This is a genomic window from Tateyamaria sp. 7Alg 36, assembly GCF_059882455.1.
The window spans coordinates 1,800,960-1,856,767 of sequence record NZ_CM187613.1 but is presented as its reverse complement, the minus strand read 5'-3'; the positions used below and the strand labels follow the sequence as shown (position 1 = coordinate 1,856,767).

Below are 55,808 nucleotides of genomic sequence, written 5' to 3'. Positions count from 1 at the left end.
ATCAATCCGGCTGTCGAGCACAGAGACCACCTGCAGATTTTCTTCCGACCGGCTGCGAAGATCCATCCTGAGCCCCTTGCAAATTTCTGCTAACATTGCCTGTGTAAAAGCCAATCCTTACTATTGTGTAACCACCTGACCACGAGGGAATCCGGATCATGAAAACAGTTGTCATTGTTGGTGCCGCGCGCACGCCGATGGGGGGATTCCAAGGCGCACTTTCGGATATGACCGCCGCGCAACTGGGCGGCGTCGCGATCAAGGCGGCCATGGGCCAATCCGGCGTGACCTCGGCGGACGAGGTGATCATGGGCTGCGTTCTGCCTGCGGGTCAGGGGCAGGCGCCTGCGCGTCAGGCGGGATTTGCCGCCGGCCTCGATGACTCCGTTCCCGCCACCACCCTTAACAAGATGTGTGGATCGGGGATGAAGGCCGCGATGATCGGCTTTGACCAAATCGCGCTTGGCCAGTCCGACACGATGATCACCGGCGGGATGGAGAGTATGACAAACGCCCCCTATGTTCTGCCGAAAATGCGCGGTGGGGCGCGGCTGGGCCATGGGCAGGTCATCGACCACATGTTCTTGGACGGTCTCGAAGATGCCTATGACAAGGGCCGCCTGATGGGCACTTTCGCCGAAGATTGCGCCGAAACATTCCAGTTCACCCGCGACATTCAGGATGACTATGCGCTTGCCTCCCTGTCGCGCGCACAAGAGGCCATCGCCTCGGGCGCGTTCGATGATGAGGTCACGCCGGTAGAGGTGCAGACCCGAAAAGGCACCCATAGCGTTGCGCAAGACGAACAACCCGCTTCGGCTCGCCCCGACAAAATTCCCCACCTCAAACCCGCGTTCCGCGAGGGCGGCACGGTGACGGCCGCCAATGCCTCGTCGATCTCTGACGGGGCGGCGGCACTTGTCCTCTCCTCCGAGGACCATGCAGAGGCGAACGGCCTGCCGATCCGCGCGCGCGTCATGGGCCATGCCAGCCACGCGCAGGCCCCGAACCTATTCACAACCGCGCCCGTCCCTGCAGCGCAAAAGCTTCTCGACCGCATCGGCTGGACCAAAGACGATGTCGACTTGTGGGAGGTGAACGAAGCCTTTGCGGTTGTACCGCTTGCCTTCATGCGTGAAATGGGGCTCGACCATGATATCGTGAACGTCAATGGCGGCGCCTGCGCCCTCGGCCACCCGATTGGCGCGTCCGGTGCGCGCATCATTGTGACCCTGCTAAACGCGCTCGAAAAACGCGGTCTGAAACGCGGTGTCGCCGCGATCTGCATCGGTGGCGGCGAAGGCACCGCAATCGCGATTGAGCGGCCCTGACCTTCTTTTGGCCCAAAATACTGCGGGGTCTGGGGCAGCGCCCCAGTCCGCCGCCTCCTATCAGGATACCACAATGCCGAATTACGACACGCTTGCCAAAACCCTGCACAGCCTGACCGAGGGCGAAACCGACACTGTCGCGCTGATGGCCACCATGGCCTGCGAGGTGCACCACAGCGATGACCGCTTTGACTGGACCGGTTTCTATCGCGTGACTGGCCCCGAAATGCTTAAGATCGGGCCCTATCAGGGTGGGCATGGATGCCTGCAAATCCCGTTCTCACGTGGCGTCTGTGGCGCGGCGGCGCGTACGCAGCAGGTGCAACTGGTTGCGGATGTGGACGCGTTCGAAGGGCATATTGCCTGCGCATCCTCCACCCGGTCCGAGCTGGTTTTGCCAGTCTTCGACGCGTCGGGCACGCTGATCGCAGTCTTTGACATCGACAGCGATCAGCCCGACGCGTTTACCCAAGAGGACGCGGACCAGATGCGCGCGCTTCTCGACAGTGTATTTGCACGCGAAGCAGACGCCTCGTGAAAAAATAGTTTGATTTTTCACGAGACCTGTCGTTACGTGAAATTCTGAACAGGAATTTCACGCGCTATGCTGCAAGACAATCCCACTGCCCGACCCAGCCTCGGAGCTGACCTGCGCGCCTTGCGCAAGGCGCGAGGTTTGACGCTGCAAGGGATGGCAGATGCGCTCGGGCGTTCTGTAGGATGGCTTAGTCAGGTCGAACGCGATCTGTCCGAACCTTCCATCACCGACTTGCGCGAAATTGCGGCAGTGCTGGATGTCTCTGTGTCGTCCCTATTCAGGCGTGGTGCTGCCCCCGCGCACGAGGAAGGCTATGTCGTGCGCGGAACTGCGCGCCGTCCCATCGGGTCGCGCGCCGCCGGACTGGTCGAGGAACTCCTCTCGCCCGACCTCACGGACGATTTCGAGATGGTCCATTCGACCTTCGAGGCCGGTGCGGAAATCACAACCACCGTCACCCGCCCCACGCAAGAGGTCGGCTATCTCATCTCGGGCCGCCTTGATCTGGAAATCTCCGGTCGGGTTTTCACCCTGAACCCCGGTGACAGCTTCCGCATCAAGGGGGAACCGTTCCGCTGGATGAACCCCTATGACACCCCTGCCGTCGCGATCTGGGTCATCGCACCACCGGTGTACTGATTTCGTTCGAGGGGTGGGTCATATTCGCGCTGTTCTGGGCCGTGTTCGTAACCACTCCGGGGCCGAACGCGGTCAATTGCATCACCAATGGCCTGACCCTCGGGTTCCGCCGCGCCATGATCGGGGTGCTTGCCATCCTGACACAGGCGAGCCTGTTTCTGCTGCTCTCGGCCCTTGGGGTCACGGCCCTGATCGCGGCATCGCCCACGGCGTTCTGGGTGGCCAAACTGATCGGCGCGGCGTTTCTGGTGTTCTTGGGCGTGCGCGGCTGGATCAACGCGACGAAGCCGCCTGCAGTAACGCCACAAACGGGGCGGTCCGTCTATCTGCGCGCACTCGCCATTGCCACGATCAATCCCAAAAGCGTGGCTGGCTACCTCGCCGCCTTTTCGCAGTTCATACAGACCGATGTGCCGGTGTGGGACCAGATGGGGCTGATCGTGCCCACGGCGCTGACCATTACCGCGCTCAGCTATACCGGCTTCACCGCGCTTGGTGCGGGAATTGGGCGCGCGGCACTGGGGGCGGTTTTCAACGTCTGGGTGCGCCGCGTCATGGCCATCTGTTTTGTAATCTACGGTGTGCTTCTCGGGGCTGCCGCAACACCGGCGAGGGTTTGATGCAAACAGGAAGCTGTCTGTGCAAAGGGGTGACGTTCGAACTGACAGGGCCATTGCGCCCATCGGTCGCCTGCCACTGCATTCAGTGCCGCAAGACCAGCGGACACTACGTTTCGGCCACGCAGGTACAGGCGGACCAGTTGCACATCACCTGCGATGACACGCTGGCGTGGTACCAATCGTCCCCGCAAGCTCAGCGCGGGTTCTGTAACCGCTGCGGCGCGTCCCTGTTCTGGCGGCACACGGGCGATAATGGCGCGACCTCGGTCATGTCCGGCACGCTCGACGGGCAGACGGGCATTACCACGGCCAAGCATATCTTCACCGCTTTCAAAGGCGATTATTACGACATCGAAGCGGGCGTACCGCAGCAAAAGGACTGAGCCATGAGCGCATTTCCAACAACAGCCCGAGTTGTCATCATCGGTGGCGGCGTGGTGGGAACATCCGGCCTTTATCATCTTGCCAAGGCGGGGTGGACCGATTGCGTCCTGCTGGAAAAGAACGAATTGACCGCCGGCAGCACATGGCACGCGGCGGGGAACTGTCCGTCATTCTCGACCTCTTGGGCGGTGATGAACATGCAACGCTATTCGCTGGGCCTCTATGCCGGACTGGCGGATGAGGTCGACTACCCGATGAACTATCACGTGACGGGATCGATCCGGCTGGCCCATTCGCGTGAACGCATGATGGAATTCGAACGCGCGCGGTCGATGGGGCGGTATCAGGGCCTTGATATCGAGATGATGAGCGTCGCGGACATGAAGGACGCCTATCCTTTCCTTGAGACCCACGACCTTGCGGGCGGGCTGTGGGATCCTGACGATGGCGATATCGACCCCGCGCAACTGACACAGGCGCTGGCCAAGGGTGCGCGCGCCATGGGCGCACGGATCGAACGGTTCTGCCCTGCCACGGGGGTCAGCCGCGATGGCGACGAGTGGATCGTGCACACCGACAAGGGTGACATTCGCTGTGAAAAGGTCGTGAACGCCGCCGGGTACTATGCCCAGCGTGTGGGCGAGTGGTTCAAGCCCTATGGCGGGCGCACCGTTCCCATGGCCACAATGAGCCATCAGTATTTCCTGACCGAAGAAATCCCTGATCTGGCGGAATGGACCCGCGAGAACGGGCGCAAGGTGCCGCTGCTGCGGGACGTGGATTCGTCCTATTACCTGCGGCAGGACAAGAACGGGCTGAACCTTGGCCCTTACGAGCGGAACTGCAAGGGCCACTGGATGACGCCCGACGACCCGATGCCCGAGGACTTCAGCTTCCAGCTTTATCCCGACGATCTGGAGCGGCTGGAATGGTATATCGAAGACGCGATGGCGCGCGTGCCGATCCTTGGCACCGCCGGTGTGGGGCGGGTCATTAACGGCCCGATCCCGTATGCGCCCGACGGTCTGCCGCTGATTGGCCCGATGCCCGGCGTGCCGAATGCCTATGAGGCCTGTGTGTTCACCTTTGGCATCACACAAGGCGGCGGCGCGGGTAAGGTGCTGGCCGAATGGATCACCGAAGGCCAGACCGAATGGGACATGTGGGCCGTCGATCCGCGCCGTTACACCGACTACACCGATCAGGACTACTGTGACCGCAAGGCGATGGAAGTCTATGGGCACGAATACGCCATGCATTTCCCGCATCACGAATGGCCCGCTGCACGGAACAAGAAGCTGTCGCCGGTGCATGACAAGGTGGTCGAACTGGGCGGCGTTATGGGGGCCTATAACGGCTGGGAACGTGCCAACTGGTTCGCCAAGGAAGGCGACGACACCTCGGAAGAAGCGACACACACATGGGACCGCCAAGGCCCGTGGACGCAGCGCGTGAAAGAGGAATGCGAGGCCGTGCGCGATGGTGTCGGTGTTCTCGACCTGCCGGGGTTCTCAAGGTTCAACCTGTCCGGCACGGGGGCAGCGGAATATCTGCGCGGCAAGATCACCGGCGGCTTGCCCAAGGCAGGGCGCATGAACCTTGCCTATTTCGCGGACAGCCGCGGGCGCATCCTGACCGAGATGTCGGTGTTGCGCCATGGCGAGGATGCGTTCACCCTGATCACCGCCGCAACGGCGCAATGGCATGATTTCGAGGTGCTGAAAGACGGCCTGCCCGATGGTGTCAGCCTGAGCGATCACACGACCGAATATAGCACCCTAATCGTCTGTGGCCCCAAGGCACGCGAGGCGTTCGAAGCGATGGGAGCAGAGGCCGATTTGCAGGCCCCGTGGCTTAGCCATCAAGGCGCAACCGTCGCTGGCGTGCCTTGCGCTTTGGCGCGGGTCAGCTTTGCAGGTGAACTCGGCTGGGAGATCCACGCGGCCAATGCCGACATTCCCGCACTTTACGCTGCCGTTCTGGGGGCGGGCGCCGTGCCGTTCGGGATGTATGCGCTAAACAGTCTGCGCATCGAAAAAGGCTATCGCGCGTGGAAGGGCGACCTGTCCACCGACTACACCCTGTTCGAGGGCGGGCTGGACCGGTTCGTGAAACTCGACAAACCGCAGGACTTTACCGGCAAGACGGCGTTGCAGGCCGAAGCCGAACAGGGTCCGCGCAAACGCTTCGTAACCCTAATCGTCGATGCGGGTGATCAGGACGCGCCGTATATGTCAACGATCTGGGATGGCGACACAGTGGTCGGGGAAACTACCTCGGGCGCATGGGGCTACCGCGTCGGGGCGTCCATCGCCCTTGGTATGGTCCGTAACGATCTGGCACAGGCGGGCAAAGCGCTTGAGGTCGAGATCTTCGGGAAACGCTATGGCGCGGTGGTGCAACCGGATGGCCCCTTGTGGGATCCTGAAAATGCGCGCTTGCGTGCCTAATATTTTTGCGACACGGACGCGGCACAGAATTTTCAACCGCTATTCGTAAGCGCAAGGAGCATCGCGATGACTGAGATCACACTTCTGGACGGGGGCATGGGGCAGGAACTGGTGCGCCGTTCGGGCGACAGGCCAACGCCGCTGTGGGGCACGCAGGTGATGGAAGACCACCCCGGACTGGTACAGTCGATCCATGGTGATTTTTACACCGCCGGATCGACCATCGCGACCACCAACACCTATGCGCTGCACCATGACCGCATGACCGACACCCCGTTCGAGGGGCGCTTGCCCGAACTGTATGCCCACGCCTTGCGCGAGGCGAAAAAAGCACGCGACGCGCATGGATCGGGCCGCATCGCAGGGGCGATTGGCCCGTTGGTGGCCAGCTATCGCCCCGACCTGCACCCTGATGCAGATGTCGCCGTGTCCCTTTTCACCGAAGTGGCCGGATACCTTGCGGCAGATTGCGACCTGATTCTGTGTGAAACTGTTGCGTCCCTTGCCCATGCCCGCGACGTGCTGGCCGGTGCGGCCACGGCGGGCAAGCCTGTGTGGCTGGCGGTGACGGTGGATGACACGGACGGTACGCGCCTGCGTTCGGGCGAGCCGGTGGCGGATGTGCTGCCCATCGCGCGCGATGGCGGGGCCGCTGCCGTGCTGGCGAACTGTTCCTCGCCCGAGGCGATCACCGCCGCACTTGAAGAGATGAAGGCGACCGACCTGCCCTTTGGCGCCTATGCCAATGGGTTCGAACAGATCACATCCGGCTTTCTTAAGGCCAAACCGACCGTCGATGCGTTAAGCACGCGGCGCGATTTCACCCCAGAAGCCTATGCCGCCCACGTGATGGGCTGGGTCGATCTGGGGGCCACCATCGTCGGGGGCTGCTGCGAAGTCGGCCCCGACCATATCGCCGAAATCGCCCGCTGCCTGCGCGCTGCGGGTCACACCATTCTCTAGGGGAACCCATCATGCCTGACCTGCCCTCACATGCACGCGTTGTTATCATCGGGGGCGGCGTTATCGGCTGCTCGGTGGCGTATCACCTGACGAAACTGGGCTGGTCGGATGTGGTTCTGCTGGAACGCAAGCAGCTGACCTCTGGCACCACATGGCACGCGGCAGGGCTGATTGCGCAGCTGCGTGCAAGCTCCAACATGACAAAGCTCGCGAAATATTCGCAAGAGCTTTACGGCAACCTCGAAGCGGAAACTGGCGTTTCCACCGGCTTTAAAAGGGTGGGGTCCATCACGGCGGCGCTGACGTCCGAACGGCTGGAAGAACTGCACCGACAGGCGGCCATGGCACGTGCTTTCGGTGTCGAGGTCGAAGAAGCCAGCGCCGCCGAGATCAAGGCGCGGTACGAACACCTGAACATCGACGGCGTGACGGGCGGTGTTTACCTGCCGCTGGACGGGCAGGGCGATCCGGCCAACATCGCGCTGGCACTGGCCAAAGGCGCGCGGCAACGCGGCGGGCGGGTACAGGAACGCGTGGCGGTTACCGACATCACTCGCAAAGGGCGGCAGGTGACCGGCGTGGACTGGCAGGGCGAGGACGGTACAAGCGGCCATATCACCTGCGATCACGTGGTAAATTGCGCGGGCATGTGGGGCCACGCTGTCGGTCGCATGGCGGGCGTTAACGTGCCGCTGCAAGCCTGCGAACATTTCTACATCGTGACCGAGGCCATCGCAGGCCTTAGCCAGATGCCGGTGCTGCGGATGCCGGACGAATGCGCCTATTTCAAAGAAGACGCAGGCAAGATGCTGATCGGCGCGTTTGAACCCGTGTCCAAACCATGGGCGGTGGACGGCATTCCGGCAGATTTCGAGTTCGACCAACTGCCCGAGGATTTCGATCATTTCGAACCGATCCTCGAAGCAGCGGTGAACCGTATGCCCATGCTGGCCGAGGCGGGGATTCACACGTTCTTTAACGGACCCGAAAGCTTTACGCCGGATGACGCCTACCACCTTGGCCTTGCGCCCGAGATGGACAATGTCTGGGTCGCGGCGGGCTTCAATTCGATCGGGATCCAGTCTGCGGGGGGTGCGGGTATGGCGCTGGCGCAGTGGATGCATGACGGGGCCAAACCGTTCGATCTGGGCGATGTGGATATCAGCCGAATGCAGCCGTTTCAGGGCAACAAGACCTACCTTGCGGCCCGTGTCACCGAAACGCTGGGCCTGCTGTATGCCGATCACTACCCCTATCGCCAGAAGGCAACGGCGCGGGGCGTGCGGCGTACACCGTTTCACCGCGACCTGCTGGACCATGGCGCGGTCATGGGCGAACTGGCGGGCTGGGAACGGGCAAACTGGTATGCGCGCCCCGATCAGGAAGGGCGCTATGAGTACTCGTGGAAGCGGCAGAACTTCTTTGACAACGTCGCCGCCGAACACCGCGCCGTGCGCGAGAATGTGGGCATGTACGACATGTCCTCCTTCGGCAAGATCAGGGTCGAGGGGCCGGATGCCTGCGCATTTTTGAACCGCGTGGGCGGCGGGCAGTTCGACGTGCCGGTTGGCAAGATTGTCTATACCCAGTTCTTGAACGACCGCGGCGGGATTGAAGCGGATGTGACCGTCACGCGCCTGTCCGAACTGGCCTATCTGGTGGTCACACCCGCCGCCACGCGGCTGGCCGACCAGACGTGGATGCAGCGCCATGTGGGCGAGGCGCGCGTCGTCATCACCGACGTCACAGCGGGCGAAGGCGTGTTGGCCGTGATGGGCCCGAACGCACGAAAACTGCTGCAGGCGGTCACCCCTGCGGACCTGTCCAATGACGCAAACCCGTTCGGCACCGCCCAAGAGATTGAGATCGGCATGGGCCTCGCCCGTGTCCACCGCGTCACCTATGTGGGCGAGCTTGGATGGGAGGTCTATGTCAGCACCGACATGGCGGGCCATGTGTTCGAAACGCTGATGAACGCAGGGCAGGATGTGAACCTGAAACTTTGCGGGATGCACATGATGGACACGTGCCGTATCGAAAAAGCGTTCCGCCATTTCGGCCACGATATCACCAGCGAGGACCACGTGCTTGAAGCGGGACTGGGCTTTGCCGTGAAAACCGACAAACCGGATTTCATTGGACGCGACGCGGTGCTGCGCAAAAAAGATGCCGGACTGGATGCGCGCCTTGTACAGTTCAAGCTGACCGATCCCGAACCGCTGCTGTACCATAATGAACCGATCCTGCGGGACGGGAAGATTGTGGGCTACCTTAGCTCGGGCGGCTATGGGCATCACCTTGGCGCGGCGATGGGGCTTGGTTATGTGCCATGCAAGGGCCAGACGGCAGCGGATGTTCTCGCCTCGGAATACGAGATTGACGTGGCAGGTAGACGGGTCAAGGCAGAGGCGTCGCTGCGCCCGATGTATGACCCGAAATCAGAACGCGTGAAGGCGTGACGCCCCGCTATTTCGGTGCTAGAGCGACGGGGAAGAGGACCCCGGCATGGCACAGAATAATGGTGATACCGCACGCGGTTTGGGCTTTGCCCTGACCGCCTATATCTTCTGGGGCTTTCTGCCGCTGTATATGAAGATGCTCGCTCATATCGGCCCTGCCGAGGTGGTGTCACACCGCATCATCTGGTCCGTGCCGGTTGCGGCGGCCTTGCTGGCCATACTGGGGCGTACGTCCGATGTGCGCGAGGCGCTGCGCAATCCGCGCACCTTGGCGATGGGCTGTGTCACGGCGGCGCTGATTTCGGTCAACTGGGGCGTTTACGTCTGGGCCATCGCGTCGGACCGGACGCTTGATGCGGCCTTGGGGTACTATATCAACCCGCTGTTCAGCGTGGCCCTTGGCGCGATCTTTCTGGGCGAGCGGGTCAGCCGTGCCCAAGGGCTCGCCATCGCGCTCGCCGCCTGCGCTGTCGCGGTGCTGACCATCTCGGCGGGGTCAGTGCCGTGGGCGGCGCTGGCCCTGACCGTGTCGTGGGGGTTCTATGCGCTGGCCAAGAAACAATTGCCCATCGGCCCGAACCAAGGGTTCCTGCTTGAGGTGCTGATCCTGCTGGTCCCCGCGCTGTGCTATGTCACATGGCTGGGCCTGACGGGGGAGGGCGTGTTCATGGCCGGTTCTTCGCGCGATACGTGGCTGTTGATGGGCTGCGGCGCGGTCACGGCGCTGCCGCTGATTGCCTACGCCAACGGGGCCAAAGGGCTGCGCCTGACCACCATCGCGATCCTGCAATATATCGCGCCGACGATGATCTTTCTGTGTGCGGTGATCGTGTTCAAGGAACCGTTCGGGCAGGCGCGGATGATTGCCTTCCCGATGATCTGGGTGGCGTTGGTGATCTATTCGGTGTCCATGCTGCGACAAATGCGGCGGCGCGTTCCAGCCTAATCGCGGCCTTCGAACCAGTCGCGTGCCAGTTGGGTCCAGCCTGCGGGTAGGCCGTGGCCACCGTCATGTGCGCAAAACCGGATCGCCCCCGCACCGCAACTGTCATCCCATGTGCGGCAGCGATAGCGATCATTTATGTCGATGCGGTCGGGATGGCTGCGGCACGCATTGGTGGTGCGGGCAAGGGACAGGCTGTCCCAGATACTACCCTGATGCCAATCGCCAAGGGCGCGCCCTTCGAACGGGACGGTGTTATCGGAAAACCCGTGTATTTGCAGGAACCGCGCAGGCGCGGAGGGGCAATCGGTCACGTCATTCGGCTGGCGCAGCGCCCCTGCGATCGAGGCAAAGCCGGCGAACTTCTCTGCCGCGTTGCAGGCCATCAACCACGCCATCGATCCGCCTGCAGAAAATCCGGCAACATAAATGCGTTCAGGATCAATCGGGGTGCGCGCAGCCGCGTCCGCGATAACGTTGAGGGTAAAAGCCACATCGTCCCGCGGCCCGCCCTCGCGTCCTGCCCAACGGTAGGTGCTGCGCCCCGTGATCGGCGTGCCATTGGGCGCAATGACGACATAGCCGTGATCGGCAAACGTTGCCTCGATCCCGCCGCCAAAGATCATTTCGCCGGTGGCGTTATGACCATGAAAGAACACCAGCGCCGGTGCGGGGTCGGTCGCGTTGGCATCTGCGATCATGTGATAACTGCCGTTTGCAACCTCGCACGGTGCCTCTGGCCCGCAATCGGATTGGGCCCATGCGGGCGTGCCTACAAAGGCGAGGATGGCAAGGATGCGTTTCATGCCTCAGAAACAGCACGACTGTCGCGCAACTGCCAAGGGACAATGGCACAGATCGCCGGAACGTGATGGCGGGGCTTGCGTCGATGCGCGGTTTTTGACACCCCTCGCGCATGAGTGACACGTATTCCCCGCCCGGTGACCCGTTGGATGTGCTGCACGAGGACGCAGAGATGTTGGTGGTTGCCAAACCCTCCGGCCTGCTCAGCGTTCCGGGCAAGGGCGAACATCTGTCCGATTGCCTGATTGCGCGGGTGCAGGCCGTCTGGCCGCATGCGTTGCTGGTACATCGGCTCGACCGCGATACAAGCGGGGTGATGGTGTTCGGGGTGACGCCCCATGCGCAGCGGTTCCTGTCCAAACAGTTCGAATTACGCGCCGCGAAAAAGACCTATGTGGCGCGGGTCTGGGGGCGGCTGACGCCCAAGACGGGGCGGGTTGATCTGCCACTGATCGTAGATTGGCCGAACCGTCCGAAACAGCATGTAGACCACGAAAACGGCAAGCCCGCGATCACCGATTGGCGGGTGCTGCGTGACAGTGCCACGGAAAGCCGCGTACGCCTTAGCCCCAAGACAGGGCGCAGCCATCAGTTGCGGGTGCATATGCAGGCACTTGGCCATCCGATCCTCGGCGACCCGTTCTATGCCGAAGGGCCTGCGCGTGATTTCGAACGGCTGATGCTGCATTCCGAAGAGTTGCGCATCAAACACCCCGATTCCGGTCGTATGATGCGGTTCCGCGCACCTGTTCCGTTCTAGGGTTCGTTTGGTTGCGGATGGCGCAAACCCGCGCCCGTTAACATCCGTCCGCCGCCTGATCCCGCGCCAGTTCTTCCTTATTCGCATATTGCACGCCTGGCACTGTTTCCCGCTCGTGCGCCTGAATGGTTTCGGACACTTCGGCGAAACAGCGGCAATCCACCGCCTCGGGGCGGGTACGGCAATGTTCGTATTCGGCCTTGAATGTGGTGGCGGACCGCTCCCGCTCCCCGCGCTTGGGGTCTTCGGAATCGATGGTTGTGAGGGCGGGAAACAGGAACACGCCATAGGTCGCGCCTGCAATCGCGGCGCAGATCCCGAGGATCATCAGAAAGTTCTGGGGCATGTGCGGCTCCTCCGATTAGCGCAGAGGGTCGCATGCCATCCCTTAATATTGGGTTGAAAAGCGCGATAAAGGCGGCGCAAGCGTCACACGAAAAGGGCGGGAAATATCCCGCCCCGTCGTTGTTTCTTATTCAGCGGCCCAGCCGGACACCGCTTTGACCTCCAGGAAATCCTCGATCCCCCAAACGCCGCCTTCGCGCCCGTTGCCGGACTGTTTCATCCCCCCGAAAGGAGAGCCCGCCGCGCGCGACGTACCGTTCATCTCGACCATGCCTGACCGCAACTGCGTGGCCAAACGGTTGGCGCGCGCGTGGTCCTGCGTCTGGACATAGTTCGTCAGGCCATAAGGCGTGTCATTGGCAATCTCTACCGCCTCTTCCTCGGTATCGAAGGGGATGATCGACAGCACGGGGCCAAAGATTTCCTCGCGCGCGATGATCATGTTGTTGTTTACGTCGGCAAAGACCGTAGGGCGGATGTAGAAACCCTTGTTGAACCCTTCGGGACGGCCCGTGCCGCCTGTGACCAGCCTGGCACCTTCCTCGATACCCTTTTCAATCAGCGCCTGAATCTTGTTCCACTGCGTTTCGTTCACCACGGGGCCGATATGACGCCCCCCTTCGGAGGCTGGCCCGACGGCGACTTTCTCGGCCACGGCTTTGGCCTCTTCCACCGCCTGATCGTACACGCCGCGCTGTACCAGCATTCGGCTGGGCGCGTTACAAGACTGGCCGGTGTTCTGCATCATGTGCATCACACCGCGTTTCACGGCTTTTTCGTCGGCGTCGTCAAAGATCAGGTTCGCGCCTTTGCCACCCAGTTCAAGGTGCACACGTTTCAGCGTGTCGGCGGCGTTCTTCGAGATCAACGTGCCCGCACGGGACGAGCCGGTAAAGCTGACCATGTCGACATCCTTGTGGCCCGACAGGGTGCTACCCACGCCCGCACCATCGCCGTTCACAAGGTTGAAAACGCCTGCAGGAAAACCTGCGGCGTCCATCAGCTCGGCAAAGATCATCGCATTGAGCGGCGATTCTTCGGACGGTTTCAGAACCATAGTGCAGCCCGCGATGGCGGCGGCGCCGACCTTCAGGGTCACTTGGTTCATCGGCCAGTTCCACGGGGTGATCAGGGCCGCAACGCCGACGGGTTCATAGATGATCCGGTCGTTTGGCGCGTGATCGCCAAGGGGGCGGTTGAACTGGAAGCCTTTTGCCGCTTCGACAAAGTTTTTCAGGTGCCACGTGCCCGCCCCGACCTGAGAGCTGCGCGACATATCAATCGGCGCGCCCATTTCGGCAGACATCGCCTTGGCCAGATCCTCGGCCCGTTCTTCGTAAAGTGCGATCAGTTTCTCGACCAGCGCGATGCGCGTGGCGGGATCGGTGTGCATCCATGCGGGCAGGGCGGCGTTGGCCGCACCAACGGCGGCATTCGCGTCCGCCGCGCCCCCAAGCGAGATTGTCGCGCAGGGTTCTTCGGTTGATGGGTCGATCACGTGGTGGTCGGTACCGTCCAGCGGGGCGACCCATTGTCCGTTGATGTAGAAGTCGCGTTTAACAAGCATTGTCATGCCTCCGGAATATGCGTTCGGGCGGACTGTGACACCGCTTGAATGCCGCCACAAGGTAGGGGGTGAAAAGCGGCGCGAGATTGACTAGATGGAGTGGGACGCCACCGTTCATCAAAGGAGCATATCATGGCATTGCGTATCAACGACACGATCCCCGACCTGACAGTTACCACCGATCAGGGCCAGTTTTCCCTGCATGACTGGATCGGCGACAGCTGGGCCATCCTGTTCTCGCACCCCAAAGATTTCACGCCTGTCTGCACCACCGAATTCGGCGCTGTGGCACAGTTGGCGGACGAGTGGGAAAAGCGCGGCACCAAGGTGCTGGGTGTGTCCGTGGACGGTGTCGAGGACCACAAGAAGTGGAAGGGCGACATCGAAAAGGTCGGCGGCGCGCCTGCGGGTTTCCCCATCGTCGCCGATGACGGGCTAGAACTTGCCAAGGCCTTCGACATGCTGCCCGCCGAAGCCTACCTGCCCGACGGCCGCACCCCCGCCGACAGCGCTACTGTGCGTTCGGTCTTTATCATCGGGCCGGACAAGCAACTGAAACTGTCGATGACCTACCCGATGACCGTGGGGCGTAACTTTGCCGAAGTCCTGCGCGCACTGGACGGTCTGCAAACGACCGTAGGCAAGGGCGTTGCAACACCTGCGAACTGGAACGTCGGCGATGACGTGATCATCCCCGCCACCGTGTCGGATGCGGACGCAAAGGCGAAGTTCGGAGAGTTCACAACTGTGCTGCCGTATCTGCGGACAACAAAAGCGCCGGGTTGAGTCCTGCTGCAACCACCGGATCACTTCGGTGGTTGCACCCCATGTCTAAGTTTCAATTCTTTCAAACGCCACAACCTGTTCGCTGGATAACTCGACCCGCGGGTAGAGCCCTGCCGAGGAACAGGCATCGTATATCGCCCTGATACCTTGACGTGACACAACCTTCGGATGCAGCTCGAGGGCGAGCGCGCGGATGCCGGACAAATCGCAGCCCGGCAGCACAACTTCTTCCGCGCCTTCAATATCGCACACAAGAATAGTTGGCATGAACTCGGATATGATTTTGTTGAGGTCGACAACCGGAATCTCGATCACATCCTCGCTCATCTCGGTGCGATAAATCGAGCCTTCTGCAAAATATTTATGGATGTGAAAACTACGTGTATCTGCGCTAGGGTTCGGCTCAAGCATGGCATGCGTAACGTTCACATTAGTGATGTCATTCATACGGTGTAGTTCGGCGATATGGGGCAGAAGGCTGGGGTTTGCCTCAAAACTGCGGATTTCGACGTTTGTAGCCATGCGACTGATCAAGCCAGAAACGATCCCAAGTCCGGTACCCATTTCAAGAACGCGGTCGCCGTCCTCAATCATGCCTTCAATTGCCAGCAGTTCGGGACGTTCGTAGTCATCGCTCACGATCTGCATCAATATCGGAACGGGCATATGTTCGGAAACAGGAACCTTCAGCCCGCGATATTCTGCCGGAGTTCCGGTTTTTACTTGGCGAGCACAGGCTTTTTGACGCTGCCTATGGGAGTTTTTACGGCGAAACAGGCGCATATGGCACGTCCTTAGGTTTGATCAGGGCACCAAGCACGAGGCGCTACTTCAACGATATAATGTCTGGGCTTCTTTTCTAACGTAGTCAATTCCTTCACTCGGTAGTGCTCCGATCAACCGTATCGATGCATCTGCCGCATCGCGACAAGATCTGAATGGCGATTTCTTCAAAAAAGGAAAACCGCAATCCCGGATCAGATAGTCGGCAATCGCATAGCTGGCCCCCTGTGCTGCGACTGCCAGCAAGACAAACTTCTCCATTTTCTGGCGCCAATCGGGGTCTGAGCGTGGAATGCGGACAACGCGACGCTTCAACGAAAGATACTTGTCGTTGTCTAGAAAGATTATATTTGAGACCAGTTCCGCAAGTCGTTCATCATCAAGACGCTGAAGGTCATCCGGTAGTGTTTTCGGATCGTACATGCACCCATGGGAAAATCCCTGGGACAGCACCCATTTCGTGATACCAATTTCACCGCGTCGAACGACGAGGTTCTTCTTATTCACGAGCCGGATTTTCTTCCAGAAGGTCAAGAAATCTGGGCTTTGCAAAATCTTCGGCCCAAAGCTAAGGGCGAAAGAGCCATAGTGAAAACCATGAGTGTGCGGCGAGTACCGCCATTCGAAGTTTTCAAAGTCTTTCAAGTCGCCTCGAGGCGTGCCGTAATGGCTCGACGAACCGGCAAGATCAAATCCCATATCTTCGGCTTCGCGTAGCCAATTGCGTTGTCCCAGTAAGGGGTACCATGCAGAGTCATTCAAAAGAACCAAACGACGAAGGTGCGCAAGCCGATCTTTGACCGATAAGATGCCATCTCGATAAGCCCCGAAATCATAGCCGTAGTTGGGGCGTTCAATGTAGCTTGTGCACAGATCTAAAACCCGCGCGCGACTGTCCTCACTCAATGGCAGGTTGGACACTACGACCGTAGAATACCCGTTTTCGATAAGGTGACGCAGTGCCTCCGTGTGACTTTTGAGAAGGCCATCAGAAGGATAGATTACATACAGTGCGATCTTGTCCGAACATGGCTGGTTGCCCCCCCATGATTTTCGCTTTTTAGACAGCACGAAATCGTAATAAGGGGTCGATAGAAAGTAGTTGCCTAAGAATAAAGGAGAGACAAAGATATCGCGTCCCAATCGCACAAGTTCCCGTTTTACCTTCCAAAGGGGCGGCAGTTTCATAGCGAATTCTCTATCTATTGCGGTAGGATAGCGCGCAACGATCCCCTGAGGAAACCGAGGTTCTTTGCACGCTTGCGCGCCGATACCAAGTTGAGCGGTGACAGCATCTGAACCAAGGCCCATGCGACGATGCGGCTACGGGCGAGGGGGCGGTTGTGTTTGCGCATCGTGTACACGGCCGATTGGGCCATGTGCCATGCCTTGAAGGCTGCGGTGGCGGGGGTGCGGGCGGTGCTGTGGCCTTCGGCGTGGGTGACGACGGCATCGTGGACGTGGCCAAGGGGACCGAACTGGGCGGCGAGGCGCAGGCTCAGGTCGTCATCCTCATGATAGAGGAAGATGTTGTCATCAAACCCGCCCACTGCCGCGAACCTGTCGCGCGCGACAAAGATGGCGGCACCATTCAGCAAAGGCACGTCTGCATCCGCCGTCGGGGATGGGCCGGACCAGTGCTGCGATTTGGGCAGCAGTCGCGAGCGCCGCCGGAAGGCGGGGTGTCCCTTGCCGTCCAGAACGCGCGGGGAAAAGGCGGCGGCGTCGGGGCGCGCCTCGGCCGCAGCCAAGAGGGCCTGAACGCAGCCTTCCTGCAACTGGGCATCGGGGTTGACGAAGAACAGGAACGGGCGGTCGCCGACGGATGCGCCCAGATTGCACGCCACCCCAAAGCCGAGGTTCTGGGGATTGGTCACGACCTGCGCGCCGTGGGTGTCCGCCAACGCCTGCAAGGCCTCGGCGTCCGAGCTGGCATTATCAACGATCACCACATGCACCTCGTCCGGCACGCTCGACAGCATGGCACCGATAACGCCGGTGCTGTTGTAGGCGACGGTAACGATCTGGACATCGGAAAGACGGGACATGGGGGGCCTATGCTGTGATATCCGTGAAAGACCACAGAGTGCGTGCAGAAACAAGAAGGCCCCGGCGTTTCCACCGGGGCCTTCCGAGTATGCGGATGCGGTGGGCTTAACCCTCGGCCGCTTCCTCTTTCTTGATCTCTTCGCCGGTTTCCTGATCGACGACTTTCATCGACAGGCGCACCTTGCCGCGATCGTCAAAGCCCAGAAGTTTGACTTTGACCTCTTGGCCTTCCTTCAGAACGTCCGAAGGATGGTTCAGGCGGCGGTTTTCGATCTGGGACACGTGCACCAGACCGTCGCGCTTGCCAAAGAAGTTCACGAAGGCACCGAAATCGACGATCTTGACGACTGTACCGGTGTAAACCGCACCTTCTTCAGGCTCGGCCACGATGGACCAGATCATGTCGTAGGCTTTCTTGATCGAGTCGCCGTTGGGCGAGGCGATCTTGATGATGCCGTCGTCGTTGATGTCGACTTTGGCGCCGGACACTTCAACGATCTCACGGATCACTTTACCGCCCGAGCCAATGACTTCGCGGATTTTATCCGTTGGCACCTGCATGGTTTCGATACGTGGCGCGTGCTCGGAGAATTCAGCGGCACCCGTGATGGATTTCGCCATTTCGCCAAGGATGTGCAGACGGCCTGCCTTGGCCTGCTCCAGCGCTTTTTCCATGATCTCTGGCGTGATGCCTGCGACCTTGATGTCCATCTGCAGCGACGTGATCCCGTTTTCGGTCCCCGCCACTTTGAAGTCCATGTCGCCAAGGTGGTCTTCGTCACCCAGGATGTCGGACAGGATCGCGTAGGATCCGTCTTCTTCGAGGATCAGACCCATGGCCACACCGGCCACAGCCGCCTTGAGCGGAACACCCGCGTCCATCATCGACAGCGAGCCGCCGCAGACAGAAGCCATCGAGGACGAGCCGTTGGATTCGGTGATTTCCGAAACCAGACGCACTGTGTAGGGGAAGTCGGTGCTGGCGGGAAGCACGGCTTGCAAGGCGCGCCATGCCAGTTTGCCGTGACCGATTTCACGACGGCCTGGAGGGCCCACGCGACCCGCTTCGCCCACCGAGTAGGGGGGGAAGTTATAGTGCAGCAGGAAGTTGGATTTGAAGTTGCCGTGCAGCGCGTCGATGAACTGTTCGTCGTCGCCGGTACCCAGTGTGGTCACAACCAGACCTTGGGTTTCGCCGCGTGTGAACAGGGCCGAACCGTGCGTACGGGGCAGAAGGCCCGTCTGGCACACGATGTCACGGATTTCGTCGGTTTTACGACCGTCGATCCGCTTGCCGGTTTTCACAACGTCACCGCGCAGGATGGACGCTTCCAGACCTTTCAGGGCGGAACCGAGGTTCGGATCTTCCTGTTGTTCTTCGGTCAGGGCTTCGAGGATCGCGGAGCGTGCTTCCGAGACAGCAGCGGTGCGTTCCTGTTTGTCGGAGATCGCGAATGCAGCACGCATCTGCTCTTCACCGGCGGCTTTGACGGCAGCGGAGAGTTCCGAATAGTCGGGCGCTTGGAAATCAAACGGCTCTTTCGCGGCATCTTCGGCCAGATCAATGATCAGGTCGATGACGGGCTGGAACTGCTCGTGCGCGAACTTCACCGCACCCAGCATCTCTGCTTCGGACAGTTCGTAAGCTTCGGATTCAACCATCATCACGGCGTCTTTGGTACCGGCAACAACCAGATCAAGGCGCTGTTCGGGGTTCAGACGCAGGTCTTGCATGTCGTCCACGGTCGGGTTCAGGATGTATTCGCCATCCTCGAAACCAACGCGGCAGGCACCGATGGGGCCCATGAACGGCGCGCCGGAAATGGTCAGCGCGGCAGAGGCAGCGATCATCGCAACCATGTCGGGGTCGTTGACCAGATCGTGGGACAGAACGGTACACATCACCAGCACTTCATGTTTGAAGCCGGAGACGAACAGCGGGCGGATCGGACGGTCGATCAGACGGGCTGTCAGTGTTTCTTTCTCGGTGGGACGTGCCTCACGCTTGAAGAAGCCGCCGGGAATTTTACCCGCAGCATAGTATTTCTCTTGGTAGTGAACGGTCAGAGGGAAGAAGTCCTGACCCGGTTTCGGCTTTTTCGCGAACGTCACGTTCGCCATAACGCTGGTTTCGCCCAGCGTGGCAATTACGGAGCCGTCAGCCTGACGGGCAACCTTGCCTGTTTCCAGTGTGAGCGTCTCTTCGCCCCACTGCATCGATTTTTTCACTTCGTTGAACATCTAGGTTTCCTAAGTTGGCCGGTTGGCCATTTGCGTAGGGGGCGTATTCCCCCTGACCCCTGTATCTTCTTTTGCGGGCGCTGAGGTCCGGGCGCCATGCTTTCAGATTGTGCGCGCATACAGGAGAACGGGGCAAAAAGAAAGCGTTGTGACAAAAGGCGCGCAAGGGCCTGCCGCCTGCCTTGTGCCGGTCATAGCGGGCGCGGATGGCCGCAGGGAACAAGCAGTTGTGGCGTAGGGTGAAATTATCCGTTCACGCGGGCTGGTCCATCATCGCGCGGGCTGTATGATCGCGCGCAAAAGAGGAGGACGATATGCGTATTTTGTTCACTGGCGGTTCAGGCAAGGCAGGGCGTCACGCCTGCGCCTATTTGCGGGATCAAGGCCATAGAATTGTGAATTTTGACCGTGTGCCGCTGAACATGGAGGGCGTCGATGACCGCTTTGGGGATATGACCGATCTGGGTCAGGTCTATGACGTGTTGTCGAGCTATGCAGGTTTTGACGAGTTGGAGCCGGGGACAGGCGTGCCGTCATTTGACGCGGTTGTGCATTTCGCGGCAATCCCGCGCATTCTGGTGACAGGCGATTCCGAGTGCTACCGGATCAACACGATGGGCACCTATAACGTGATCGACGCCGCGCTGAAGATGGGCGTGCGCAAGATCATCTTTGCCTCGTCCGAAACGACTTACGGCATGTGTTTTGCCGACGGGACGCGCAAGCCGGAATACCTGCCCATCGACGAAGAACACCCTGTAATCCCCGAAGACAGCTATGCCATGTCCAAGGTCTGTAACGAGATTTCGGCGCGCAGTTTCCAGCGCCGGTCGGGGGCGGATATTTACGGGCTGCGGATTAACAACGTGATCGAGCCGCACGAATACGCCGAAAACTTCCCCGCCTATATGGAAGACCCTGACCTGCGCCTGCGCAACATCTTTGCCTATATCGACGCGCGTGATCTCGGGCAGATGGTGCAATGCTGTCTGGACACGGACGGTCTGGGTTTCGAGATGTTCAACGTCGCCAATGACGACCATTCGGTTGCACTGGATACAAAGGAACTGGCCGAGCGCTATTACGAAGGCGTCCCGCTTGCCGAAATGGGCCCGCGCGAGACGTTCTTTTCCAACGCCAAGGCCAAGCGCATGGTCGGCTTCAAGCCCGAGCATAAGTGGGAAATGTATATCAACGGCTAGGCCGGTGGGGGCACTGTTTGCCTGACGGCAAAGACGCCCACCCACCGACCCGTCACAGGGGTGCGTTTGCGTGCCGCCGTGTGATCCGGACCTATGAAACTGAGAAAGCCGCGCCTCGAAAAGGCGCGGCTTTCTCTTTGCAGGCCTGTGCTTTCGCGACGCTCACGCAAACCAGTTCTTGAAATTGAACCCAAAGCCCGCCAGCCTGTCGGCATTTGACATTCTTTTTCTTGGAGACCTGTTTTGACAAAATTCGCGATACCGTTGCGCGCTGTTTCAGCCGCACTTCTTTGGTTCTGCCCCACCTTTGTCGCTGCGCAAACCCTTGTGCCGTATTGTTCGGACCTGCATCCGCAGATCAATGTCGGCACGGATTGCCAGTTCCCATTCGGGGATCACGAGGCCCGCAATGTCCTGTTCGATTATAACGAAGACGTCACGCAGCTAACCATCATCCACCGCTATGACTCGGGCGAGGCGTATTTGACGCTGGATCCGATCGATATCGAAGACCCCGTGGCCGTCCCCGTCATGCGGGATTTCAATGCGGACGGGCAGGACGATCTGCTGATTGGTATGGGGCATCACGCCGATCATAACTTCTATGAAATCTGGGGTTTTGACTATGACGACGCGCACCAGAACCTTGTCTTTGCGCGGATGGGGTCGTTGTCCACGGTCTCCCAACCCCACGAGATTGTCGTGTACGGCCCGTTCATCGAAACGGTGTCCGAACGCAGTGACACCTACCTGACCATTTTGGGTGACGTGATTACCGAAGGCGACCTCTATACGGCCTATTCGATGAATATCGACCTCTATGACGAAAGCTGCTCGGTCGGTCTGGGCGAGGCTGGGCGCACGATGGAGCAGGACGCGGCCGAAATACTGGCGCGTTGCGAGGCGATGCGCTGGAACGCGCTGTTCCCCATCGAAGATGACAGCAGCCGAGAACTGGAAGGCCCGCCTTTGTGCACTGAAGTGCAACCGGGTGATGCGTCCCAAGAATGCATCCTCGTGTCCAGTGAGACAGAACTTTGGTTCCGCTATGGCGAAGACAAGGTCGAAGTATCGCAAACCTTCTTTGACGGGCGTATCGGGGTGACGGACGAACTCGAGATGTGGGGCACCTCGCTGCATCCGGGGCTGCGGGATCTGGATGGCGACGGTGTCGAAGAGGTGCTGATCCCGTTGGGGTCGGGGAATGTGAACACCGAATATGCGATCTGGCGCGCGGTTGACGGAGCCTTTGGCCCAGCGGGCACAATCCTTGCCTATGGGATCGACGCGATTGAGGTTCAGGATGGTGTTATCATGTCGTCAGAACGGGGCAGCGCGGCAACCTACACCAACACGGGGCGCAAGCTGACGTCACACGGTCTGGTCGAGGTTTATCGGATGGACATCGACTATACCCGCCCCGCCGGAGAGCGCTGCAGCCTGACGGCCTCTGACAGCCTCAGCGCGCATGGCTTGGATAAAAATGCCTTGCTGGCAAGCTGTGAGGCTGGCGCCAAAGACGAATAGCGACACGGACGCCAGCCCATCGGGGCCCCTGAAACGGAAAAAGCCGCGCCCTTGTCGGGCGCGGCTTTCTCTATTCTTTGGTGCGTTGAAACGCTTAGCGACGCAGGCCCAGACGTTTGATCAGGTCTTGGTAGCGTGCTTCGTCCTTGGCGCGGGTGTAGTCCAGAAGCTTGCGGCGCAGGGCCACCATCTTCAGCAGACCGCGGCGGCCATGGTTGTCTTTCTTGTGCGTCTTGAAGTGCTCTGTCAGCGTGGCGATACGCGAGCTGAGGATGGCAACCTGTACTTCGGGCGAACCTGTGTCGCCTTCTTTGGTTGCGAATTCTTTCATGACGCGTGCTTTTTCTTCAGCAGTGATCGACATCGGGATCTCCTATTCAGGTTAAAGTGTGACGCCGCCGCCCGGGATGTCGTCCAGTGCGGGGCCATAGATCCGGCAGAACCGGAGAAGCGCGCATATAGGGAAGAATCACGCGAATGGCAAAGCCTATTTCGCGAGGGGCCCTATCCGGCCTAGGCACCCATCAGCCCCGACGACTGTGCAAGGCTGAGCGGCATCAGCGAAATGTCATCCAATTCGATCCCTGCACCGTGCAGCACATTGGCGACGGTTTGCCCGTCCATCAGCACACGGGTGATGCTCGGGTCGTTGGCATCGGTTTCAAGCGTGATCTCCGGCGTGTCGGTATCATCCTCGTAGATCAGCAGGAGGTTGTCGTCATCGCTTGAGAAGTCGATGACATCCATCGCGTGAACACCTGCCGTCCACATGCCGCCGACAATGGTATCGGCCCCGTCGCCCGCGGTAACCACGTCGTCCTGCCCTGCTAGGATCAGATCGTCGCCCGCCCCGCCGTTCAGGAAATCGCTGTCATCCATGTCGTCCAGCGCGTCCGTGTCGGGATCATCGTCCAGACCGCTGACAAAATCATCGCCCGGACCGCCGAACACGGTGTCATAACCGCTGCCGCCGCGCACCGTGTCATTGCCCAAGCCGCCATGCACCGCATCATCGCCCGTGCCGCCATCGACCAGATCATCACCGTCCGACCCTTGCAGCGTATCGTCACCTGCTTCGCCGAACAGGCTATCATTGCCGTTGTGGCCAAAGATCGAATCCGCACCCGCGTTCCCGATCAGAAGGTCGTCGCCGTCCTCGCCGTGCAGCGTGTCGTCGCCCGCGCCGCCGTTGACTGTGTCAGCGTCATCGCTGCCAAAAATCTGGCGGTCGGATTCATCCGCGCGGACCGTTGTGGTGTCGGGTTGCTGTGCCGATGCAGTCGCCTCTGGTGGCGGCGCATCATCCTGAGGGGAAGGCTTGGCCGTGATCTCGACATCTTCGCCCCCATCCTCATCCGCAGTTTCACCCATATCGATGACGCCAACAGCGCCCACGGCCATAAGGCCCATTAACCCAGCAAGCCAAAGCATGGCAAAAATCCCAATAAAACACCCCGCCGACTTCATAGGGGCAGGGCAGGGCACTCGGCAAAGCGTTTCTGAACAGATGGTTAAGGTGGGCTGAACCGGTTAACCGTTTGTATCCGCGTCGATCCAGATCTCTGGTGCCTGCGTATAGGGCAGGTACAGCGGGTGTTTGGGATGTCCGGCCTTGGACAGGCCAAGGTGGTACAGCGGGCGATCCACACCGCGCAGCATCGCGGCAACCTGCGCCCCGCGATCTAGATGCGCGCCATGGGTGCCCCACGCGGCGATCACATCATCGGCCCATGCGGCGCGGTCCAAAATGGCGGCATCATTGCCTGCACCAATCGGGTCGGCGGCGGCGCGCATCGCCTTCGGATCGGTGTCGCGCCATGCAAAAATGTTCGTCACGGCAAAGCTGCCATACCCAAGCGTACGGGCGCGCCGCTCGCAGCGTTCCACGGTCGGGTCATTCTGCACTTCGGTCGCGGTCGAAGGGTTGAGCATCACGAAATTCACCCGCCGCCCCGCATCATCCCAGACGCGCGTCAGGCTATAGCGATAGCGTTCGCAATCCGAATAAATGGCGGTGGACGGGGCATCGCCCTTGGTGTGGGTGCGTGTGATCATAGGACGCTTTGTGCCAGTGCGACGCTTGGGCCGCAACGGGGGCAACGATTACAGATTGAACACACGCACGGGATGCAATTCGCCCGCCTTATATCGGCCCACGGCGACCGGCACGCCATCCAGCGAGGCCCATGCTTCGTCGCCGTATTCGACGTCGCTCGCCATCACCATGCCCGCGTTGCCATTGCGCAAACGTGCGGCCCCTTCGGGGGTGGCGCGCAGTTCGGGCAGATCGGCCAACCCCTCGGCCACGGGGCGCAAATGCGCGTCAAGTTCGGGCGTACGGGCCATTTCCTCGATCTGTTCCATGCTCAGCCCGTCGGCGGCATCAAAGGGGCCAGACCAGATGCGACGCAACTCGCGCACATGCCCGTAACACCCCAATGCCTCTCCAAGATCGCGCGCGATAGAACGGACATAGCCGCCTTTGCCACAGATCATCTCGAGGGTGACGTGATCCGCATCGGGGCGGTCGGTCATCACCAGTTCCTCGACCCAGAGAGGACGGGCGGCAATTTCGACATCCTCGCCGCTGCGGGCAAGTTTATAGGCACGCTCGCCATCAATCTTCACGGCGGAAAACTTGGGCGGCACCTGCATGACGTCACCGACAAAAGCCCCCAGCTTTTCCTTGATCTCGGCATCGGTGGGGCGCGCGTCCGAGGCGGCGATCACTTCGCCCTCTTCGTCATCGGTATTGGTGGACTGGCCCAGCCGCACAGTGAACCGGTAGGCCTTCAGCGCGTCGGTGATATAGGGCACGGTTTTTGTCGCCTCGCCCAAGGCAACGGCCAGCACGCCGGTCGCGTCGGGATCAAGCGTGCCCGCATGGCCCGCCTTTTTCGCCTCGAACGCCCAACGCACCTTGTTCACAATCGCTGTCGAGGTCGGACCCGCAGGTTTGTCGATAATCACCCAGCCGGAAATGTCGCGCCCTTTGCGTGTGCGGCCCATGTGCAGCCCCTCGTCATTGTTTCAAGTCCTGCCGCCTAGCCGAGGCGTCACGCTGTTGTCAATCAGTGGGCGCAACAGAGGACACCGCATCGGCAGCGCGGCCCAGCCCAGCAACGTCGGTGCGCAGCAAGCCGATGCTGCGGCAGGCCACTATGGCCCCCAAGGCCCCGAACAGGTTGGCCGCGATGGCCGCGACCAGAATGCCGGAATAGCCAAGGATCGCGACGCCAAGCCACGCAAAGGGCATATAGACCAGTGCAATGCGCCCCGCGCTCAGCCCCATGGACCACAGCGCCCGATCCCGCGCATTCATCGCCGCATTGCCGGTGACTAGGATGCCGTATCCGAAAAAGCTGAGCCCGACAAAACGCAGGTATTGAGCGCCGAAACCCGCCGCCTCGTCATTATCGGCCACCAGTTTCACGATCGGTTCGGCAAAGAACATCAGGATCACGGCCAGTGCCGCCCCGTAGATCGCACAAGAGATGAAGGTCAGGCGCACCACGTCCTGTGCGCGCTCTTGCTTGCCGGCCCCCATGCCTGCCCGACAACAGGGCCAATGCCCGAGGACAGCGCCAGCATGGGCAGGAACAACAACGACTGCACCCGCGTCGCCGCGCCGAATCCGGCCACAGCGCTTTCGCCCACGATGGCGACAGCGGCGGTCACGGCGGCCATGCCTGCGGGGTTGATGGCATTGGACAGGGACGCAGGGGCCGCCACCCGCCCGATCCGCACCAGCGACGTGCCCAGATCATTCAACGGATTGATGTCGAAACAGATGTCGCGGTTCCAGATGGCATAGGCGGTCACACCGCAGAACCCGATGGCCCGCGCGGCAAAGGTGGCCATACCTGCCCCTGCAACGCCCAGTTCCGGCACCACGCCCCAACCAAAGATGAATAGCGGCGTCAGACCCACATTCAGGATCGCTTGGCCCAGCATGGTGATGGCCGCCACCTCGGACCGTCCAGCGGCGCGGAACACCGAATTCAGCGACATGGATACGACCAGAAACGGGAAACTCAAACACCACCAGAGAATATAATTGAGAACCGCCTCAAGCACCTTGTCGGACGCGCCCATCAGGGTGAACAGCCACGGCGCGACCAGATAAAAAAGCGTTGCGGCCAGTACCGACAGGAACAGGCCCAGCATCATCGCATGCAGCGTCATGCGCTGTTTGCCCTCGTCCTCGCCACGGCCCAAGGCTTGACTAACAACTGTGCTGGTGCCCGCACTCAGCCCGATAGAAAGCGAGGTCAGCGTGGTGATGACCGGATAGATGAAACCGACCGCCGTCAGCGCATAGGCCGCATAGCGGGCAAGGAAAAACGCATCCGCCAGCCCCACCATAAGCACGCCGAAAATGCCGATGCTCATCGGGGCGGAAACACGGAAAAGGGCACGCCCTACGGGTTGGTCATTCAGGTTTTTCGAGCTGGACATCGGGGCGCTTCCGGTCTGGCGACGGGACGGCCCCGCGCTTGCCTAACGTTCCAGCGGCGCGACGGTTCCGACAATCGGCCCCAGCGAAAAACCGATATCGTTGCGATTTATCTCGGGCGCATAAAGCCGCGAAATATTACCGTCCAGAAACAATGCATTCGGCAGGCCGAGGTGGTCGCGGAACAAACGGCCGAATTCGTGGAACGTGACGCTGCTGCGTGAAATGGCGAACACGGCCGTCTTGCCATCCGCGCTGGTCCCAACGCCGTTGCGTACATAGCGCGACGTGCTGTCGGACAGAAAACGCGGATGCAATTCGCCGTCAATCACCAGCATCGGGCCAGACTGGGTGGCGTGGGTGCAATCGGGTTCTTCTTCGACATAGCGCAGGGTTTCAATCACGTCGGCGCGTCCCTCGCGGATGCAGAACACGCCATTGGGCAGCAGCCCGAAATTGCCCGGACCCGCATTGGGGATCACGCGCATCACCTCGACACCGTCCTCGATATAGTGGCCGACGGGGGCGCGGTCGTCATGATACATGCCCGCGTTCATCGCAAAACCAAGCGTTTTGCCATCCTCGCGCAGCGCACGCTCTACCGCGCCGAACTGGCCATAAACCTCGCCCGCGCCGTCATAGAGGAACAGGCGCAACTCTTCGTCGGTCAGATCGACAGTGCAGACCGAATAGCCGATGCCGTCATGGTCGATATTCTCGCACGTGGCGGCCAAGGCAGGGGCCGACGCCATCGCCAGCAGGGCAATGGCCGCGCGCGTCACTTGCCACAACGACCACGCGGCCCTCATGCATCCGTGTCCCGACGCACATCGTCCTGATCCAGCATGCGTCGCGTGTCGTCCATCCGGTCAAATGTCTCGTCCAGTTGGAAGCGCAGGTCGGGCGCGAATTTCAGCGCCAGTTTCTTGCCCACGGCGCGGCGCAATTCGCCCTTGTTACGGGCCAGCAGCTTGAGCACATCCTCGCGCCCGCGTCCTCCGAGAGGCAGCACATAGGCCGTCGCGATCTTGAGGTCGGGGGAGGTGCGGACCTCGCCCACAGTGATCGACATCGCGTTCAGGTCCGGATCGTGCACATCGCCACGCGCCAGCACCTCGGACAGTGTCCGGCGAATCAATTCGGCTACACGCAGTTGCCGCTGAGAGGGGCCGCCCCCTTCGTGAAATTTGTTCTTTCCCATAAACCCCATCTAAGTCAGGCGCAGCCCTTTGCCAAGCGGTCCAACACGCGCTAGGACAGCGGGAAACCGCCAAGTGAGGGCCAGATCATGTCAGAATTGCCGGGTATCGTCATTGCAGGGGCGTCGGGACGTATGGGCCAGATGCTGATCCGTTCGGTGCTGGACAGCGATGCGATGCGCCTTGTCGGCGCGCTGGAGCGTCCGGGTCACGATTGGGTGGGCCGCGATGTAGGCGAGGCGATGGGCGGTCAGGCCGTGGGCGCGCTGGTCTGGGATAACCCGCTTGAACCGATGTCAAAGGCCCGCGCCGTCATCGATTTTACCGCGCCCGAGGCGACCATCGCCCTGTCCCATACCGCCGCACAGGCCCGCGCGGCGCATATCATCGGCACCACCGGCATGACCGATGACCAGATCGCACAGCTTGAACCCGCGTCGCGCCACAGCCCGATCGTGCGCGCAGGCAATATGAGCCTTGGCGTCAACCTGCTGGTGCAGTTGACCAAACAGGTTGCCGCCGCGCTGGACGAGGATTTCGATATCGAAGTGATCGAGGCGCACCACCATCACAAGGTCGATGCGCCATCCGGCACCGCCTTGATGCTGGGCGAGGCTGCTGCCGAAGGTCGTGGCGTCGATCTGGCGCAGGTGCGCGATGCGGGCCGCGACGGCATCACCGGCGCGCGTAAAAAGGGCGATATCGGCTTTAGCGCCATTCGTGGCGGCGATATCGTCGGCGAACATGACGTGCTGTTCGCCGGTCCGGGCGAACGGATCGTGCTGCGCCATATGGCCACCGACCGCGCCCTGTTTGCCAAAGGCGCGCTCAAGGCCGCGCTGTGGGCGATGGACCGTGCGCCGGGCCAATATGACATGCTGGATGTGCTGGGCCTTAAACCCTAGTCAGTAGCCAAAGCCGCAAAACTTATGGTCGGAAGTGAACCAATCCCCGACTGCCCCCGTATCTATAACAACAGTGTTTGTTATCAGACGGGAGTTTGCGGGTTATGCGCATTTTTGTTGCAGTGTTTCTTATGGTATTCTCGGCGGCACCTGCCATGGCGGAACTGGTTAAGGTCACGGACCAAAGCCAGTTCGTGCAATTGGTCTCGGGCAAGACGCTGACCCGACCGCTGGTGAAAATCACCGTCTCGCAGGATGGCAACATCGCGGGGCGCGGCTCGGTCTGGGATATCGAGGGCACGTGGTCGTGGAAAGACGGCTATTTCTGCCGCGATCTGTTCTGGGGCGGCGATGCGTTGGGCTATAATTGCCAGGAAGTGCAGGCCAGCGCGGATGGACGGATCAAATTCACCTCGGACCGCGGCGCGGGTGATAGCGCCATGTTCAGCCTGAAATAAGCGGGTTTTGACATGCGGCGCGGCCTGACGTCCGTGCCGTTCCTCCGCCTATCTCAGAAATCGACAGCGATCCCTTTACGCTCCCAATCGCCATAACGCACAGGCTCCGGCCCGTCGCGCCCACCAAGTTCAGGGGGCAAATCCAGCTTTTCCTCCGCGCGCCGACGCTCTTCCGCTTCGGCCAATGCGCGCTTGGCCGCTTCGGGCAGATCCTGCGGCGGGGTGTCGGGTGTGTCGTCCGGTGTGACGTTGTCGCTCATGGGCTTCCTCTTGGTCTTTGGTCTTGATATACGCCCGATCCTGATCCCGACAAGGCGCGGGCTGCACCTGAAAGGGAAGATCATGAGCGATATCGGACTGTCAGCGCGGCGCAGCGCCATTTACCTGCTGGACCAGATCATGGGCGAGGGCAAGCTGATGTCCGAAGTCATCGGCGCTGGTGCGCTGGATCGGCTGGACCCCGCAGACCGTGCGCGCGCACAGCGACTGGCCACCGAAACGCTGCGCAGCATGGAGCGTATTGATCGTCTGTTGCAGCGCCACTTGCAGAAATATCCCGCCACCACAGTGCGCAACGCCCTGCGCGTCGGCACCTATGAACTGTGTCAGGGCGAGGCTGCGCATGGTGTCGTGAACGCGATGGTCAGCATCATTTCCAAGCACAAACGCTATGGCCACCTGAAAGGCTTGGTGAACGCCGTGCTGCGCAAAGTGGCCGACAAAGGGGTCGAACAATGGCCGACCCTGCGGACCCCGCGCCTGCCATCGTGGCTACGCAAACCGCTGGTACAGGCATGGGGTGCCGAAGCTGTCGGCGGGATGGAAACCGCTTTTTTCATGCCCACACCGCTGGACCTGACGCCGAAAACCGATGCACAGGCGGTTGCCGCTGCTACAGGTGGTACTGTGCTGCCCACAGGGTCGGTGCGTCTGGCCGAGGCGGGGCAGGTATCGGCCATGCCCGGATTTACGGCGGGCGACTGGTGGGTGCAGGACGCCGCCGCTGCCATGCCCGCCCGCGTGTTGAATGCCCAAGCGGGCGAGTCCGTTCTGGACCTGTGCGCCGCCCCCGGTGGCAAGACGATGCAACTGGCCGCAACCCGCGCGCAAGTAACGGCCGTTGATATTTCGGCCGGTCGGATGGAGCGTGTGGCCCAGAACCTGATCCGCACGGGGCTGACGGCGGAAACGCAAGTGGCGGATGTGTTTGATGTCACGGGGCAGTTCGACGCGATCCTGCTGGATGCGCCTTGTTCTGCCACCGGCACGATCCGCCGCCACCCTGACCTGCCCTTTGCCAAGGACGGGTCGGAATTTGGCGCGCTGATTGCCTTGCAGGAACGTATGATCGACCACGCGTTGACCTTGCTGAAACCGACAGGGCGTCTGGTCTTTTGCACCTGTTCCCTGCTGCCGGACGAGGGCGAAGTGCAGATCGAAGAGGCGCTGGAACGCCATTCCGGCCTGACCGTCGACCGTGACGCGCTGAACATTGCGGGGGTCGAGGCCGACTGGATCACCGAAGAAGGCGGTCTGCGCCTGCGTCCCGATATGTGGGCCGAACATGGCCACATGGACGGGTTTTACATGGCCTGCCTGCGCAAAACGGCCTGAGCTGTTTCGAGATGTCGTGACTTGAGCGTCGCCGCAAGCTATGCTGCGGCCAATGGCCCACCATCCGTTTTTCGGTGTGCCATAAACGCGCAATAAGACGCATCGAGGCAGGACCATGATCAGCCCAACAGGGTTTACCGCACGCAAGGACCGGTTTCTGAACCGTTGGCATGCTGCACGCATGACCCGTGTGCGGGCCGCGACGGCCTTTGTCTCTGCCCCCGAACCCCGCACCATCGGCAGTTTTGCACGCGGCAGGCAGTTGGTGGCGGGCAATTACCTTTTCGCTGGCGCTCTGATCGAGGCACCGGGCACCGACCTCTGGGATCTGGACGCGCCTGACTGCGCCTATATCGACGCAATCCACGGCTTTGCATGGCTCGACGATCTGGCGGCGGTTGGCGATTCCTCGACCCGCGAATTGGGGCAGCGGTGGCTGTGGGGCTGGATTGACCGATTTGGCAAAGGGCGCGGGCCGGGGTGGACGCCGGATCTGACGGGGCGTCGCCTGATCCGCTGGATCAATCACGCCTTGTTCCTGTTACGCGGGCTCGAGGGTGACAAGGCCGATGCGTTCTATCTCTCGCTGGCGCAGCAAACCATGTTCCTGTCCAAACGCTGGCACGCCGCCGCACCCGGATTGCCGCGGTTCGAGGCGCTGACCGGCCTGATCTATGCGGGCCTGTCGCTGGAGGGGATGGAACACCTTGCCCCGCCCGCCATTGCCGCGCTGTCACGTGAGTGCAGTGACAAGATCGACGACCAAGGCGGGCTGCCCACCCGTAACCCCGAAGAATTGCTTGAGGTGTTTACCCTGCTGACTTGGGCCGCTGGCGCGCTGAGCGAGGCGGACCGCGAGGTGCCGGACGCCCATACCGCCGCCATTGAACGGATCGCGCCGACGCTGCGCACCTTGCGCCATTCTGATGGCGGGCTGGCGCGGTTTCACGGTGGTGGGCGCGGGCAGGAAGGCTGGCTTGATACCGCGCTGGCCGCCTCTGGCGTGCGCACGCGCCAGTCAGATGGTCTGTCGATGGGCTATGCACGGCTGAGCGCGGGACGCACCAGCGTTGTGATTGATGCCGCCGTGCCACCCGCACCTGCGGCCAGCCATAACGCCCATGCCTCCACACTTGCCTTCGAGGTCACATCGGGGCGTAGGCCTTTGGTGGTGAATTGCGGCTCGGGGCAGAGTTTCGGAACGGACTGGCGGCGCGCAGGCCGTGCGACACCGTCCCATTCCGCACTGACGCTGGACGGCTATTCCAGCGCACGGCTGGGGGATGCGGATCGCGCTGTGGCCAGCGAGGTGCTGATCGACGCCCCCGATCATGTCCCTGTCGAGGTTAGTCAGGCCCCTGATGGCATGCGGTTTCAGGGCGGGCACAACGGCTATGTGCGCACCCACGGTCTGACCCATGCACGCCAGATCGAGCTGACCTTTGACGGGCGCGGCATGGCGGGCGAGGATATGCTGCTGGCGCTTGAGGATCACGAAAAGCGCCTGTTCGACCGGATCATGGATGCCAAACAGCTTGGCGGCATCCCTTTCGACATCCGATTCCATCTGCATCCCGAGGTGGACGCGGAACTTGATATGGGCGGCTCTGCCGTATCAATGGCGCTGAAAAGCGGCGAAATCTGGGTGTTCCGCCATGATGGAACGCAGGAATTGCGTCTGGAACCAAGTGTTTACCTTGAAAAAGGCCGCCTGAAACCGCGCGCCAGCCAGCAAATTGTGTTGTCCGGACGCACCATGGGATACGCCTTACGCGTGCGCTGGTCCTTGTCCAAGGCGCAGGAAACTGCGATGGGCATCCGCGACCTCAACCGCGATGAACCTGCCGAGACCTACGACTAAAAGGACTGCTGCCAACATGACCGATCTGACCCCCGTGCGCCGCGCGCTGATTTCTGTTTCCGACAAGACGGGCCTAGTGGCCTTTGCCACGGCCCTTGCAGGGCAGGGCGTCGAACTCCTCAGCACCGGAGGCACCGCGCGCACCCTGCGCGAGGCGGGCCTGACAGTGCGCGATGTGGCGGATGTGACCGGTTTCCCCGAGATGATGGACGGGCGCGTCAAGACGCTGCACCCCGTGGTGCATGGTGGCCTTCTGGCGCTGCGCGACAATGACGATCACGTCGCCTCGATGCAGGAACACAGCATTGGCGCCATCGATCTGGTGGTCGTGAACCTGTACCCGTTCGAAGAAACCGTGGCCAAGGGCGCGCCCTATGGCGAGGTGATCGAGAATATCGACATCGGTGGCCCTGCGATGATCCGTTCTGCGGCCAAGAACCACGGCTTTGTGACCGTTGTGGTCGACGTGCAGGATTACGAACCCGTGCTGGCCGAACTGTCCGAAAACGGTGGCAAGACCAGCTATGCCCTGCGCCAGCGACTGGCCCAAACGGCCTATGCCCGCACGGCGGCCTATGACACGGCTGTCAGCACTTGGATGGCGGGCGAAGTGCCCGAAACGCCGCGCCGCCGCAGCTTTGCAGGCGGGCTGGCCCAGACGCTGCGCTATGGCGAGAACCCGCATCAGGCGGCGGCCTTCTATACCGATGGCACCAACCGTCCGGGCGTGGCGACCGCGACCCAGCATCAGGGCAAGGAACTGAGCTATAACAACATCAACGACACCGATGCGGCGTTTGAACTGGTCAGCGAATTTGCAGGCAAAGGTCCGGCCTGTGCGATCATCAAACACGCCAACCCCTGCGGCGTTGCCACGGGGGCCACACTGAAAGAGGCCTATGACCGCGCCTTTGATTGCGACCGCACCAGCGCCTTTGGCGGCATCATCGCCCTGAACCAAGTGCTGGACGGCGAAACAGCGCAAGCGATCAGCGGGATCTTTACAGAAGTCGTGATCGCGCCCGGTGCAGACGCCGACGCCATCAGTATTTTTAGCCAAAAGAAGAACCTGCGCCTTCTGACAACCGACGGCCTTGCCGATCCAACGGCCGCATCGACGGCGTTCAAGCAAGTCTCGGGCGGGTTTCTGGTGCAGGACAAGGACGTTGGCCGGATCAGCATGGATGATCTGAAAGTCGTGACGAAGCGCCAGCCGACCGAACAGGAAATGGCCGATATGCTGTTTGCATGGACCGTTGCGAAACACGTGAAGTCCAATGCCATCATCTACGTTAAGGACGGCGCGACCGTTGGCGTGGGCGCTGGCCAGATGAGCCGCGTGGACAGCACGCGCATCGCTGCGCGCAAGGCTCAGGACATGGCCGAAGTGATGGGCCTGCCTGAACCGCTGACCCAAGGGTCGGTTGTGGCATCCGACGCGTTCTTCCCCTTTGCCGACGGTCTGCTGACCGCTGCCGAGGCGGGCGCGACGGCCCTGATCCAACCCGGCGGGTCGATGCGCGATGAAGAGGTTATTGCCGCTGCGGACGAGGCCGGACTAGCCATGGTCTTTACCGGCATGCGCCACTTCCGGCATTAAGGTCGCCATGAAACTTATCGGAATCAGCGCTCTCCTTGCCTTTGGATTGGACCAGTTATCGAAATATCTGGTCATCCATGTGCTCGGCGTGTCGCAGTTCAAGCCCGTCGATGTCCTGCCGCCCCTGTTGAATTTCCGCTACGGCGAAAATCGCGGCATCAACTTCGGCCTGCTGGGCGACGGCACCAGTGTCTGGGTGCTGATCGGAATTGCGGTGGTGATCTGTCTGGGCGTGTTGTGGTGGATGACCCGCAACGCCCAGCCACCCCTTGCACGGATCAGCGCGGGCCTGTTGATCGGTGGGGCGCTGGCCAATGTGCTGGACCGGCTGCTGTACGGCTATGTTCTGGATTTCCTGAACATGTCCTGCTGCGGGATCAACAACCCGTTCGTGTTCAATGTCGCCGATATTTTCATCTTTGCCGGGGCCATCGGCCTTGTCTTTTTCGCGCAAGACGGGACAGCGCGTACAAAAGCGGTCGCGCCCAAGCGGGCGGGCCGGAAAACATCGTCGAAAAAGGGTGGGTGACAAGCACCGCCAAGCTGCGATAATGCGGATCAAGTTGAGGAGAGTTCATTCATGCGTTTGATCGCCTGTGCCCTGATTGCAGTGACTGCCCTTGCCGCGTGCGAGAACAAAGGCCTGCGCCAAATGCAATCGCGTGGCGAAGGGCCCGATGAATTCCTGATCGTTCCTGCCAAACCGCTTGAGCAACCCGAATCGTTCGCGGCCCTGCCCGAACCGACGCCGGGCGGGTCGAACCGTACCGACCAGCGCCCGCTTGAGGAAAGTGTGGCACGCCTTGGTGGACGGCGCGGATCGCCCACAGCCGCCGTGCCAGGCAGCGATGCGGCCTTGGTCAACCATACAAGCCGCTATGGCCGCGATGCCAACATCCGCGCCACACTGGCGGCTGCAGATGCACAGTTCCGTAAGCGTCAGGCCCGCCTGACCCAGATCCGCATCATTCAGGAAGACACCTATTCCAAGGCCTATCGCCGCGAGGCGCTGAAGCCGGCGCAGGTGGCCGAGCAATACCGCCGCGCGGGCATTCCGACGCCGACGGCCCCACCGTCAGGTCGCCGCCGCTAAGCGGTTCGGCTCACAGTCTTCTGTTGCGTAGCGCCTAGGTCTGCCGGTGTTTTGTGTCGGCATATCCCGATACGGGCGGATCACTTGTGCACATGGGTGCGCGCGGGTGTACCTGCCGCTCACAAACGCGCCATGATGGCTTGAAGACAGGTGCGAACATCGTATCTGTTCACCACGAAACGTTTTCAGACAGGATGTGCCATGACCCGTTTGCGCGCTACGATCGCTGCCTTCGCCCTTGCCGCTGCCCCCGCCATCGCAAATGCTGACGAAGCGGCGGTTTCGACTTTCGAACTGGATAACGGCATGCAGGTGGTCGTGGTCGAGGATCATCGCGCCCCTGTGGTGCAACACATGGTGTGGTACCGCGCCGGATCGGCGGATGAACCTGTCGGATCATCTGGTGTTGCGCACTTCTTGGAACACCTGCTGTTCAAGGCGACGGATACGCTTGAGGATGGCGAGTTGTCTGCCACCGTTGCGGCCAATGGTGGGCGTGACAACGCGTTCACCAGCTATGACTACACCGCCTATTTCCAACGCGTCGCTGCCGACCGTCTGGAGCTTATGATGAAGATGGAAGCGGACCGGATGCGCAACATCCGGTTTACGGATGAAAACGTCGCGACCGAGCGCAATGTGATCATTGAGGAACGCAACCAGCGCACCGAAAACAACCCCCGCGCGCTGTTCTCTGAACAGGTGAGCGCGGCGCAATACCTCAACCACCGCTATGGCGTGCCGATCATCGGCTGGATGCACGAGATGGAGAGTTTGGACAAAGCCGACGCCTTGGGCTTTTACAACACCTACTACTATCCCAATAACGCGATCCTTGTTGTGTCCGGCGATGTGGACCCCGACGAGGTCAAGCGCCTTGCGGACACTTACTATGGCGTGATCCCCGCCAATCCCGATCTGCCCGAACGCCTCCGCTCCGAAGAGCCGCCGCAAACTGCCGAGCGGCGCGTGGTGTTCCGCGACCCGCGTGTGGCGCAAGAATATGTGAGCCGGTCCTACCTTGCCCCTGAACGTGATCCGGGTGACCAGAAGGCCGCCGCTGCGCTGACCCTGTTGGCCGAAGTGCTGGGCGGCGGGCAGACCAGCTACATGACAGAAAAGCTGCAATTCGAGGAACAGAAGGCCGTATTTTCCGGCGCGTTCTACCGCGGCACCAGCCTTGACGACACGACCTTTGACGTGGTGGTGGTGCCGGTGCCGGGGCTGAGCCTGCAAGAGGCCGAAGACGCGATGGACGCCGTACTGGCACAGTTCCTGATCGACGGGGTGGACGCCGAACAGCTTGAGCGGATCAAATACCAGATGCGCGCCAGCCAGATCTACGAACGCGACGATGTCGACGGTATTGCGCGCCGCTATGGCGCTGCGCTGTCCGTGGGGCTGAGCGTTGAGGATGTGCAGGCATGGCCGGATATCCTTCAGGCGGTGACCGCCGAGGATATCATGCAAGCCGCCCGCGACGTGTTGAACCGTGATGCATCGGTGACGGGCTGGCTGACCAAACCCGTTCAAGAACAGGAGATCAGCCAATGATCCGCTTTATGATGGCCTGCGTTTTGGCCTTTGCCGCCGCCTTGCCTGCCCGCGCCGAAGTGCAGATCGAAGAGGTGGTCAGCCCCGGTGGCATCACCGCGTGGCTGGTGCGCGAACCGTCGATCCCGTTCATGGCGCTGGAACTGCGCTTTCGCGGTGGCGCGTCGCTGGATGCGGACGGCAAGCGCGGGGCGATCAACCTGATGACTGGGCTACTTGAGGAAGGGGCGGGTGATCTGGATGCCCGTGCCTTTGCCCGCGCACAAGAAAGTCTTGCGGCGTCCTTCGGCTATGACGTGAGTGATGACAGCCTGTCGGTCTCGGCGCGGTTCCTGACCGAAAACCGCGCCGAAGCAGTAGAATTGCTGCGCAAGTCGATCATCGAGCCGACCTTCTCCGAAGTGGCGCTGGAGCGCGTGCGCGAGCAGGTACTGACAGGCCTACGTTCGGACGCGCAGGATCCCGACGAAATTGCGCGCAAGACCTTTGACGCGATGGCCTTTGGCGACCATCCTTATGGCACGCCCTACGAGGGGACGATCGAGTCCGTCACCGCGCTGAGCCGTGCGGATATGCTGGAAGCGCACAAGGCCGTTTTTGCTAAAGACCGCCTTTATGTAGGCGCTGTCGGGGACATCACGCCCGAAGAGTTGGGTCCGATGCTGGACACATTGCTGGGGGCATTGCCAGCAGAGGGCGCGCCAATGCCCGCCCGTGCCGAGGTGCTGATTGAAGGCGGCACAACGGTTGTGCCCTTTGATACGCCGCAATCCGTCGCCCTGTTCGGCCAGCGTGGCATTGCACAGGACGATCCCGATTTTTTTGCCGCAAACGTGCTGAACCAAGTGCTGGGCGCGGGCGGTTTTGAAAGCCGCCTGATGACCGAAGTGCGCGAGAAACGCGGCCTGACATACGGGGTCTATTCCTATCTCGTACCGCAGGACTATGCTGAGACGGTGCAAGGGCAGGTCGCCTCGGGCAATGACCGAATTGCCGAGGCAGTATCCGTTATCCGCGAGGAATGGGCGCGCGCTGCGAGCGAGGGCGTGACGCAGGAAGAACTGGACGCGGCCAAGACCTATATCACCGGTGCCTATCCGCTGCGCTTTGACGGTAACGGGCCGATTGCGCGCATCATGGTGGGCATGCAGATGCTGGGCCTGCCCATCGACTACATCGCTACCCGTAACGACAAAGTGGAAGCAGTGACGCGCGACGATGTGGCTCGCGTTGCCCGTGAGTTGCTGGACCCCGAGGGGCTGCATTTCGTCGTGGTTGGCCAGCCGGTCGGGTTGGAGACCAGCGTCGGCGAATGAGTGCTGCGCACACGCGATTTAAGGGTGAATGGGGGCGCTGCCCCCAAACCCCCGCAGTATTTTTAGCCAAAAGAGGCGTTATTCGCCGTAGGGCACCCAGACGGTTTTGACCTCGGTCGCGGCGGCGAGGAATTCGCGCCCCTGACCCTGTGGACCGAACCAGTCGCGGGCAGTCGCGTTGTTTACCCATGTGCGTTTAATATTGCCTGCGGCGTCTTCTTCGATCTGTTTGGACAGGTCGGAGCCCGAGAAGGACCAGACGGCGTCGACATTCATGTGTTTTGCCAGATGCGGTGCGACATCACTGTGGGGGCCGGTGAGGATGTTCACCACGCCCGCAGGCACGTCAGATGTGTCAAGGATCTGGTAGAAGTCGGTGGCGGCCAACGGGAAGGGTTCGGAGGCCGCAAGGATGATGCGGCTGCCCATGGCGATGGCGGGGGCCATAAGGGAAACGAGCCCCAGCAGCGGTGCCTCATCAGGGCAAAGCGCGCCGATGATCCCTGTGGGTTCGTTGATCGCCAGTGCGAGGCCGCGCAGGGGCACGCCCTTGGCCGCGCCGTCGTATTTGTCGGCCCATGCGGCATAGGTGAACAGCCGGTCGATCGCTGCTTCAACCTCTTTCTTGCCGTTGTTGCCGCCTTGCAGGTCGTTCAGCCGAGTGGCGAACTCATCGGCGCGGGCGGACAGGTTTTCGGCGATGTAATAAAGGATCTGTGCGCGCAGGTGGCCAGTCGTCTTGGCCCAGCCTTTGGCCGCTTGGGCGGCTTCGACCGCGTTGCGCACGTCCTTGCGTCCTGCGAGGCTGATCTGGCCCAGCATGGCGCCGTTCTTGCCGAAGACATTGCCGGAATAGCCGCCATCGGGGCGCGCCTGTTTGCCGCCGATATAGAGTTTGGCGGTACGGTCCAGCGGTGCGACTCCCTCGGATTTGCCGGAGAAGGGCGCGATGGGTTTAAGAGTCTTCGAAGTGGTTTTGGGCTTGGTATAGGCCATGAGCCCTTCCCACCCGCCTTCGCGGCCAAAGCCGCTTTCACGGACGCCGCCAAAGCCTGCGGCCGCGTCAAAGAGGTTGGTGGCGTTCACCCAGACAACGCCTGCGGAGAGTTTCGGCGCGATGTCGAGGGCGAGGTTGACGTTCTCGCTCCAGACAGTGGCGGCGAGGCCGTAGCGGGTGTTATTGGCCAGTTCGACCGCTTCGGCAGGGGTGCGGAAAGTGGTCGAGACAAGGACGGGGCCGAAGATTTCCTCTTGCATCAGGGTGTCGGCGGTATTGAGGCCCGTGATCAGGGTCGGGGGATAGAAACTGCCCGTCGCGGGGAGGGTCAATTGCGGCTGGTAGGTTTCGCCAGCGCTGTTGCCCGCCACCAGTTTCGTGATCGTGTCGAGCTGGATCGGGTCCACGATGGCCCCGACATCGACGGATTTGTCGAGCGGGTCACCAATGCGCAGTTTGTCCATGCGCGCACGCAGTTTGGCATAGAACGTTTCGGCCACGGATTCCTGCACCAGCAGACGCGAACCTGCGCAGCAGACCTGTCCCTGATTGAACCAGATCGCGTCGACGAGCCCTTCGACAGCGCTATCGAGATCGGCATCGTCGAACACGATGTAGGGGGATTTGCCGCCCAGTTCCAAGGTCAGGGATTTGCCCGTGCCGGCGGTCGCCTGACGGATACGCCGCCCCACGGCGGTCGACCCGGTGAAGGCGATCTTGTCCACGTCTGCGTTCACTATCATTTCGCCCACGGCGCCGTCGCCGGTAACGATGTTCACCACGCCTTTGGGTACGCCCGCCTGACGGCAGATGTCGGCAAAAAGCAGCGCCGTCAGCGACGTGTATTCGGCGGGTTTCAACACCACGGTATTGCCCATGGCGAGGGCGGGCGCGATCTTCCACGCGAGCATCAGAAGCGGGAAGTTCCACGGCACGATCTGGCCGCACACGCCAAGCGCTGTGCGGTCGGGCAGTTCGGCCTCCATCAGTTGGGCCATGCCCGCGTGATAGTAGAAGTGACGCTGTGCAAGCGGGATGTCGATGTCGCGGGATTCGCGGATCGGCTTGCCGTTATCCAGCGTTTCCAGCACGGCAAAGAGGCGGCTGTGCTTTTGCAGCAGGCGGGCAATGGCATAAAGCACGCGGGCCCGCGCATGGCCGCCGGACTTGGCCCATTTGGGTTGCGCGGCGCGGGCGGCTTTTACCGCGGCGTCGATGTCGCCTTGCGTCGCTTGGCTGAGCGTAGCGAGGGTTTCACCCGTGGCCGGATTGCGTGAGGTGAAATCGTCTGTGGGGGCCGTGAATGCCCCGTCGATGAAGTGCCCGAACTTTGCCCCCTGATCAACGATCCACGCCAGCGCGTCCCCTGCGCCTTCGGGGGCAGTGCCATAATCCATGGTCTGAAAGATGTCTTTGACGGTCATTTGCGTGGCTCTCTTTTTAACCAGTGCTTTTGGCGGATCGGCAGGTGGTCCATGGGTCGGTTTACCCGATGGCGTGGCGGTATCCGGCGGAATAGGCGCCGGTCAGATGGTGTTCGAGTTGGCGTTCGATATCGCCCAGCAGGGACGACGCGCCAAAGCGGAACAGGTCGGGTTGCAACCAGCGGTCGCCGAGTTCTTCCTTAATCAGCGACAGATAGACCAGAGCGTCCTTGGCCTTGGAAATGCCGCCAGCGGGTTTGTAGCCCACGCGATAGCCGGTCGCGTCGTAGTAGTCGCGAATGGCGCGGATCATCACTAGGCTGACCGGCAGCGTTGCGTTCACGCTTTCCTTGCCGGTGGATGTCTTAATGAAATCCGCCCCCGCCATCATGCAAACCAGCGAGGCGCGGGCGACGTTGCGCAGCGTGCCCAGTTCGCCGGTGGCGAGGATCGCCTTGATATGGGCCTGCCCGCAGGCCAGCCGCATCTGGGCCATCTCGTCATAAAGGGCGCGCCAGTTGCCTTCCAGCACGTGGCGGCGCGAGATCACGATGTCGATTTCCTCGGCCCCTGCGGCGACGCTTTCGGTGATTTCCTGAAGGCGCAGATGGAAAGGCGACAGGCCCGCCGGAAATCCGGTGGATACGGCGGCAACCGGAATGCCGGTGCCCTGCAGCGCGGCCACGGCAGGCGGGATCATTTCGTGATAGACACAGACCGCACCGGTGGTCAGCCCCTGCATGTCCAAGGCCTCCAAGATCTCGGCGCGGACGGGTTGGCGGGCCTTGGCGCACAGGCGTGCCACGCGGCGTGCAGTATCGTCGCCCGACAGGGTTGTCAGGTCGATCATGCTGATCGCCTTGAGCAGCCAAGCCGCCTGATGGTCCTTCTTGATCGACCGGCGTGCAGGCAGGGTCGCGCAGCGCCGTTCGATGGCCGAGGTGTTGGCCTGCACCCGCCGCACCCAGCCCATATCAAGGGCTATACCGGGATTGCGCGGTTCGGTCACTTGCGGCAGTTGCGTCGCGCTACGGTGCGGAATGTGTGTTTGCGTCTCGGACATCACGGGATCCTTTCGGACAAAAGCTTGTACCCGACGTGGCACGGGTGGGCCAATTTGGCAAGCCGTGCCGCTGCGCTCTGTTCTGCACATTTCCTGCACAAACAGGCCCGCCGCGTCTGCACAAACCGCTGCGATGCTGCCCCATAGGCAAAGAACCGAAGGGACAGAAACGATGACACAACAGGTACTAAGCGGCGTGCCGCTGTCGATGCAACAGGACGGATGGTGGTTGGACCAGCCGCCCGCAGGCGCCGCGCGCCGAGACCAGAACCGCCGCCGTCGGGACGGGGTAAAGGCGGGGCTACTGGTTGCGCTGATCGCAGCGGGGGATGTGCTGGTCTGGCAGGCGGCACCAACGCTCAGCCTCGCGGTGTTCTTCTTTCTGGTCGTGTTAGCGGGGTTGGCCGTGGCGTGGCCGCGCCTGTCCCCGCGGAACCGCATCGGCATCGCCTCGGGTGGCGTTCTGTGCGTTTTGCCCTTGGTAGAGTCTGTTCAGCCTCTGTCGATCCTGATCGCGCTTGGCGGTTTGGCGGTGAGCTGTGCCGCGCTGGCGGGGTTGCGGCACGGTGATTTGTTGCGCGGGGCGGGCCGGATGTTCTGGGTCGCGCCTGCGCAAACGGTCGGGGATGCGGCGCGTGGTTTGGGTCGGATTGGCGATCTGAAATCCGGCAAGCTGGATACACGCGCGCTGTTTGTGGGCTGGGCCTTGCCGCTTGGGGCGACGCTGGTCTTTGTGCTGTTGCTGGGCAGTGCGAACCCCGTGCTGAACAGGGCGCTGGAGGGATTGGCAACATGGCAGCCGGAATTGCCGAACATGTGGCGTCTGTGGTTCTGGTGCGTGCTGGCCCTGCTGATCTGGCCCGCGCTGGTTGCCCGCCGCATGGCCGAACGTTTGCGCGCCCGTCCCGTTGCGCGCCAGACGGTGCGGCAGGCCGGTGTGGTCAACGCAAGCTCGGTCGCGCGGTCGCTGGTTCTGTTCAACGCCCTTTTCGCGGTGCAGACGGTGATGGATATCCTGTTCCTCTATGGCAATGCAGGCCTGCCCGAGGGGATCAGCCCCGCCGCCTATGCCCATCGCGGGGCCTATCCGCTGCTCATTACGGCGCTGCTGGCGGGGCTGTTTGCGGTGCTGGCACGTCCGCATCTGGCGGGGCGGCCTGTGATGCGCTGGCTGATGATGATCTGGCTGGCGCAGACACTCGCACTGGTGGTCGCTTCGCTGTGGCGGCTTGAGGCGTATGTCGATGTCTATGGCCTGACGCGCCTGCGCCTTGCCGCTTATGTGTGGATGGGGTTGGTGGCCAGCGGTCTGGTCATCGTCGCATGGCAAATCTGGCGCGACCGTCCTGCGGCATGGATGATGTTGCGCTGCGGGGCGCTTGGGGCGGTGACGCTATATGTCTGCGCCTTTGTCAATTTTGACGGGATTGTCGCCCGCCACAACCTGACGCAACCCGTGGTGCCGCACGCGCGCACCATCTGCGAACTGGGCGAAGGCGCGCTGCCCGCAATGCACCGCCATCTGGATGTCGCACCGTACATCTATTGCGGCCACCTGTTCTATGGCCCGCCCGAACTGTTCCAGCCAACGGACTGGCGCGAATGGGGCTTTCGGAACTGGCGTCTGCGCCGTAGCCTTGCGGCCATGACACCAAAGGCAACGACACCATGACCCAGACAAGCGTGCTGATTGTCGATGACGACCCGCATATCCGCTCCGTCCTGCGCATCGCCCTGCAAGGGGCGGGCCATGCGGTGACCGAGGCTGGCGATGGGGCCGAAGGGTTGGCTAAGGGGCGGTCGGGGAGGTTCGACCTGATCGTGCTGGATATCGGACTGCCGGAAATGGACGGGCTGGCCGTGTGCCGCACCTTACGGATACATGTGCAGACGCCGGTGCTGTTCCTGACTGCGCGACAGGACGAGATCGACAGAGTGCTGGGATTCGAATTGGGCGGCGACGACTATGTGACAAAACCGTTCTCGCCACGCGAGCTGGTGGCGCGCATCGGGGCGATCCTGAAACGCGCACGCACTGCGCCGGCAGGCGTGGCGGATGGTTCAACCGCACTGGTGCGCGGCATCCTCAGCGTCGATGTTGACGCCCACCTGTGCCGCGTGAACGGCACTGCGCTGACCCTCACCGCCCGCGAGATGGAGATTTTGGCCCACCTTATGTCCTACCCGGACCGCATTTCGGCACGGCCCGCACTCACGGATGCGCTCTATGGGGCGCATGCGGGGGTGAGTGACCGGACAGTGGACAGCCACCTGCGCAACCTGCGTGCCAAACTGGCACAGGCAGGCTGCGCTGACGCGATTGAAACGGTGCACGGCATCGGGATCCGGATGGGCCCATGCGCGGGCCGGTAAAGCGCATCGCGCAAAAATGGCGCCCGCCGCTGGGCTTAGTCATCGGTGGCACATTGGCTGCCGTGCTGGCGCTGCCACTGTTCGGCATCGTCTACCTGCGTCTGTTTGGCAACGTGTTGGGGTGGGGCGAGGCCGCGTGGCTGGTCGGCATAATGGCGGTAGTGGCGACCTGCGTTCTCGGCTTTCTGCTGTGGCGCCTCGTGCTGCGGCCGGTCTACGCGCTGACCGCTTATGCCCGCGCGATGAAGACGGGGCAGGACGTGCCGATGCCCGCCCATTTCGGCACGCCCGAACTGGGGGCCTTGGGGGCCAGCGTCATGGCGATGGGCCAAAGTCTGAACAGCCGTGCGGAGGGGATGAAAGCCTATGCCGATCATGTGGCGCATGAACTGACCTCGCCGCTGACGGCCATTCAGGGCGCGGCGGAACTGTTGCAGGCCGGTGCGCAGGGCGAAGATGCGCGCGAGTTGAGCGCGACGATCCATGACGCCAGTTCACGGATGCAGGCGCTGCTGGACCACCTGAGCCACCATGCCCGCGCCGCCACCAGCGCAGGCATAGGGCAATGTACGCTGTCAGAGGTCGCCGAACGCATCGACGCGGGTATCGAGATCGTGGTGGTCGCGGATGGCACCATCGCATTGGTCTCGGACGATCTGCTTACGATCCTGACCCAACTGGCCCGCAATGCAGCCGAACACGGTGCCAGCCGGATGCGCCTGACCTGCACGCAGGGATCACTGAGGATCAGCGATAACGGGCCGGGGATCAGCGCGGGAAACCGCAGCCGCGTCTTTGATCCGTTCTTTACCACCCGCAGGGATACGGGCGGCACGGGCATGGGGCTCAGCATCGTGCGCAGTCTTGTCCAAGCACGTGGCGGGCAGATCACCCTCGAAGACACCGGCGAAGGTGCCACATTTTTGATCAGTTTCGACTAAAGGCCCCCAGATTAAGCGCCTTTGTTGCGAATCATTCTCAACTTCATTGACTTCTTGCGAATGACTCTCATATTCAACTTCATGAACACAGTTACCAAACCCATGCTGATGTCGCGCCGCGCGGTTCTTGCGGGTTTTGCCGCACTGGCCGCCACACCTGCGCTGGCCACGCCCAAGCTGAACATCGTCGCTACCACCGGCATGATTGCCGATCTTGCCCGCGTGATCGGCGGGGATGCCGTTTCGGTCAAGGCGCTGATGGGGGCGGGCGTCGACCCGCATGCCTACCGCCAGACCCGCAGTGACATCGTGGCCATGACCCGCGCCGATGCGGTGCTGTGGCATGGCTTGTATCTTGAGGCGCAGATGGAAGGGTTCTTTGCCGACCTGTCCCGCAAGCGGCCCGTACATGCCATTGCCGAAACACTGGACCCCGCCGATCTGCTGGCTCATGCCGATTACGATGGGCGCTTTGATCCGCATGTATGGATGGACCCTGCGCTGTGGGCGAAATGTGTGCCTGCGGTGGTTTCTGCCCTGTCCAACCTCGCACCCGACTCTCGCGCCACGTTCGAAAGCAACGCGGCAGAGTTTGTCGCGCAGGCCGAGGATTTGACACGCTATGCGCAGGACACGCTGGCGCAGGTGCCACCAGAGCGGCGCGTGCTGCTGACCGCGCATGACGCCTTCGGCTATTTCGGGCGCGCCTACGGGTTCGAGGTGCTGGGTATCCAAGGTATCTCGACCGAAAGCGAAGCAGGGCTGAACCGCATCAGCGCCCTTGTCGATACATTGGTCGCGCGCGACCTTCCTGCTGTGTTTGTGGAAACCTCGGTCTCTGACCGGAATATCCGCGCCCTGATCGAAGGGGCTGCGGCACAAGGGCACGCGGTCACCGTTGGCGGCGCGCTGTTTTCCGACGCGATGGGTCCGGATGGCACTTATGAAGGCACATGGTTGGGTATGATCGACCATAACGTCACAACAATCGCGCGCGCGCTCGGTGCCGATGTGCCTGCGACGGGGCGTCTTGGAAATCTGAAAGGGTCCTCATGACTGTTTCACTGGTGACAGAGCATAACGAAAAGGCCGAAGCCGCCCGCCAAGCCAGCCCGCTGGCCGTGCGCGGCCTGACCGTGTCATATGGCCAGACGCCCGCAATCTTTTCGGTCGATATGACGGTGCGCGCAGGTGCGATGACCGCCATCGTCGGCCCGAACGGTGCGGGCAAGTCGACGCTGCTAAAGGCCGCGTTGCAGGTGGTGAAGCCGCTTGCGGGAACGGTCAGCGTCTTTGGACGCCCACTGGCGCAGATGCGCGACCGCATCGCCTATGTGCCGCAGCGCGCAAGTGTGGATTGGGATTTCCCGACCCGCGTGATCGATGTGGTGCTGATGGGGCTTTACCGCCAGTTGGGCCTGTTGGGCCGTGTGCGTGCGCGCCACCGTGCGCAGGCGATGGATGCGCTTGACCGCGTCGGAATGCGCGACTTTGCCAGCCGCCAGATCGGACAGCTTTCGGGTGGGCAGCAACAGCGCGTTTTCCTAGCGCGTGCCTTGGCGCAGGATGCGGAAATCTATGTGCTTGACGAACCATTCGCGGGCGTTGATGCCGCCACGGAAAAGGCGATCATCGCCGTGTTGCAGGAATTGCGCGATGCGGGACGCACCGTGTTGGCCGTGCACCACGACCTTGCCACCGTGCCGGACTATTTTGATGATGTGGTACTGTTGAACACCCAAGTTATCGCGGCTGGCCCCGTGGCCGACACCTTTACCGAAGACAACCTGCAAGCGGCCTATGGCGGGCGGCTGACCACGGCGCGCGTCGATCCAGAAAGCGTTGCGGGCTAGGCCATGCTTGCCGATGCATTGCTCTTGCAGCTGGGCTATAATGCGACGCTGGTGACGCTGGGTGCCGCCCTGTTGGGGATCGCGTCGGGCGTGGCGGGCACCTTTCTTTTCTTGCGAAAACGTGCGCTGGTCAGCGATGCAATCAGCCACGCTACCCTTCCGGGTGTCGGGCTGGCCTTTATCCTGATGGTGGCCCTTGGCGGGGACGGGCGATGGTTGCCGGGCCTGTTGCTGGGCGCGGCCCTTTCAGCGGCAGTCGGTCTACTTTGCGTCCAATGGCTCAGCGCGCGCACGCGGCTGGGCGAGGATGCTGCCATCGGCGCAATCCTGTCCGTTTTTTTCGGCTTTGGCGTTGTGATCCTGACGGTGATCCAGACGATGACCTCGGGCCAGCAGGCGGGGCTCGAGGGCTTCTTGCTCGGCTCCACCGCAGGGATGCTGCGCAGCGATGCACTGCTGTTGTCCGGTGCGGGTGCGGCAGTTCTCGCTCTCGTACTGATCCTGCGCCGCCCGCTTGAGCTTGCTGCCTTCGATCCGGGTTATACCGAGGCGACGGGGTGGAACCTTGCCCGTATTGATCTGGCGATGATGGGGATTGTGCTGGTTGTCACGGTGGTCGGCCTGAAAGTGGTCGGCCTGATCCTGATTGTGGCCCTGTTGATCGTGCCTGCTGTCACGGCGCGGTTCTGGACCGACCGCGCATCCCATGTGGTGATCGTGGCGGGCGTGCTGGGCGGCATTTCGGGCTATGTCGGCGCGGCGATTTCGGCCATTGCGCCCGCGCTGCCAACAGGGCCGATTGTGGTGCTGGTCGGCTTTGCTATGTTCTTGGCCTCTTTGCTGCTATCGCCGGAACGCGGGGTACTGGCGTCACTTCTGGTGCACTACCGCTATCAGCGTCGTGTGCACATGCGGCAGGGGCTACTGGCGTTGGCGCAGGGCCAGCCGATATTCGAGGCGCTGACGCACCGTCTGATGCACCGCGCGGGGCTGATCCGCCCCGATGGCGTCGCCACCCCCGAAGGGCAAGCCGCCGCTGCCAAGGCGCTGCTGGATGAAACCCGCTGGGCCATCGTGCGTTCGGATCAAAGCTTTGCCGCCGCAGCAACGCGCTATGACGGGCTGACCCCGATTGAAACCGTGCTGACCCGCGATCAACTCAGCGATGTGGATGGCCGCATCGCCGGTCCAAAGGTGGTGATGTGATGGGTGAGGAATTTGTCGCCCTGTCCCTGACGCCGATCCTGATCGGTGTTTGTGTGGCCGTGGCCTGCGCCTTGCCGGGAAACTTCCTGTTGCTGCGCCGTCAGGCCTTGATCGGGGACGCGATCAGTCATGTGGTCCTGCCCGGTATCGTCGTCGCCTTTTTGCTGACTGGTGTGGTGGCGACGGGGCCGATGTTGCTGGGCGCGGCAGGGGCGGCGGTGCTGGCCGTGATCGCGATCGAGGCGATCCGCCGTCTTGGGCGCATTGAATCCGGCGCGGCCATGGGGGTGGTGTTTACGGCAATGTTCGCGGGCGGTGTTCTGTTGTTGGAGCGCTCAGATACATCCAGCGTGCATCTGGATGTCGAACATGCGCTTTATGGCAATCTGGAAAGTCTGATCTGGCTGGACGCAACCGGCTGGGCCTCGCTGTTGGATCCTGCCGCCCTTACGGGTTTGCCGGTTGAACTGCCGCGGATGGCGCTGGCGCTGGTTGTGGTTGCGGTCTTCCTGTTTCTGTTCTGGCGACCACTGGCGTTGTCGACGTTTGACGAAGGGTTCGCACGCGGGCTGGGTTTGCGCACAGGGCCTTTGAGACTGTCGCTGGTGGTGGTGTCGGCCATCGCGGCGGTAGCGGCCTTTGATGCCGTCGGGTCGATCATCGTGATCGCCATGTTCATCTGCCCGCCGGCAGCGGCGCGGATGATGACCAACCGACTGGGTCATCAGGTCGCGTGGTCCGCAGGGTTCGCAAGCCTTGCCGCCGTGGTGGGATATGTGCTGGCCGGATACGGGCCGCTGTGGATCGGGGCGTCTGCCTCGGTCAGCGCGGCTGGCATGATCGCCACTGTGTCAGGCATCATCCTAGCCGTCACAGCCACGGTCGGCCCGCATCGCACACGCGGCAGCTAGACGCTGTACCGCATATGCGTGTCGGAATTGTGCCTTAGACGGATGTTGGGTGGAACCTGCCCGCCGGAGAGGGCGTAAAAATCTCGACCCCGTTTTCCGTCACACCGACCGAATGTTCGAACTGTGCGGACAAGGATTTGTCGCGGGTCACAGCCGTCCAGTCATCCGACAGGGTCTTTGTCTCGGCCCGACCAAGGTTGATCATCGGTTCGATGGTAAAGAACATGCCGGGTTCCAGCACCGCGCCGGTGCCGGGACGGCCATAGTGCAGCACATTGGGCGGCGCATGGAACACGCGGCCCAACCCGTGGCCACAGAAATCGCGGACAACGGACATGCGGTGGCTTTCGGCATAGACCTGAATGGCGTGGCCGATATCCCCGAACGTGTTGCCGGGTTTCACGGCCTCGATCCCCAGCATCAGCGCATCGTGCGTGACTTGGATCAGACGCTCTGCCTTGCGGGGCAGTTTGCCTGCCACATACATGCGGCTGGTGTCGCCATACCATCCGTCCACCACAACCGTGACGTCGATGTTCAGGATGTCGCCATCCTTAAGCACCTTGTCCCCTGGAATCCCGTGGCACACGACGTGGTTCACGCTGATGCAGCTGGCGTGCTGATAGCCTTTGTAGCCAATCGTTGCCGAAGTCGCGCCCGCCTGTTCCACCATCTCGGTGATCACGCGGTCGATCTCTCCAGTGGTCTGGCCTGGAAAGACCAGCGGGGACATGGCGTCGAGGATTTCAGCGGCCAGCTTGCCTGCGGCGCGCATTCCGGCAAAATCGGCTTGGTCGTAGATGCGGATGCCGTCCTTTGTCAGACGGCCGCGGGTTTCTTGGTTCAAGGTCGGCTCCATCGCGTAAAACTCGGTGTAAATATACTGCACTGCGGCGAAAAGAACCAGTGCGGGTCAAATGGTGATCGAAAGGGGGCCAGCAATGTCGATCCCTTCAGGGGTGATGTATGTCGAAAGACAGATGGTTTCCACCCCGGCGTCCCGTGCCGCCACATAGGCGGCGGCGTATGCTGGGTCAATGTCACTGGCCAGTGTGAAACGATCACAATCGGTCCGCTGCACAAGATACAGCATCACGGCGCGATGGCCTGCGCGCGCCATATCCGCCAGTTCGGCCAGATGTTTTGCGCCGCGTGCAGTGACCGAGTCGGGGAACTCCGCCAGCCCCGCCTCGCGGCACAGAGTTACCGATTTCACCTCGACATAGGCGTCGGGCAGATCGGTGCCTTGCAAGAGGAAATCGATGCGGCTGTTCTGCCCGTATTTCTGTTCGGGGCGCACGGTGTCGTAGCCTTCGAACCCCGCGATGCGCCCTGCCTCGAGCGCGGCTTTCAGCGCGCGGTTGGGCACCGATGTGTCAACGCCAGTGAAATGCCCCGTGTCATGTTCGACCAGCCGCCAGCCGAATTTCAGCTTTTTCTTGGGGTCGTCGTTGGGCTCCAGCCAGATCCGCATCCCTTCCTCCGCCAGCCCCATCATCGAACCGGGATTGGCGCAATGGGCGACGACCTCGCGCCCGTCCTCAAGGCGGCAATCGGCAAGAAACCGTTTATAGCGGCGGATCAGCGTGGCGGGTACAAGTTGGGTTTGAAAGCGCATGGGAGCGGCCCTATACGGTGATGAACCATATCTCAAGGAGGCCCGCCCATGCCCAATCCAACCGCCGCCATGCTGGTGATCGGGGATGAAATCCTGTCGGGGCGCACGCGCGATGCCAACATGTACCATCTTGCGGGCCAACTGACGGAGGCGGGCATCGACCTGAAAGAGGTGCGCGTGGTCAGTGACGACCGCGCCGCCATCATCGCCGCGGTACAGGCGCTGTCTGCGGCCCATGACACGGTGATTACCTCGGGCGGGATCGGGCCGACCCATGATGACATCACTGCCGATTGCATTGCCGCCGCTTTTGACGTGCCGATTGATGTGCGCGACGATGCGCGCGCGCTGCTGGCCGCGCATTACGCCAAGACGGGGGCCGAGCTGAACACCGCACGGCTGCGCATGGCGCGCATTCCCGAAGGAGCGACGCTGATCGACAATCCGGTTTCGGTCGCCCCCGGTTTCACGATCGCAAATGTGCATGTGATGGCCGGCGTGCCATCCGTGTTTCAGGCGATGGTGGCAACCGTGCTGCCCACGCTGACCGGTGGCGCGCCGCTGGCGTCGCGCACCTTGCGCATCGACCGTGGCGAAGGGGACATTGCAGGCCCGCTGGGTGAACTGGCCGCAGCCTATCCGGATCTGAGCATCGGTTCCTACCCCTTCCAGAAGGACGGGAAGTTCGGGGCCAACATCGTGATACGCGGCACGGACGCCGAGATGGTCGAGGCCGCGCTGGCCGTACTCGCTGCCGAGTTTCCCGCATGATCACCGATGCCGCATTGCACGCAACCATCAACGGTACATGGCCTTCAGCCAGCATCCGCGAATTAGGGCCATGGCACATCCGTGACGGGCGGGGCGGCGGCAAGCGGGTCAGCGCCGCGACCGCCCATGCCCCCGTCACCGATGCCGATATCCCCGATGCCGAAACCGCGATGCGCGCTCTTGGCCAGACCCCGCTGTTCATGGTGCGCGGCAGCGACAAGGCGCTGGATGATGCCCTTGCGCAGCGCGGCTATGCGGTTGTGGATCCGACAAACGGCTATGTCATCGCGACCTCTGCCCTTACTGATCAGCCGATCCCGCCGGTGACTACTTTCGCGATCTGGGAACCCTTGGCCATCATGGCCGAGATCTGGGAAAAAGGCGGCGTTGGTCCCGCGCGGCTAGAAGTCATGGCGCGAGCCAAGCACAAGACGGCGATCCTTGCGCGGTGGAACGAGAAGCCTGCAGGCACTGGGTTTGTGGCGATTCATGACGGCATCGCCATGGTCCACGCGGTCGAGGTGTTGGCCGAACAGCGCAGGCAGGGCGTGGGCCAGTGGATCATGCGCGCCGCTGCCTTCTGGGCGCAGGAAAACGGGGCCGAAACGGTCTCGCTGTTGACCACTGTTGCGAATACGGGGGCCAACCGGCTGTACCAACGGTTGGGGTTCACCCCTGTTGGCGGCTATCATTACCGGATCAGCACCGCAGAGAAGGACATATCATGACCGACAGCCCGACAGCTCTTGATCTGCCGATGGTCGATCCCTTGCCCGCGCAGACGCAGAAATATTTCGATGTCTGTCAGGACAAACTGGGGATGGTGCCGAATGTGCTAAAGGCTCATGCCTTCGACATCGACAAGCTGAATGCGTTCACGGCCCTCTATAATGATCTGATGCTGTCCGACAGCGGGCTGAGCAAACTGGAGCGCGAGATGGTCGCCGTGGTGGTGAGCGCCACGAACCGTTGCTTTTATTGTCTGACCGCCCATGGCGCGGCGGTGCGGGAACTCTCGGGTGATCCGATCTTGGGCGAGGCGCTGGTGATGAACTGGCGGGTGGCCGAAGTGACTCCGCGCCAGCGCGCGATGCTGGTCTTTGCGGAAAAGGTAACGCTCGCCTCGGCCCAGATCGAGGAAAGCGACCGTGCCGCCTTGCGCGATCACGGGCTGACCGACCGCGACATATGGGATCTGATCAACGTTGCGGCGTTCTTTAACATGTCCAACCGCGTGGCGAGTGCGACGGCAATGCGGCCCAACCCTGAATATCACGCGCAGGCGCGTGAGGGATGACAGGGTTGGCCCGCAGTCTTGCGGCGTGGCTGTTGTGCCTCGTGGCGCTGCCCGCGAGCGCGCTGGACCTTGCGCTGCCGTCCAACGCACGGGTGACGGCCACCCGTAACAGCGCGCTTGAGCAGGAAAGTTTTGCCGTTGGCCCCTATGCCAATGACATCCTGCCGGTACGCACGCTCGAAGGGCCGGTGACGCGGCGGGCCTATCGCATTCCGTCCTCGGGCCTGACCCCGTTGCAAATCCTCGCCCCATTGCGCGCCCAGCTTGAGGCGGCGGATTTCACGCTGCTGCTGGATTGCGACGAAACCAGTTGCGGCGGTTTCGATTTCCGCTTTGGGATCGACGTGCTGCCCGCGCCGAACATGTACGTCAACATCAGGGCCTACCATTTTGTCAGCGCGGTACAGCCCAGCAGCGGGGCGGCGATCACTTTGCTTGCCAGTACGGCGGCGGGGGCGGGATATTTGCAGGTGGTGCAGATCGGCACATCCGACACGCCATCAACCGACATCCAAAGCGTCGCCACCCCCTATATCGACACCGGCGGTCCGGACGGGGACGTCGTGCCACCGGTCGTTTCTGCCCTGCTCGACAAAGGGTTTGTTGTGTTGCGCAGTCTGGATTTCGAGGTCGGGGCAACCAGCCTTGGACAGGCCGAGAAACCGGATCTGGCGGCGATTGCCGACCTGCTGAACGCCCGCCCCGGTCTGCGCGTGGCTGTGGTGGGGCATACGGATACGGCGGGCGGGCTTGATGCGAACATCAACGTATCGCGGGCGCGCGCGCAGTCGGTGCGCGATGCGCTGATTGATCTTTACGGCGCCCCTGCCGACCGGATCGACGCGCGCGGCATGGGCTATCTTTCCCCCGTGGCCAACAATCTGACCCCAGATGGGCGCGAGGCGAACCGGCGGGTCGAGGTGATCCTAGTGAGTGACGACGAATAGCGCGCCCTTGTCCTACTCAGTCGGTGTGACGAGGTCGAACCCTTCGTCGATCCAGCCGGTGACGCCGCCAATCATCTCTTTGACAGGATGGCCCAAGGTCGCCAGACGCACCGCCGCCTTGTTCGCGCCGTTGCAATGGGGTCCGGCGCAATAGACGACGAACAGGGTGCCTTCGGGCCAGCTTGCCATCTTGCGCTCGGTCATTTTGCCGACGGGCAGGTTGATTGCGGTTGGCACATGGCCGCGTTGGTACAGTGCCGGTGCGCGCACATCGAGCAGCACAAAATCTGTCGCACCGGCAGTCAGCGCCGCGTTGGTGTCCCAGCAGTCGGTTTCGAATGTGAGGCGCGCGCTGAAATGGGCAAGCGCGTCGGCGGAACTGGCGGCAGGCGTGGCGGCGACGGGGCTGGGGGCGGATTGGGTCATGTCGGTATGCTCCGGTTGGTGTGATGACGGTAACTTGGCAAATTCCGGCGCGTCGGTATATTGGCGGAATGGACAAAGAACAGTCAGATACCGCCAAAGTGGCTGATCCACGCCCGCTGGTTTGCATCCTTGCCTATGACGGGCTGTGCATGTTCGAATTTGGGATCGGGCTGGAACTGTTTGCCCTACCGCGTCCCGAATTCCCCGACTGGTACCGCCACAAGGTCGTCGCCGCCGAGGCGGGGCCACTGCATGCCACAGGCGGCATCGCAATTGCGGCGGAACACGACCTGTCCGCCCTGCGCGAGGCAAGCCTGATCCTTGTGCCGGGATGGCGCGGTGTCGATACACCGGTACCGGATGACCTGTGTGCGGCCCTGCGCGCGGCCCATGAAAACGGCGCGCGCATCGCGTCGATCTGTTCGGGGGTATTTGTTCTGGCGGCGGCGGGGCTGCTGGATGGTAAAACGGCGACGACCCACTGGCGCTATACCGATGCGCTGGCGGCGCGGTTTCCGCAAATCGAGGTGCGTCCCGATGTGCTGTTCATCGACAACGGGGCGGTGCTGACCTCGGCAGGATCGGCGGCGGGCATTGATCTGTGCCTGCACGTGATCCGGCAGGATTTCGGCGCAGCGCGCGCCAATGCAGTGGCAAAACGGCTGGTCATGGCCCCAATGCGCGAGGGTGGCCAGTCGCAGTTTATTCCCGCGCCCGTGCCGCCCAAAAGGTCGGGGCAGATTGCCAAGCTGATGGATGCGGTACGCGCCAACCTTGACCGCGCATGGAGCGTGGCCGACATGGCCTCTCACGCAGGTCTCAGCGAGCGTACGCTTATGCGCCGGATGAGTGAAACGACAGGCGAGACGCCGCAGAAATGGCTGGCGCGCCAGCGGGTGGCATTAGCGGCAGATTTGCTTGAAACGACCGAGATCGGCTTTGACGATCTGGCCCATACTTGCGGGTTCGGCAGTCAGGAAACATTCCGCCGCGTGTTCCGCACCATCCGTGGGATCAGCCCGTCCCAGCATCGCAAGAATTTCCGCACAGCCCTGCCCAGATCGGCCTGACCCCGCGCAAGAAAAAAGCCCCGATGTGCGTGCATCGGGGCCAGTTACCGAAAGTGTCGGTGAGGGAAGAATAGCGTTACCAGTCGGACGGTCCTTTGTCGGCAAACGAATGCACAAGGAAGTCGATAAATGCGCGTACCTTGGGCTGCGTGAACCTTCCGGGGGGATAGACCGCGTAGATGCCTTGCGTCTCAAGCGGCAGATCGGGAATGGCGTCAACAACCAGCCCTTTTTCCATTGCTTCGCCGTAGAGAAAGCTGGGCAGATACGCGATGCCAAGGCCGGAGACAGCCGCGTTGAGCAGCGATTGTCCATCATTCACCGACAACCACCCCGCCGTGCGCACCTGACGTTTTTCACCGGAAGGCGCGGTCAGTTTCCACACGTTGCCCGAGGATTGGTTGGAATAATGCAGCAGCTTGTGATCGTTCAGATCGTCGATCTTTTCGGGGCGTCCATGCTTT

General features: G+C 61.8%; 55 protein-coding genes and 1 pseudogene (2 of these 56 cut by a window edge). 34 read left to right on the top strand and 22 right to left on the bottom strand.

The annotated features are described in order from the left end of the window. Positions 1–66, bottom strand: partial view of an STAS domain-containing protein gene (locus AC6GQJ_RS09155; RefSeq protein ID WP_500767571.1) — the start only. Its footprint begins 273 nt before the window's first position; 66 of the gene's 339 nt are visible here — the first part of the coding sequence; it begins with the start codon at positions 64–66; its stop codon lies beyond the left edge, outside the window. 92 nt (positions 67–158) lie between these two features. Between AC6GQJ_RS09155 and AC6GQJ_RS09150 the strand changes: the two genes are divergently transcribed. The 9 genes from AC6GQJ_RS09150 (at position 159) to rarD (ending at position 10,330) form a co-directional block, all read left to right on the top strand. Beyond that, a complete protein-coding gene (locus AC6GQJ_RS09150) occupies positions 159–1,331 on the top strand; it encodes a thiolase family protein (RefSeq protein ID WP_500767570.1) in 1,173 nt (390 codons plus the stop codon). A gap of 73 nt (positions 1,332–1,404) precedes the next feature. Continuing rightward, positions 1,405–1,869, top strand: a complete 465-nt coding sequence (locus AC6GQJ_RS09145; RefSeq protein ID WP_500767569.1) for a GAF domain-containing protein — start codon at positions 1,405–1,407, stop codon at positions 1,867–1,869. 66 nt (positions 1,870–1,935) lie between these two features. Continuing rightward, positions 1,936–2,508 (top strand): helix-turn-helix domain-containing protein, encoded by a 573-nt coding sequence (locus tag AC6GQJ_RS09140; protein WP_500767568.1) that lies wholly within the window; start codon positions 1,936–1,938, stop codon positions 2,506–2,508. Next, the gene (locus AC6GQJ_RS09135; protein ID WP_500773865.1) at positions 2,508–3,128 is read left to right on the top strand and encodes a LysE family translocator; all 621 of its coding nucleotides are present in this window, start codon (positions 2,508–2,510) and stop codon (positions 3,126–3,128) included. Before AC6GQJ_RS09140 ends, AC6GQJ_RS09135 begins: the two co-directional genes overlap by 1 nt. Beyond that, positions 3,128–3,511: a GFA family protein gene (locus AC6GQJ_RS09130; protein WP_500767567.1), complete on the top strand. Its 384-nt coding sequence runs from the start codon at positions 3,128–3,130 to the stop codon at positions 3,509–3,511. Before AC6GQJ_RS09135 ends, AC6GQJ_RS09130 begins: the two co-directional genes overlap by 1 nt. A gap of 3 nt (positions 3,512–3,514) precedes the next feature. Beyond that, positions 3,515–5,962 carry a GcvT family protein gene (locus tag AC6GQJ_RS09125; RefSeq protein WP_500767566.1) on the top strand — a complete coding sequence of 816 codons (2,448 nt, stop codon included), beginning with the start codon at positions 3,515–3,517 and terminating at the stop codon, positions 5,960–5,962. 66 nt (positions 5,963–6,028) lie between these two features. Next, a complete protein-coding gene (locus tag AC6GQJ_RS09120; RefSeq protein WP_500767565.1) occupies positions 6,029–6,925 on the top strand; it encodes a homocysteine S-methyltransferase family protein in 897 nt (298 codons plus the stop codon). Positions 6,926–6,936: 11 nt separating this feature from the next. After that, positions 6,937–9,384, top strand: coding sequence for a GcvT family protein (locus AC6GQJ_RS09115; RefSeq protein ID WP_500767564.1), 2,448 nt, complete (start codon positions 6,937–6,939; stop codon positions 9,382–9,384). A 46-nt stretch (positions 9,385–9,430) separates the two neighbouring features. Beyond that, the gene (rarD, locus tag AC6GQJ_RS09110; RefSeq protein ID WP_500767563.1) at positions 9,431–10,330 is read left to right on the top strand and encodes an EamA family transporter RarD; all 900 of its coding nucleotides are present in this window, start codon (positions 9,431–9,433) and stop codon (positions 10,328–10,330) included. On the opposite strand, the gene AC6GQJ_RS09105 is transcribed toward rarD, so the two are convergent. After that, on the bottom strand, positions 10,327–11,133 hold the full coding sequence (locus AC6GQJ_RS09105; RefSeq protein ID WP_500767562.1) for a CE1 family esterase: 807 nt from the start codon (positions 11,131–11,133) through the stop codon (positions 10,327–10,329). The two genes, rarD and AC6GQJ_RS09105, sit on opposite strands and share 4 nt — an antisense overlap. A gap of 110 nt (positions 11,134–11,243) precedes the next feature. Here AC6GQJ_RS09105 and AC6GQJ_RS09100 point away from each other — a divergent pair, with 110 nt between their 5' ends. After that, entirely contained in the window at positions 11,244–11,891 is a 648-nt protein-coding gene (locus AC6GQJ_RS09100) for an RluA family pseudouridine synthase (RefSeq protein WP_500767561.1), read from the top strand. Between the two features lie 37 nt (positions 11,892–11,928). Here the strand turns inward: AC6GQJ_RS09100 and AC6GQJ_RS09095 are convergent, their stop codons facing one another. Beyond that, the gene (locus AC6GQJ_RS09095) at positions 11,929–12,237 is read right to left on the bottom strand and encodes a hypothetical protein (RefSeq protein WP_500767560.1); all 309 of its coding nucleotides are present in this window, start codon (positions 12,235–12,237) and stop codon (positions 11,929–11,931) included. A 126-nt stretch (positions 12,238–12,363) separates the two neighbouring features. Continuing rightward, complete coding sequence (locus AC6GQJ_RS09090; protein WP_500773863.1) at positions 12,364–13,803, bottom strand: aldehyde dehydrogenase family protein; 1,440 nt, start codon at positions 13,801–13,803, stop codon at positions 12,364–12,366. A gap of 132 nt (positions 13,804–13,935) precedes the next feature. On the opposite strand from AC6GQJ_RS09090, the gene AC6GQJ_RS09085 reads away from it, so the two are divergent. Continuing rightward, positions 13,936–14,589 carry a peroxiredoxin gene (locus tag AC6GQJ_RS09085; RefSeq protein ID WP_500767559.1) on the top strand — a complete coding sequence of 218 codons (654 nt, stop codon included), beginning with the start codon at positions 13,936–13,938 and terminating at the stop codon, positions 14,587–14,589. Between the two features lie 45 nt (positions 14,590–14,634). On the opposite strand, the gene AC6GQJ_RS09080 is transcribed toward AC6GQJ_RS09085, so the two are convergent. The 4 genes from AC6GQJ_RS09080 to pnp form a co-directional block, all read right to left on the bottom strand. Continuing rightward, the gene (locus tag AC6GQJ_RS09080) at positions 14,635–15,372 is read right to left on the bottom strand and encodes an FkbM family methyltransferase (protein ID WP_500767558.1); all 738 of its coding nucleotides are present in this window, start codon (positions 15,370–15,372) and stop codon (positions 14,635–14,637) included. Between the two features lie 48 nt (positions 15,373–15,420). After that, a complete protein-coding gene (locus AC6GQJ_RS09075) occupies positions 15,421–16,560 on the bottom strand; it encodes a rhamnan synthesis F family protein (RefSeq protein ID WP_500767557.1) in 1,140 nt (379 codons plus the stop codon). Between the two features lie 14 nt (positions 16,561–16,574). Continuing rightward, positions 16,575–17,420 (bottom strand): glycosyltransferase family 2 protein, encoded by an 846-nt coding sequence (locus AC6GQJ_RS09070; protein WP_500767556.1) that lies wholly within the window; start codon positions 17,418–17,420, stop codon positions 16,575–16,577. A gap of 106 nt (positions 17,421–17,526) precedes the next feature. Continuing rightward, on the bottom strand, positions 17,527–19,662 hold the full coding sequence (gene pnp / locus AC6GQJ_RS09065) for a polyribonucleotide nucleotidyltransferase (protein WP_500767555.1): 2,136 nt from the start codon (positions 19,660–19,662) through the stop codon (positions 17,527–17,529). 314 nt (positions 19,663–19,976) lie between these two features. On the opposite strand from pnp, the gene AC6GQJ_RS09060 reads away from it, so the two are divergent. Beyond that, the gene (locus AC6GQJ_RS09060; protein WP_500767554.1) at positions 19,977–20,864 is read left to right on the top strand and encodes an NAD-dependent epimerase/dehydratase family protein; all 888 of its coding nucleotides are present in this window, start codon (positions 19,977–19,979) and stop codon (positions 20,862–20,864) included. Positions 20,865–21,107: 243 nt separating this feature from the next. Next, positions 21,108–22,391, top strand: a complete 1,284-nt coding sequence (locus tag AC6GQJ_RS09055) for a hypothetical protein (RefSeq protein ID WP_500767553.1) — start codon at positions 21,108–21,110, stop codon at positions 22,389–22,391. A 94-nt stretch (positions 22,392–22,485) separates the two neighbouring features. Here the strand turns inward: AC6GQJ_RS09055 and rpsO are convergent, their stop codons facing one another. The 7 genes and pseudogenes from rpsO to rbfA form a co-directional block, all read right to left on the bottom strand. Further along, positions 22,486–22,755: a 30S ribosomal protein S15 gene (gene rpsO, locus AC6GQJ_RS09050; protein WP_110796009.1), complete on the bottom strand. Its 270-nt coding sequence runs from the start codon at positions 22,753–22,755 to the stop codon at positions 22,486–22,488. Positions 22,756–22,904: 149 nt separating this feature from the next. Next, positions 22,905–23,822, bottom strand: coding sequence for a calcium-binding protein (locus tag AC6GQJ_RS09045; protein ID WP_500767552.1), 918 nt, complete (start codon positions 23,820–23,822; stop codon positions 22,905–22,907). 99 nt (positions 23,823–23,921) lie between these two features. Beyond that, on the bottom strand, positions 23,922–24,446 hold the full coding sequence (locus AC6GQJ_RS09040) for a DUF1643 domain-containing protein (RefSeq protein WP_500767551.1): 525 nt from the start codon (positions 24,444–24,446) through the stop codon (positions 23,922–23,924). Positions 24,447–24,494: 48 nt separating this feature from the next. After that, positions 24,495–25,400, bottom strand: coding sequence for a tRNA pseudouridine(55) synthase TruB (gene truB, locus AC6GQJ_RS09035; RefSeq protein ID WP_500767550.1), 906 nt, complete (start codon positions 25,398–25,400; stop codon positions 24,495–24,497). A 58-nt stretch (positions 25,401–25,458) separates the two neighbouring features. After that, positions 25,459–26,756, bottom strand: a pseudogene (locus AC6GQJ_RS09030) (MATE family efflux transporter). A gap of 135 nt (positions 26,757–26,891) precedes the next feature. After that, the gene (locus AC6GQJ_RS09025; RefSeq protein ID WP_500767549.1) at positions 26,892–27,656 is read right to left on the bottom strand and encodes a phosphodiester glycosidase family protein; all 765 of its coding nucleotides are present in this window, start codon (positions 27,654–27,656) and stop codon (positions 26,892–26,894) included. Next, entirely contained in the window at positions 27,653–28,048 is a 396-nt protein-coding gene (rbfA, locus tag AC6GQJ_RS09020) for a 30S ribosome-binding factor RbfA (RefSeq protein ID WP_500767548.1), read from the bottom strand. The genes AC6GQJ_RS09025 and rbfA overlap by 4 nt, the downstream gene beginning before the upstream one ends. Positions 28,049–28,135: 87 nt before the next feature. Here rbfA and dapB point away from each other — a divergent pair, with 87 nt between their 5' ends. Further along, positions 28,136–28,951 (top strand): 4-hydroxy-tetrahydrodipicolinate reductase, encoded by an 816-nt coding sequence (dapB, locus tag AC6GQJ_RS09015; RefSeq protein ID WP_500767547.1) that lies wholly within the window; start codon positions 28,136–28,138, stop codon positions 28,949–28,951. 104 nt (positions 28,952–29,055) lie between these two features. Next, positions 29,056–29,409 (top strand): dihydrodipicolinate reductase, encoded by a 354-nt coding sequence (locus AC6GQJ_RS09010; RefSeq protein ID WP_500767546.1) that lies wholly within the window; start codon positions 29,056–29,058, stop codon positions 29,407–29,409. A gap of 53 nt (positions 29,410–29,462) precedes the next feature. Here AC6GQJ_RS09010 and AC6GQJ_RS09005 read toward each other — a convergent pair whose 3' ends face one another. Next, on the bottom strand, positions 29,463–29,669 hold the full coding sequence (locus tag AC6GQJ_RS09005) for a DUF1674 domain-containing protein (RefSeq protein WP_500767545.1): 207 nt from the start codon (positions 29,667–29,669) through the stop codon (positions 29,463–29,465). 82 nt (positions 29,670–29,751) lie between these two features. Between AC6GQJ_RS09005 and AC6GQJ_RS09000 the strand changes: the two genes are divergently transcribed. The 7 genes from AC6GQJ_RS09000 to AC6GQJ_RS08970 all read left to right on the top strand — a co-directional run bounded on the left by AC6GQJ_RS09000 (position 29,752) and on the right by AC6GQJ_RS08970 (position 38,447). Continuing rightward, complete coding sequence (locus AC6GQJ_RS09000; protein WP_500767544.1) at positions 29,752–31,023, top strand: RsmB/NOP family class I SAM-dependent RNA methyltransferase; 1,272 nt, start codon at positions 29,752–29,754, stop codon at positions 31,021–31,023. Positions 31,024–31,138: 115 nt separating this feature from the next. After that, on the top strand, positions 31,139–32,884 hold the full coding sequence (locus AC6GQJ_RS08995; RefSeq protein ID WP_500767543.1) for a heparinase II/III family protein: 1,746 nt from the start codon (positions 31,139–31,141) through the stop codon (positions 32,882–32,884). A gap of 16 nt (positions 32,885–32,900) precedes the next feature. Then, positions 32,901–34,484 carry a bifunctional phosphoribosylaminoimidazolecarboxamide formyltransferase/IMP cyclohydrolase gene (purH, locus tag AC6GQJ_RS08990; RefSeq protein ID WP_500767542.1) on the top strand — a complete coding sequence of 528 codons (1,584 nt, stop codon included), beginning with the start codon at positions 32,901–32,903 and terminating at the stop codon, positions 34,482–34,484. Between the two features lie 7 nt (positions 34,485–34,491). Then, entirely contained in the window at positions 34,492–35,013 is a 522-nt protein-coding gene (gene lspA, locus AC6GQJ_RS08985) for a signal peptidase II (RefSeq protein WP_500767541.1), read from the top strand. Between the two features lie 51 nt (positions 35,014–35,064). Next, entirely contained in the window at positions 35,065–35,577 is a 513-nt protein-coding gene (locus AC6GQJ_RS08980) for a DUF3035 domain-containing protein (RefSeq protein ID WP_500767540.1), read from the top strand. Between the two features lie 201 nt (positions 35,578–35,778). Continuing rightward, entirely contained in the window at positions 35,779–37,131 is a 1,353-nt protein-coding gene (locus AC6GQJ_RS08975; RefSeq protein ID WP_500767539.1) for a M16 family metallopeptidase, read from the top strand. After that, positions 37,128–38,447 (top strand): M16 family metallopeptidase, encoded by a 1,320-nt coding sequence (locus AC6GQJ_RS08970; RefSeq protein WP_500767538.1) that lies wholly within the window; start codon positions 37,128–37,130, stop codon positions 38,445–38,447. The genes AC6GQJ_RS08975 and AC6GQJ_RS08970 overlap by 4 nt, the downstream gene beginning before the upstream one ends. 78 nt (positions 38,448–38,525) lie before the next feature. Here AC6GQJ_RS08970 and AC6GQJ_RS08965 read toward each other — a convergent pair whose 3' ends face one another. Both AC6GQJ_RS08965 and deoC read right to left on the bottom strand, forming a co-directional pair. Then, positions 38,526–40,868 carry an aldehyde dehydrogenase family protein gene (locus AC6GQJ_RS08965; RefSeq protein ID WP_500767537.1) on the bottom strand — a complete coding sequence of 781 codons (2,343 nt, stop codon included), beginning with the start codon at positions 40,866–40,868 and terminating at the stop codon, positions 38,526–38,528. A 61-nt stretch (positions 40,869–40,929) separates the two neighbouring features. Then, the gene (gene deoC, locus AC6GQJ_RS08960) at positions 40,930–41,931 is read right to left on the bottom strand and encodes a deoxyribose-phosphate aldolase (protein WP_500767536.1); all 1,002 of its coding nucleotides are present in this window, start codon (positions 41,929–41,931) and stop codon (positions 40,930–40,932) included. Positions 41,932–42,103: 172 nt separating this feature from the next. On the opposite strand from deoC, the gene AC6GQJ_RS08955 reads away from it, so the two are divergent. The 7 genes from AC6GQJ_RS08955 to AC6GQJ_RS08925 are packed head-to-tail and all read left to right on the top strand — an operon-like array spanning position 42,104 to position 49,215. Next, positions 42,104–43,603, top strand: a complete 1,500-nt coding sequence (locus tag AC6GQJ_RS08955; protein WP_500767535.1) for a DUF4153 domain-containing protein — start codon at positions 42,104–42,106, stop codon at positions 43,601–43,603. After that, the gene (locus AC6GQJ_RS08950) at positions 43,600–44,304 is read left to right on the top strand and encodes a response regulator transcription factor (RefSeq protein WP_500767534.1); all 705 of its coding nucleotides are present in this window, start codon (positions 43,600–43,602) and stop codon (positions 44,302–44,304) included. The genes AC6GQJ_RS08955 and AC6GQJ_RS08950 overlap by 4 nt, the downstream gene beginning before the upstream one ends. After that, complete coding sequence (locus AC6GQJ_RS08945) at positions 44,289–45,245, top strand: sensor histidine kinase (protein ID WP_500767533.1); 957 nt, start codon at positions 44,289–44,291, stop codon at positions 45,243–45,245. Before AC6GQJ_RS08950 ends, AC6GQJ_RS08945 begins: the two co-directional genes overlap by 16 nt. Before the next feature lie 60 nt (positions 45,246–45,305). Then, a complete protein-coding gene (locus AC6GQJ_RS08940) occupies positions 45,306–46,301 on the top strand; it encodes a metal ABC transporter solute-binding protein, Zn/Mn family (RefSeq protein ID WP_500767532.1) in 996 nt (331 codons plus the stop codon). Beyond that, a complete protein-coding gene (locus AC6GQJ_RS08935) occupies positions 46,298–47,098 on the top strand; it encodes a metal ABC transporter ATP-binding protein (RefSeq protein ID WP_500767531.1) in 801 nt (266 codons plus the stop codon). Before AC6GQJ_RS08940 ends, AC6GQJ_RS08935 begins: the two co-directional genes overlap by 4 nt. Positions 47,099–47,101: 3 nt before the next feature. Next, positions 47,102–48,304: a metal ABC transporter permease gene (locus AC6GQJ_RS08930; protein ID WP_500767530.1), complete on the top strand. Its 1,203-nt coding sequence runs from the start codon at positions 47,102–47,104 to the stop codon at positions 48,302–48,304. Beyond that, positions 48,301–49,215 carry a metal ABC transporter permease gene (locus AC6GQJ_RS08925; protein ID WP_500767529.1) on the top strand — a complete coding sequence of 305 codons (915 nt, stop codon included), beginning with the start codon at positions 48,301–48,303 and terminating at the stop codon, positions 49,213–49,215. The genes AC6GQJ_RS08930 and AC6GQJ_RS08925 overlap by 4 nt, the downstream gene beginning before the upstream one ends. A gap of 34 nt (positions 49,216–49,249) precedes the next feature. Here the strand turns inward: AC6GQJ_RS08925 and map are convergent, their stop codons facing one another. Beyond that, entirely contained in the window at positions 49,250–50,062 is an 813-nt protein-coding gene (gene map, locus AC6GQJ_RS08920) for a type I methionyl aminopeptidase (RefSeq protein ID WP_500767528.1), read from the bottom strand. A gap of 66 nt (positions 50,063–50,128) precedes the next feature. Further along, on the bottom strand, positions 50,129–50,833 hold the full coding sequence (gene sfsA / locus AC6GQJ_RS08915) for a DNA/RNA nuclease SfsA (protein WP_500767527.1): 705 nt from the start codon (positions 50,831–50,833) through the stop codon (positions 50,129–50,131). Between the two features lie 48 nt (positions 50,834–50,881). Here sfsA and AC6GQJ_RS08910 point away from each other — a divergent pair, with 48 nt between their 5' ends. From AC6GQJ_RS08910 to AC6GQJ_RS08895, 4 genes are read left to right on the top strand one after another with little or no spacing between them, the layout of a single operon-like run. After that, positions 50,882–51,604, top strand: a complete 723-nt coding sequence (locus AC6GQJ_RS08910) for a competence/damage-inducible protein A (protein ID WP_500767526.1) — start codon at positions 50,882–50,884, stop codon at positions 51,602–51,604. Then, positions 51,601–52,332, top strand: coding sequence for a GNAT family N-acetyltransferase (locus AC6GQJ_RS08905; protein ID WP_500767525.1), 732 nt, complete (start codon positions 51,601–51,603; stop codon positions 52,330–52,332). Before AC6GQJ_RS08910 ends, AC6GQJ_RS08905 begins: the two co-directional genes overlap by 4 nt. Beyond that, entirely contained in the window at positions 52,329–52,901 is a 573-nt protein-coding gene (locus AC6GQJ_RS08900) for a peroxidase-related enzyme (RefSeq protein WP_500767524.1), read from the top strand. The genes AC6GQJ_RS08905 and AC6GQJ_RS08900 overlap by 4 nt, the downstream gene beginning before the upstream one ends. 5 nt (positions 52,902–52,906) lie before the next feature. After that, positions 52,907–53,848, top strand: a complete 942-nt coding sequence (locus tag AC6GQJ_RS08895) for an OmpA family protein (protein ID WP_500767523.1) — start codon at positions 52,907–52,909, stop codon at positions 53,846–53,848. Between the two features lie 12 nt (positions 53,849–53,860). Here the strand turns inward: AC6GQJ_RS08895 and AC6GQJ_RS08890 are convergent, their stop codons facing one another. Beyond that, positions 53,861–54,274, bottom strand: a complete 414-nt coding sequence (locus tag AC6GQJ_RS08890) for a rhodanese-like domain-containing protein (protein WP_500767522.1) — start codon at positions 54,272–54,274, stop codon at positions 53,861–53,863. Between the two features lie 68 nt (positions 54,275–54,342). On the opposite strand from AC6GQJ_RS08890, the gene ftrA reads away from it, so the two are divergent. Next, the gene (gene ftrA / locus AC6GQJ_RS08885) at positions 54,343–55,344 is read left to right on the top strand and encodes a transcriptional regulator FtrA (protein ID WP_500767521.1); all 1,002 of its coding nucleotides are present in this window, start codon (positions 54,343–54,345) and stop codon (positions 55,342–55,344) included. 76 nt (positions 55,345–55,420) lie between these two features. On the opposite strand, the gene AC6GQJ_RS08880 is transcribed toward ftrA, so the two are convergent. Next, a protein-coding gene (locus AC6GQJ_RS08880; RefSeq protein WP_500767520.1) for a LysR family transcriptional regulator crosses the window boundary here: on the bottom strand, positions 55,421–55,808 show its end. It continues 518 nt past the right edge of the window; only the last 388 of its 906 coding nucleotides appear in the window; its start codon lies off the right edge, out of view — the gene reads right to left on this strand; it ends in the stop codon at positions 55,421–55,423.

Bases quoted from the DNA above. Each gene is read 5' to 3' on its own strand.
- sfsA (WP_500767527.1), bottom strand. From the start codon at position 50,833: ATGCGCTTTCAAACCCAACTTGTACCCGCCACGCTGATCCGCCGCTAT.
- AC6GQJ_RS08965 (WP_500767537.1), bottom strand. From the start codon at position 40,868: ATGACCGTCAAAGACATCTTTCAGACCATGGATTATGGCACTGCCCCC.
- AC6GQJ_RS08910 (WP_500767526.1), top strand. From the start codon at position 50,882: ATGCCCAATCCAACCGCCGCCATGCTGGTGATCGGGGATGAAATCCTG.
- AC6GQJ_RS09130 (WP_500767567.1), top strand. From the start codon at position 3,128: ATGCAAACAGGAAGCTGTCTGTGCAAAGGGGTGACGTTCGAACTGACA.
- rpsO (WP_110796009.1), bottom strand. From the start codon at position 22,755: ATGTCGATCACTGCTGAAGAAAAAGCACGCGTCATGAAAGAATTCGCA.
- AC6GQJ_RS09140 (WP_500767568.1), top strand. From the start codon at position 1,936: ATGCTGCAAGACAATCCCACTGCCCGACCCAGCCTCGGAGCTGACCTG.
- AC6GQJ_RS09045 (WP_500767552.1), bottom strand. From the start codon at position 23,822: ATGCTTTGGCTTGCTGGGTTAATGGGCCTTATGGCCGTGGGCGCTGTT.
- AC6GQJ_RS09025 (WP_500767549.1), bottom strand. From the start codon at position 27,656: ATGAGGGCCGCGTGGTCGTTGTGGCAAGTGACGCGCGCGGCCATTGCC.
- pnp (WP_500767555.1), bottom strand. From the start codon at position 19,662: ATGTTCAACGAAGTGAAAAAATCGATGCAGTGGGGCGAAGAGACGCTC.
- AC6GQJ_RS08995 (WP_500767543.1), top strand. From the start codon at position 31,139: ATGATCAGCCCAACAGGGTTTACCGCACGCAAGGACCGGTTTCTGAAC.
- AC6GQJ_RS09100 (WP_500767561.1), top strand. From the start codon at position 11,244: ATGAGTGACACGTATTCCCCGCCCGGTGACCCGTTGGATGTGCTGCAC.
- AC6GQJ_RS08890 (WP_500767522.1), bottom strand. From the start codon at position 54,274: ATGACCCAATCCGCCCCCAGCCCCGTCGCCGCCACGCCTGCCGCCAGT.
- rarD (WP_500767563.1), top strand. From the start codon at position 9,431: ATGGCACAGAATAATGGTGATACCGCACGCGGTTTGGGCTTTGCCCTG.
- AC6GQJ_RS09075 (WP_500767557.1), bottom strand. From the start codon at position 16,560: ATGAAACTGCCGCCCCTTTGGAAGGTAAAACGGGAACTTGTGCGATTG.
- AC6GQJ_RS09005 (WP_500767545.1), bottom strand. From the start codon at position 29,669: ATGAGCGACAACGTCACACCGGACGACACACCCGACACCCCGCCGCAG.
- AC6GQJ_RS09010 (WP_500767546.1), top strand. From the start codon at position 29,056: ATGCGCATTTTTGTTGCAGTGTTTCTTATGGTATTCTCGGCGGCACCT.
- rbfA (WP_500767548.1), bottom strand. From the start codon at position 28,048: ATGGGAAAGAACAAATTTCACGAAGGGGGCGGCCCCTCTCAGCGGCAA.
- AC6GQJ_RS09095 (WP_500767560.1), bottom strand. From the start codon at position 12,237: ATGCCCCAGAACTTTCTGATGATCCTCGGGATCTGCGCCGCGATTGCA.
- AC6GQJ_RS09080 (WP_500767558.1), bottom strand. From the start codon at position 15,372: ATGCGCCTGTTTCGCCGTAAAAACTCCCATAGGCAGCGTCAAAAAGCC.
- AC6GQJ_RS09145 (WP_500767569.1), top strand. From the start codon at position 1,405: ATGCCGAATTACGACACGCTTGCCAAAACCCTGCACAGCCTGACCGAG.
- AC6GQJ_RS08975 (WP_500767539.1), top strand. From the start codon at position 35,779: ATGACCCGTTTGCGCGCTACGATCGCTGCCTTCGCCCTTGCCGCTGCC.
- AC6GQJ_RS09070 (WP_500767556.1), bottom strand. From the start codon at position 17,420: ATGTCCCGTCTTTCCGATGTCCAGATCGTTACCGTCGCCTACAACAGC.
- AC6GQJ_RS09090 (WP_500773863.1), bottom strand. From the start codon at position 13,803: ATGCTTGTTAAACGCGACTTCTACATCAACGGACAATGGGTCGCCCCG.
- purH (WP_500767542.1), top strand. From the start codon at position 32,901: ATGACCGATCTGACCCCCGTGCGCCGCGCGCTGATTTCTGTTTCCGAC.
- AC6GQJ_RS09085 (WP_500767559.1), top strand. From the start codon at position 13,936: ATGGCATTGCGTATCAACGACACGATCCCCGACCTGACAGTTACCACC.
- AC6GQJ_RS09120 (WP_500767565.1), top strand. From the start codon at position 6,029: ATGACTGAGATCACACTTCTGGACGGGGGCATGGGGCAGGAACTGGTG.
- AC6GQJ_RS08940 (WP_500767532.1), top strand. From the start codon at position 45,306: ATGACTCTCATATTCAACTTCATGAACACAGTTACCAAACCCATGCTG.
- AC6GQJ_RS09060 (WP_500767554.1), top strand. From the start codon at position 19,977: ATGCGTATTTTGTTCACTGGCGGTTCAGGCAAGGCAGGGCGTCACGCC.
- AC6GQJ_RS09105 (WP_500767562.1), bottom strand. From the start codon at position 11,133: ATGAAACGCATCCTTGCCATCCTCGCCTTTGTAGGCACGCCCGCATGG.
- dapB (WP_500767547.1), top strand. From the start codon at position 28,136: ATGTCAGAATTGCCGGGTATCGTCATTGCAGGGGCGTCGGGACGTATG.
- AC6GQJ_RS08935 (WP_500767531.1), top strand. From the start codon at position 46,298: ATGACTGTTTCACTGGTGACAGAGCATAACGAAAAGGCCGAAGCCGCC.
- AC6GQJ_RS08980 (WP_500767540.1), top strand. From the start codon at position 35,065: ATGCGTTTGATCGCCTGTGCCCTGATTGCAGTGACTGCCCTTGCCGCG.
- deoC (WP_500767536.1), bottom strand. From the start codon at position 41,931: ATGTCCGAGACGCAAACACACATTCCGCACCGTAGCGCGACGCAACTG.
- lspA (WP_500767541.1), top strand. From the start codon at position 34,492: ATGAAACTTATCGGAATCAGCGCTCTCCTTGCCTTTGGATTGGACCAG.
- AC6GQJ_RS08930 (WP_500767530.1), top strand. From the start codon at position 47,102: ATGCTTGCCGATGCATTGCTCTTGCAGCTGGGCTATAATGCGACGCTG.
- AC6GQJ_RS08970 (WP_500767538.1), top strand. From the start codon at position 37,128: ATGATCCGCTTTATGATGGCCTGCGTTTTGGCCTTTGCCGCCGCCTTG.
- AC6GQJ_RS08945 (WP_500767533.1), top strand. From the start codon at position 44,289: ATGCGCGGGCCGGTAAAGCGCATCGCGCAAAAATGGCGCCCGCCGCTG.
- ftrA (WP_500767521.1), top strand. From the start codon at position 54,343: ATGGACAAAGAACAGTCAGATACCGCCAAAGTGGCTGATCCACGCCCG.
- AC6GQJ_RS09150 (WP_500767570.1), top strand. From the start codon at position 159: ATGAAAACAGTTGTCATTGTTGGTGCCGCGCGCACGCCGATGGGGGGA.
- AC6GQJ_RS09115 (WP_500767564.1), top strand. From the start codon at position 6,937: ATGCCTGACCTGCCCTCACATGCACGCGTTGTTATCATCGGGGGCGGC.
- AC6GQJ_RS09000 (WP_500767544.1), top strand. From the start codon at position 29,752: ATGAGCGATATCGGACTGTCAGCGCGGCGCAGCGCCATTTACCTGCTG.
- AC6GQJ_RS08955 (WP_500767535.1), top strand. From the start codon at position 42,104: ATGACACAACAGGTACTAAGCGGCGTGCCGCTGTCGATGCAACAGGAC.
- AC6GQJ_RS08900 (WP_500767524.1), top strand. From the start codon at position 52,329: ATGACCGACAGCCCGACAGCTCTTGATCTGCCGATGGTCGATCCCTTG.
- AC6GQJ_RS09125 (WP_500767566.1), top strand. From the start codon at position 3,515: ATGAGCGCATTTCCAACAACAGCCCGAGTTGTCATCATCGGTGGCGGC.
- truB (WP_500767550.1), bottom strand. From the start codon at position 25,400: ATGGGCCGCACACGCAAAGGGCGCGACATTTCCGGCTGGGTGATTATC.
- AC6GQJ_RS09040 (WP_500767551.1), bottom strand. From the start codon at position 24,446: ATGATCACACGCACCCACACCAAGGGCGATGCCCCGTCCACCGCCATT.
- AC6GQJ_RS08905 (WP_500767525.1), top strand. From the start codon at position 51,601: ATGATCACCGATGCCGCATTGCACGCAACCATCAACGGTACATGGCCT.
- AC6GQJ_RS08950 (WP_500767534.1), top strand. From the start codon at position 43,600: ATGACCCAGACAAGCGTGCTGATTGTCGATGACGACCCGCATATCCGC.